Source organism: Nocardia vulneris (assembly GCF_001613425.1).
GTDB classification, from domain to species: Bacteria; Actinomycetota; Actinomycetes; order Mycobacteriales; family Mycobacteriaceae; genus Nocardia; species Nocardia vulneris.
Window position 1 is genome coordinate 57,672 of sequence record NZ_BDCI01000042.1, and the last position, 57,273, is coordinate 114,944.

Sequence of the window (57,273 nt, forward strand, 5' to 3'; positions counted from 1 at the left end):
TTGCATGAGCCCGATATAGAACTGCACCAACGGTATGATGGGAGACGACAAGTTTTCTGGGCGCTTCCGGTGGGGCCGCGGCGTCCAGCTCGCAGACAGGTCTCTGTTTCCCCGATCAACTCGTTGTGCCGCGTCGGCATACCGGGGGGACTGCTGCGCGCTGAGCCCGGCCCCGTCGGATAAGGCATATGAGGAGAGTTACCGACTCGTGGCTACCAACCACTCCACCCCGACACGATCCGCCGAGGCGGCATCGGACAAGGGCTACAACGCGTCCAACGTCACCGTGCTCGAGGGGCTCGACGCGGTGCGCCTACGGCCGGGCATGTACATCGGGTCCACCGGCGAAGCCGGCCTGCACCATTTGATCAAGGAGATCGTGGACAACTCCGTCGACGAGGCGATGGCAGGCTACGGCGACCGCATCGATGTCACGCTGCTGGCCGACGGCGGCGTGCAGGTGGTCGACAGCGGCCGCGCCATCCCGGTCGAGTTGCACGCGCTCGGCATCCCCACCGTCGAGGTGGTGATGACGCGACTGCACGCGGGCGGCAAGTTCGACTCCGATACCTACGAGTTCTCCGGCGGCCTGCACGGTGTCGGCCTCTCGGTGGTCAATGCCCTGTGCGCCAGAGTCGAATTGGAGATCGACCGCGACGGATACCACTGGACGCAGACCTACATCGATGCCAAACCCGACGAGCTGGTCCGCGGCGCACCGACCGACCGGACGGGCACCACCACGCGGTTCTGGGCCGATCCGAACATCTTCGAGACCACCACCTACACCTTCGAGACGGTCGCACGCCGCCTGCAGGAAACGGCATTCCTGAACAAAGGGCTCACCATCACCCTCACCGACGAGCGCGGGACCGACGCGACGGAGGCGAGCACGCGCTCCTTCTGCTATCCGGGCGGTCTGGAGGACTTCGTCCGCCGGCTCAACCGCACCAAGCAGCCGATCCACAACTCCATCATCGGGTTCACCAGCACCGGCCCCGGCACCAGCGTCGAGGTGGCGATGCAGTGGAACTCCGGCTATTCGGAGTCGGTGCACTCCTTCGTCAACACGATCAACACCAAGGACGGCGGCACCCACGAGGAGGGGTTCCGTTCGGCGCTGACCACGGTGGTCAACAAATACGCCAAAGAGAAGAAGCTGTTGAAAGACAAGGACGGCAGCCTCACCGGTGACGACATCCGCGAAGGGCTGGCCGCGATCGTCAGCGTGAAGGTCGCCGAGCCGCAGTTCGAGGGGCAGACCAAGACCAAGCTGGGCAACACCGAAATCCGTTCGCTGGTGCAGAAATCGTGCAACGAGCACCTCACGCACTGGTTCGAGGCGAACCCCGCGGACGCGAAAACCGTGGTGACCAAGGCGCTATCGTCGGCCCAGGCGCGGACCGCCGCGCGTAAGGCGCGAGAGTTGGTGCGCCGCAAGTCCGCTTCCGATCTGGGTGGACTGCCGGGCAAGCTGGCCGACTGCCGGTCCAAGGACCCGGGCCGTTCGGAGATCTACATCGTGGAGGGCGATTCGGCCGGCGGCTCGGCCAAATCCGGCCGTGACTCGATGTATCAGGCGATCCTGCCGCTGCGCGGAAAGATCATCAACGTGGAACGGACCCGCATCGACCGGGTATTGAAGAACAACGAGGTGCAGGCGATCATCACCGCCTTCGGCACCGGCATCCACGACGAGTTCGACCTCGCCAAGCTGCGGTATCACAAGATCGTGCTGATGGCCGACGCCGACGTCGACGGCCAGCACATCACCACCCTGCTGCTCACGCTGCTGTTCCGATTCATGCGCCCACTCATCGAGGAGGGGCACGTGTATCTGGCGCAGCCGCCGCTGTACAAGCTCAAGTGGCAGCGTGGCGAGGCCGAGTTCGCCTACTCCGACCGCGAACGTGACACGCTGCTCGAGGCGGGGCTCGCGGGCGGCAAGAAGATCAACAAGGATGACGGTGTGCAGCGCTACAAGGGGCTGGGCGAGATGAACGCCAAGGAACTGTGGGAGACCACCATGGACCCGCGGACCCGCATCCTGCGCCGCGTCACGCTCGCCGACGCGGCGGCCGCCGACGAGCTGTTCTCCATTCTGATGGGGGAAGACGTCGAAGCCCGCCGCACGTTCATCACCCGCAACGCGAAAGACGTTCGCTTCCTGGACCTTTGAGCACCGACGAGGAGAACCATGCCGACCCAGCTGTACTCGACCACCGGCCTGCTCGAGGCGCCACTGGTACCGGCCGACGGCGGCGTGCTGTTCTCGAATGTCACCGGTGGCGGAGTATTCCGCCACCGGGACGGGGTGACCGACACCGTCGTCGCGCGCAGGCGCGGGATCGGCGGACTGGCGCGGCACGAGAACGGTGGGTTGATCGTCACGGGCCGCGACGTGGCGTATGCCGCCGACGACATCCACACCGTGCTCACCGTCGACGGCGCGACCGGATTCAACGATGTGACAGTGGGATCCGACGGATCACTGTATGTGGGCGTCCTGCGCCACCGTCCACAACAGGGTGAATCCGCCGGGCCCAGTGAGGTGCTGCGGATCGATCCGGCGGGTGCGGTCAGCACGGTCGCGGCGGACATCCGCTGGCCCAACGGCATCGGCTTCGCCCCCGGCGAACAGACCCTCTACGTCTGCGAATACGCCGAGAGCCGGGTGCTGGCGATAACGGACGGCCGCATCCGGGTATTCGCCGAAGCACCGGCGGGCGAATGCGACGGTCTCGCCGTGGATGTCGACGGTGGCGTGTGGGTCGCCCTGGGCAGCGGCAGTGCCGTCGCCCGCTTCACCGCCGACGGCGCACTCGACCGAACCCTCGATCTCCCCGATGGTTTCGTGTCCTCGGTGGCACTGCACGACACCACGCTGTACATCACCACGAGCGGACGGCTTTTGCGGGAGACCGTGGCGGTGCCGGGGATCCCGGTGCCCGCCACCCGTATTCCGGTGCGGTGAGCGGCCGCGCTACAGCTCGTGGATCAATTCGACCAGCGCGGTCAGCACACCGGGATCGGTATCGGGCAGAACACCGTGCCCGAGATTGAAGATATGTCCCTTGGCGCCCAAGGTGATCGCCTCGTCCGCCTCGGCCGCGATCCGGCGGGCCTCGGTCTCGACCGCCGCCGCGCCCGCGAACAGCACGGCCGGATCGAGATTGCCCTGCAACGCTTTTCCGGGCCCGACCCGGCGGACAGCCTCGGTGAGCGGCACCCGCCAGTCCACGCCGACCACGTCGGCGCCGGCCTCGCCCATCGCACCGAGCAGCTCGCCCGTGCCCACACCGAAGTGGATGCGCGGCACGCCGGCGGCGGCCACCTCGGCGAACACCCGCTCCGAATGCGGCAGCACGAACCGGCGGTAGTCGGCCAGCGACAGCGCGCCCGCCCACGAATCGAACAGCTGGATCGCGTCGACCCCCGCCGCCAGCTGCGCCTGCAGGAACGCGATGGTGATATCGGTGAGCGCGCCCAGCAGCGCGTGCCAGGTCTGCGGGTCGGCGTACATCATCGACTTGGTGCGCTCGTGGTTCTTGCTCGGCCCGCCCTCGACCAGATAGGACGCGAGGGTGAACGGTGCGCCCGCGAACCCGATCAACGGCGTCTCGCCGAGCGCGTCGACCAGCAGCCGCACTCCGTCGGTGACCGCCCCCACTTCCTCCGGGCGCAATCGCGGCAGGGCGCGCACATCGTCGACGGTGCGCACCGGCGACGCGATCACCGGACCGACGCCGGGCACGATATCCAGATCGACCCCCGCGGCCTTCAACGGAACCACGATGTCGGAGAACAGGATCGCCGCGTCCACCCGGTGCCTGCGGATCGGCTGCAGCGTGATCTCACACACCAGCTCCGGATCGAAACAGGACTCGAGCATGCCGACGCCCTTGCGCAGCTCGCGGTATTCGGGCAGCGACCGTCCGGCTTGACGCATGAACCACACCGGGCGCCTGCTCGGCGTCGCGCCGGTGGCGGCGGCCAGGAACGGGGCATCGGTCAGGCGGCGGCGGGTGTATGTGCTCATCACGGCTATCGTATGCGGCCCGCGAACCGGGCCGAGCCGGACACCGGTGGCGTAGCGCACACGAGCCTGCCGACCGGTCGGACGCGCCCGTCGCGCGGGCCGATCCGCCGGCACGGCCTGTGCTACCACGCAACTTCCGGCGCAGCCCGCGCCGACTCCAGCGGCGCGCCTCCGCCTGTGCGGGGTGCACAAGGTCTACCGTCCCCTTCGTGACACCGCTCGACTTCCGCGACGGCGCCGCACCGACCGAGGGACCTCATGGCGAGCCAGCTCAATTTCGCGCCGCGGTCGATGCGATGGGGACCGCTACAGTGCACCCTCGGATCGAGCTTGCGCCCATTCGGCCGCCGCAACGTCTGGCTCCCTACTCGTACGCACTCGGTGCCGAGGTAAAACATCCGGAATCCGGTGTCGTGCCGGTCGATTCGGAAGGCGACGCGTTCGGCAGACTGATCCTGCTGCACGACCCCGACGGTGACGACGCCTGGCACGGCACGCTGCGACTGGTCGCCTACATCCAGGCCGATATCGACGCCGCACTGGCCACCGACCCGCTGCTGCCCGAGGTGGCGTGGAGCTGGCTGGTGGACGCGCTCGAATCGCGCTCCGAGCCGTTCACCGCGCTCGGCGGCACGGTGACCTCGACGAGTTCGGTGCGCTACGGCGATATCGCGGGTCCGCCCCGGGCACACCAACTGGAACTACGCGCCTCCTGGACCGCGGTCACCACCGATATCCGGCCGCACGTGGAGGGTTTCTGCGAGGTTCTCGCCTATGCCGCCGGACTGCCGCCGGCCGGGATCACCCAGCTGGAGATGCGTCCCGGCGGTTCCGCCGACAAGCGGTAGCGATTTTCGCGGCCGCGCGGAAGACATCCCGGTGTCATGGCGTTGAGATGAACGAAAGCCGACAACGATTGCGCTGCCGTTCGTCATTCCGACACACGGAAGTCCGATAGGACGACGACGGCCGCACCCCTGCACGTAAAGTTCAACAACATGTCCGTACCCGAAGAATCCGAAACCACCGGCGCGCCTCCCCTGCTCGCGCCGGTGGATGGCGTGCCTCCGGTACTGGACACCGCCGCCGAAATCGCCGCGGCCGCTGATCGTCTCGCCGCGGGCACCGGCCCGCTCGCCGTCGACGCCGAACGCGCCTCAGGATTCCGGTATTCGGCGCGCGCCTATCTGATCCAGCTCCGCCGCAAAGGCGCAGGCACTTTTCTCATCGATCCGATCCCCGTGACCGACGCCCTGACCCCGCTGGCCGCCGCGATCAACGGCCTGGAATGGGTATTGCATTCGGCCGACCAGGATCTGCCCGGCCTCGCCGAACTCGGCCTACGCCCGCAGCGGCTCTTCGACACCGAATTGGGCGGGCGGCTCGCCGGATTCGAACGCGTCGGCCTGGCCGCCATGGTGGAAAACCTGCTGGGACACGCGCTACGCAAGGGACACGGCGCGGCCGACTGGTCCACCCGGCCACTGCCCGACGAATGGCTCAACTACGCGGCACTCGACGTCGAACTACTCCTGGAATTGCGCGACGCGGTGGCGGCCGAACTCGACGCACAAGGCAAGAGCGATTGGGCGGCACAGGAATTCGAGCACGTCAGGACCACCGAACCGCCCGCACCGAAGGCGGACCGCTGGCGACGCACCTCGGGCATCCACACTCTGCGCCGGGCCAGGCAGTTGGCCGTCGTCCGCGAACTATGGACCACCCGGGACGCGCTCGCCCGCGCCCGCGACGTCGCACCCGCGCGGATCCTGCCCGACGCCGCCATCATCGCCGCCGTGACGGCCGACCCGAAAACCATTGCTCAACTCCGCGGACTACCCGTGTTCGGCGGACCGCGGCAGCGGCGGTACTCGCGCGAATGGCTGGCCGCCGTCGACCGCGGCCGCACCATGCCCGACACCGAACTACCGCCGCTCACCCAGCCGTTCGACGGTCCGCCCCCGGTGAACCGGTGGGAGCGCCGCGATCCCGCCGCCGCCGCCCGGCTGACCCGCGCGCGCACCGCCATGGGCGAACTCTCCACGAAACATTCGATTCCCGTGGAAAACCTGCTGTCCCCGGACCTCGTCCGCCGCCTCTGCTGGGACGGACTCCCCGACTACGACCGCGCCCCCGACTCCCCCGAAGAACTGGCCGCCGCCATCGACGGCTTCCTCAAATCCGGCGGAGCCAGGCAGTGGCAGCGTGAGCTCGCGGTCCCCCCACTGACCGCCGCCCTGACACCCGCCTGAGTCACGGGTCTGCCGCCGAGGTCGGCGAATCTTCACCGTGGCGCTTCGCACGCAGTAGGCCGTAGGTGACCGGCGAGTCGGGTGCAGGCTGCGGTCAGCCATGGCACGGGTGAGCGCGGCTTGTCAGCGCTGGGGGCGGTCCGCCATGCGGTAGGTGACCATCACTTCGACTTACGCACGCTGCGATCAGCCGTGCCGCGGGGCGACCATGGTTTGTCGGGCTGCAGTTCGCTGTGCCGAGGGCGAACGCAGCTTCTCCGCACGTTGAACTTGGTGTGTCATGGCTCAACTGCGCCGACGCGGTGGGCTGTTCGGCGAGTCGCCGCCTGCCCGATCGGGGTGGTGCGCACCGTGCATGTGCTGTCGACCCGGCCGCCCCGCTGACCCACATGCCGCGCACCGAGTGCGCGGCATCATCGCCTTGCGTCGTCTGCGATATCGGCGAACGAAGGCGTGCGTTCCTCGTGGCACACGGAGTGCTCTGCGGTGCCCCGCCGGGGCGCGAGGCGGCCGGGATCAGGGGGTGGTTGCGCTTGCGACCGATCGGCCGAAGGCGGCGAGGCCGTTGTCCATTGCTGCGGCGAAAGGTTCGGCCAGGGCGTCCGGGAGGACGTCGTGGGTCCAGACGAAGCGGGTCTGCCCTGCGCCGTGCGGGAAGACCTGCATACAGGCATTGTTGTGCTCGGGCGTGACGCTGCCGCCCACGATCGAATAGACGAAGCGGCGCTCGTCCTCGTCGATGACGACGAGCCGTTCCCGTAGCACCGAGCCGTCGGCGAAATCGACCACCCGATAGCCCGGCGCCTCGAGCGCGCTGCGCACGGCGAACCCCGGTGCCATGCGCGTCGGCCCGGCGGCGAAGTCCCGGATGATGTCCCAGATCTGCGCGGGGTCCGCGTCCACGACCAGTTCTCTACGTACCGATGCCATGACCAGATCTCCTTGTTCGACTCAGGCCAGCAAGATAACTTGCGTTCGCCGAACGATAGTTAGATAACCGGCTACCGTCAATCGGTAGTTATGATGGTTGGATGCCGAGCCCGGTCCACCCCGCCGACAACGCACCGCCCGCCCTGCACCGCATCGTGGAGTTCGTCAATACCCGCCGCGCCGAGGGCGACCACCTCACCACCCCCGCCCAGTTACTCACGTGGCTGAACACCCACGACCTCCTGTCACCCGCCGCGAATCCGGCCGACACGCTCAGTGCGCCCGCCACGCCGAACGCAGTCGACGCGGCCTCCAACTCGGTGGTGCACTACGAGGAGCCGCGACCCGGCCGTTCTGGTGCGCGCGGCGGGCCGCACTCCGGCGGGACCGCTGATTCGAGGGGCGGGTTGGTCGATGCGGGCGGATTGCAGCGGGCGTTGTCTTTGCGCGAGGGGTTGCGGGCGTTGCTGGCCGAGAACAATGCCGCGCCCGTGCCGAGCCCGCGGCCGGACGGTCTCGATCCGCAGGCATTCCAGAAGTGCCGGACGCTCACCGACATGCTGCCGCTCGTGCTCGACATCACCGGCCCGCAACCACGTCTGGTGCCGCACACCGACGACCCGGTCGATTTCGCCCTCGCCACCATGCTCGCCGACGTTTTCGCCGCCGTCAGCGCAGGCACCTGGACCCGCATGAAAGCCTGCCGCGAACCGAGCTGCCGCTGGGCCTTCTACGACCACTCCCGCAACCGCGGCCGCACCTGGTGCTCGATGAACGTCTGCGGCAACCGCGTGAAAGTCCGCGCCTCCCACCGCCGCCGAACCACCCTCTGAGCACCGATCGATGCGTGCAATTGGCCGCGGTGATGGTCCAGAGCAAGCGGATTCGGGTCGGCGCATGCACTGTTCTCGGGCGCTCGTACATCCAGGACAGCATCCCGAGCGCGAACATGTTCTTCGCCCGCTGCCCATCTTTCTTGCCGACGCTGATGGATTCGGTGGCGCTCATGGTGAGCGAGGTCATCGGGACGCGGTGCACCACGACATCCGACTGCGTGTCGTCGTCGAGTGCGACAGGGCCGAGAGCGCCGGATGCGACTGCACGGCAGTCGATCTCGCCGCCCAGCACGCGCAGCCTCATGAGCGCGGTCGGGGTGTCCCCAACATCCATGTCCGGCACCTGCGGAAGGGGCGTGTCGTCGGCTTCGACAACTATGTCGACGAGCTCCGGAGCAGGTACCCGGACGCGGTGCATCGACAGGCCTCATCCGGCCTCGGCGAGGCCGAGAAGCTCACGCAGGGTGTGGATCTCGTTGTCGTGGAGGTCGGACGCGCTGGAAGCCGTTATGTCGGTGGGCTTCTCTACGCTGCCGCCCATGACTCGTTCTCGAACCAGACCGCACCACGCAGACCCCTTCGGCACCGAACTCAGCGAGATCAACACCCCTGGGATTTCGTTAGACCTGGCCGTGCCGTGTGACGGTAGGCGCTCGCCGGTCGGGATGGTGTGAGACGTGTTCAGACTCGAGGGCGAAGTGGGTGTCGCCTACAGCCAGATCTACGTCGTGAGCGACCCCTCGGGCATCAGCCCACGCATGCACGAGGCGTTCGCCGGACAGCACTCGGGACTGTGCGGCGCCGCGGTACCCGGCGCACTGTTCCTCACGACCGGTTTGCACACCGGCAGCGTCGGCTTCACCGTCGAAGTGCGCGGCCGGGCTCCCGCGCTGGATCCGGCATGGGAAGACGTCGTGGAGGTCTCGTTCTACCCGCTCTCGGAGCAGAGCTTCCTGATGCAGTGGGCTGGGGAGGACTCCTGGGAACTGGACCTGAAAGAAGGGCTCGACTACCGGGTGCGGTACTGCGCGCAGGGCATGGACCCGGCCCGAGAGAAAGACGTCAGACTCCACGACGAGCCACTACTGGACCGCTACCTCCTGCAGTTCTGGCCCGCCCCACCCGAACCAGACCACATAGTGCGCCAGAACTCGCAGAGCGCCGCCCACTCCCACGACTGGACCCGCCGCCAACCAACGGCCACACCCCGTCCCTGACGCCACCGGCCCGGTTCGCCTGCCCCGTTCGCCACCCGGTGATCCCGCACCCTTTCCGAAACAAACCACGGCGTGTCCCACGGCAAGTCAGGGTGCAAATCCACAGAAAGGGTGCGGGGAACTCCGCATCCGTCCACGCGCTCGCTTCGCGACACCGACGACACCCGCAGCCGCCAAGCCAAGTTCGACTCACACCGCATCGCCGGACCCGCGATCCAGACACTGCTTCAGGCCGCGAGCACACTCACCCCCACCCCCAGCGCACTAACCGTGCCGCGAGCCACCCACCGATCCGCCGAACCGGATCGCGACACCGTTCAGCACCCGGACATCCGCACCCTTTCCGAGACAAACCACGGCGTGTCCCACGGCAAGTCAGGGTGCGAATCCACAGAAAGGGTGCGGGTTCTACGCGTACACCACATCGCCGGACCCGCGATCCAGACACTGCTTCAGGTCGCGAGCGCACTCACCCGCACCGCGAGCACGCTCACCGAGCCGCGAGCCACCCACCGATCCGCCGAACTGGATCGCGACACCGTTCGGCACCCGGACATCCGCACCCTTTCCGGAACGAACCACGGCGTGTCCCACGGCGAGTCAGGGTGCGAATCCACAGAAAGGGTGCGGTTTCTACGCGTACACCGCATCGCCGGACCCGCGATCCAGGCACAGCTTCAGGCCACGAGCACACTCACCCGCACCCCGAGCACGCTCACCGAGCCGCGAGCCACCCACCGATCCGCCGAACTGGATCGCGACACCGTTCGGCACCCAGGGATCCCGCACCCTTTCCGAGACGAACCACGGCGTGTCCCACGGCAAGTCGGGGTGCGAATCCTCAGAAAGGGTGCGGGAGAACCGCGTCCGTCTGCGCGCTCGCTTCGGGACACCGACGACACCCGCGGCCGCCGAGGCCGAGTTCGGCTTACATCGCCGGACCTGCGATCCAGGCACTGCTTCAGGCCGCGAGCACACTCACCCGCACCCCGAGCGCACTCACCGCACCCCGTGCGCACTCACCGTGCCGCGAGCCACCCGCCGATCCGCCGGGCGATGTCCGGGGCCGTCAAACCGAGTTCGGCGTGTACCTCACCGCGGGACGCGTGGTCGAGGAATTGCTGGGGGACGCCGAGGTCGCGGGTGGGGATGTCGAGGCCGGAGTTGCGCAGGCGGGCCGAGACAGTGGAGCCGATGCCGCCGTGCAGCCCGCCGTCCTCCAAAGTCACGACCAGCCGGTAATTTTCGGCGAGTTTGACCAGGGTGTCGGAGATGGGCAGGACCCAGCGCGGGTCGATGACGGTGACCGAAACCCCTTCGTTCTCCAGCAGATCCGCCGCCTGCAGGGCGAGCTCGGCGAACGAGCCGACCGCGACGAGCAGCACGTCACCGCGCACGGCCTGCACCGAACCGCCGCCGTCGAGCGCGGTGTCGTCGCTGCGATCGACCGAGGCCAACCGCAGCACGTCGACGCCGTCGAGCCGTTCGACCGCCGAGATATCGTCGGCGACACTGCCTTTGGGGAACCGGATCGCGGTGGGTCCGTCGTTGACGGCGAGCGCCTCGGCGAGTTCTTCGCGCAGGGTGGCGGCATCGCGCGGCGCGGCCACGCGGATGCCGGGGACGATGCCGAGCACCGAGAGGTCCCACATGCCGTTGTGGCTGGCGCCGTCGGGCCCGGTGATGCCGGAACGGTCCAGCACGATGGTCACCGGCTGCTTCAGCAGCGCGACGTCCATCAGCAACTGGTCGAAGGCCCGGTTGAGAAAGGTCGAGTAGATCGCGACGACCGGGTGCATACCGCCGAGCGCCAGCCCGGCCGCGGAAGCCATGGCGTGCTGTTCGGCGATGCCGACGTCGAACATCCGCTCCGGGAAGCGCTCACCGAACGCCGCGAGCCCGGTGGGGCCCGGCATGGCGGCGGTGATGGCGACGATGTCGTCCCGCTTCTCGGCGTGCGCGATGAGCTCCTGCGAGAACACCGCGGTCCAGCCGAGCGCCTTCGGCCCGCCGACGGGCCGGCCGGTGAGCGGATCGATCGGATCGCAGGCGTGCATCTGATCGGCGATGTGGTTCTCGGCGGGCGCGTAACCGCGGCCCTTCTGCGTCACCGCGTGCACCACGACGGGTCCGCCGAAATCCTTGGCGCGGCGCAGTGCGGCTTCCATCGCGACGATGTCGTGGCCGTCGACGGGGCCGACGTATTTCATGCCGAGGTCGCTGAACAGCTCCTGCGGGCTCACCGCGTCTTTTATCCCGGCCTTCACCGCGTGCATCATCGAGTACGCGGACTCCCCGACCCGCGGAATGCTCTTGATGATCCGCTTCCCGGCGTCGAGCGCGTGCTCGTAGGCGGGTTGGGTGCGCAGGGCGGTCAACCGATCGGCGAGTCCGCCGATGGTGGGCGCGTAGGAGCGACCGTTGTCGTTGACCACGATGACGACGGGACGGTCCGGCGCGCCCGCGATGTTGTTGAGCGCCTCCCAGCACATACCGCCGGTGAGCGCGCCGTCGCCGACGACGGCGACCACGTGCCGGTTCTGCCCGCTCAGCTGGAACGCCTTCGCCAGCCCGTCCGCGTAGGACAGCGACGCGGACGCGTGCGAGGACTCGACCCAGTCGTGCGCGCTCTCGGACCGGCTCGGGTAGCCGGACAGGCCGCCCTTCTTGCGCAGGTCATCGAACTGGTCCTTGCGGCCGGTCAGGATCTTGTGCACGTAGGCCTGGTGGCCGGTGTCGAAGATCAGCGGGTCGGCAGGCGAGTCGAAGATCCGGTGCAGGGCGATGGTCAACTCGACCACGCCGAGGTTCGGGCCGAGGTGCCCACCGGTCGCGGCGACCTTCTGCACCAGGAACTCGCGGATTTCGTCCGCCAGCTCACGCAACTGCGGCGCGGTCAGCGGACGCAGATCTTCGGGCGTGTCGACCCGGGAAAGCACTCCCACCTGAACTCGCTCCCTCCGGATAGCGCTTCTGATCCGATCAGTCTACGGAGCGGTGGGCAGTGCCCTCGTACGAGAACCCAACTGTCCCACCCTGCCACGACGATCACCAGCCGACATCGAACCGAAATGTGAGCCTCGGCATACCGTACTCGGCCTAGAGTGATCGTGTGGCCCAGGTCGAAGAGGCGATCGACAGGACAATCGAACCGGGCGTCGTGTCCAGGATCGTCAGCGACGTCTACCAGCTGTGCCGCTCCGACGAATCCGGCGCGCTGGCCAACTACATTCCCGAACTGGCTGCGGTGCAGCCGGATTCGTTCGCGCTGTGCCTGGCCACCGCGGACGGGCGGATATACGGCACCGGAGAGATGGAGACTTCGTTCACCATTCAGTCGATCTCCAAACCGTTCACCTACGCGCTCGCGCTGGCCGATCGCGGCACCGACGCGGTGGACGAGCGCATCGACGTGGAACCCTCCGGCGAGGCGTTCAACGAGATCAGTCTGGATCCGGTGACCGAGCGGCCGCGCAATCCGATGATCAACGCGGGCGCCATCACCGCCGCGTCACTGATCACCGGTCACGACGCCGCTGAGCGTTTCGAGCGCATCCGCGCCTGCTATTCGCGTTTCGCGGGCCGCGAACTGCGCATGAACGAGGCGGTGTACGCCTCCGAGGCGCGCACCGGATTCCGCAATCGCGCGATCGGCTACATGCTGCGCTCGTTCGGCATCATCGATTCCGACCCGGACGAGGCGGTCGACCGCTACTTCCGGCAGTGCTCGATCGACGTGACCTGCCGCGATCTCGCGCTGATGGCGGCGACGCTGGCGAACAACGGACGCAACCCCGTCACCGGGGAGCGGGCGCTGACCACCGCGTTGACCGAGCGGGTGCTCAGCGTGATGACCACGTGCGGCATGTACAACGCGGCGGGCGACTGGGTCAGCACCGTCGGATTGCCCGCGAAGAGCGGGGTCGGCGGCGGCATCGTCGCGGTGCTGCCCGGCCAGATCGGCATCGCCGTGTACTCGCCGCGCCTGGACCCGCACGGCAACAGTGTGCGTGGCGTCTCGGCGTGTCGCGAGCTGTCGCAGCGGTTGGAATTGCACTTCCTGCACGTCACGCGGGCGGCGCGGACCGCGATCCGGGCCGGCTACTCGGTCGCCGAGGTGCCCTCGCGACTGCGTCGGACCACCGAGGAGATCGCGGTGCTCGCCGAGCACGGGCATCGCGCGCGCGTCTACGAATTGCACGGTGATCTGCTGTTCGCGGGCGCGGAGAGCGCGGTGCGCAGCATCGAGGAGCAGGCCGGCGACCTCGAGGCGCTCGTGGTCGACCTGCGCCGGGTGGGTGAGGTGAGCACGATCGCGGTGCGCATGCTCGACGATCTGCAGACCGAACTCGCCGCCGTCGGCGTGCGCGTCGCACTGGTGGATCCCGACGCCAAACTCGGGCACATGGTGTCCAGCCTGGACCCGGACGACCCGCGCGGCCGGGTGTTCATCGACCGGGACACGGCCACCGAATGGTGCGAGGACATCGTGCTCGAGCGACATCGGCCCGCCGACGAGCCGGTGTGCACGTCGATCGCGATCGAGGAACATCCGGCGCTCATGTCGCTCGAGCAGGATGATCGGACGCGCCTGGCCAAGGAATTCGAAGTGCGCACGTTCGCGCGCGGCGAGGTGATCGCCGCCCGCGGGAGCGCCCGCTCCGGTCTGTATCTGATCCTGGAGGGCCGGGTCCGGATCACCTTCCTGGGCAGCGATTCTCGCACCCATCGGCTCGTCAGCCTGTCCGCGGGCATGTCCTTCGGCGAGATTCCGATGCTGGTCGGCGCGGCGTTCGCGAACGAGGCCAGGGCCGAGGCGGGCGTGCGGGTGGCGGTGCTCAGTCCTGCGCGCTTCGATCAGCTCACCTCGCAGGCGCCGCAGTTGAAGCTCGCGCTGCTCGAGCGACTCGCCGCGGGCGCGTACGCGCAGATGGACGCGGCGGTGCGGGCGATCGCGGTGCGCGGCGGCGACTATTGAGCGGTGCCTGTCGCGGGGGTGCCCTCCTGCGGCGAGGAGGTGACAAGCAGTTCCGCGCGGCGGGGACGATTACGCGCCGCCGACCGTTGAGCAGACCGGAGCCCGAACCATCGACCGACCGAGGAGCGTGCAGTGAGCAAGAAGTCCGATTCCCGCAAGGCGGGCACCGTCACCCTGTTCGGTCAGGGCACCGCCCGCGCGACACCCGACCTGATGCGCGTCACGATCTCCATCGAATGCCGGGCGAACAAGGTCGCGCTGGCCTACAGCCGGGCCGGTGAGCGGATCGCCGCGGTCAGCGCCTCGCTGCGCTCCGACGGGGTCGCCGGCACCGATATCGCGACCAGCGGCCTGTCGGTCCACACCGAGACGGTGTGGACCGAGGGCGAAGGCAATCGGATCACCGGATACCTCGCGAGCACGTCGCTGACCGTGGCGCTGCGCGAGATCGGGGACGACGCCGATCCGGGTCCGGCGGTGATCATCGCCAACGCCGTCGACGCCGGCGGTGACGACGTTCGCCTCGGCGGGCTCAATCTCACCTTCGCCGACCAGGAGTCGCTGCTCGTGCAGGCGCGCGACGCCGCGTGGGAGAACGCGGTGGCCAAGGCGCAGCAGTACGCCGAACGGGCCGGACGTTCGCTCGGCACGGTCCTCGAGATCACCGAGAACACCTCTGCCGCACCGCCTTCGGCCCCCCGCCTGAAAGCGATGTCGGTGGCGATGGACGCCTACGGCGCGGCACCGGTGCCGGTGGAACTCGGGGAGAGCGAGATCTCCGCGGGAATCCGCGTCACCTGGCAGCTGGACTAGCTCGTCGCTCACCGATTGTGGCGCAATGACTTACCCGGCCGGCCGGCCGAAACCTTGAACCAGGAAGATCACCGAATCGGTACCCGCCCGCCGATCCTCGGCGATCTCCAGGTACTCCGGTGATTCCGACCAGGCGCGGAAGGCCGGCTCGTCCGGGAACGACAACAGCACCACTTTCTCCCGGTCCGACGTGCCTTCGACCACCTGCGGCGCCTCGTCGGCCGCGAGCAGCGTGCCGGAATGGCGGGCGAAGACCTCGAGAAAACGCGCCTGGTAGCGGTCGTAGGCGGCACGGTCGGTGAATTTCATCTGCGCGATCACATAGACGGTCATGTCCGCGACTCTAGGGCCCGCGCGCCGCGGCGGGTACCGGACTCGATCTTGCGACGCGTTGCGCCCGAGGGGATTTCGGCCGCGAGGGAACCGAGCCGAGGAACCGTGCGTCGAAGTAGGTAAGACAGCACGACTCTGGCGAGGATGTCGGATGATCGCTCGGCGCACTGATTTCGTTCTGTTCCTCCTCGTGGCCTATGGCGCCGCGTGGGTGGTTGCCGCCGGTCCATGGATCGACGGTGCGGGTTTACGGTCCGGACTGTGGTTGCACACCGGAGCCGCGGTGATGATGCTGACGCCTGCGCTGGGCGTGCTCGCGGTGTGGCGGTACCGGCGGCTCGGCTGGGCGGAGTTGGTGAGCCAGAACGGGTTACGGCTGGGCACCCGGCCGCGGCATACGGTGCGGGTCGCGGCGCTCGCCTGGTTCGGGGCACCACTGTTCCTGTGGGTGGCGTTCGGGTTGAGCGCGCTGTCCGGGCTGTACGTGTTCGAGTTCGGCTCGGCGCACACCGTCGCCGCGGTGCTCGCCGAGACCCTGACTGTAACCACGCTCAGCACACTGCCTTTCGCGCTCGGCGAGGAAATCGGCTGGCGCGGCTGGTTACTGCCGCAGCTCACGCGACGGCTCGGTATCGCCGCCGGACTCGTCGCCACCGGCGTCATCTGGGCGCTCTGGCATGCGCCGTTGACCCTGCTCGGCTACAACTATCCGAACCTCGGCGCGTGGGCAGCCCTCGCCTTCATCGGCTTCTGCGTACCGTTCGGTGCGATCCTGGGCTGGTTACGGCTGCACACCGGCAGCATCTGGCCCTGTGCCGTCGCCCACGCCGCACTCAACGCAGGCGCAGTCCTGTTCAGCCTGGTCAGTTCCCCTGAGCACGAATCGAACCCGCTACTCGCCGGCTACGGCTTCGTCGGCTGGGGCGTCCTCACCGTCACCGCGCTGACCCTCTTCGCCTGGTTCCCGATCCGACCCCGCGTATCCCGCGCACACCCCTACCCACCCCACCCGCAACCCTCCCTCGGCTGATAGAGGGGCATGCGGGGCGGCAGTTACAGTAGAACCTGTTTCAGTTTGCCGCCGGGGTCAAGGAGACCGTATGTCGTTCGTGCTCGTCGATACGCCGCGGCCGCACGTTGCCGTCGTCACGCTCAACCGGCCGGATCGGATGAACGCGATGGCGTTCGACGTGATGATTCCGTTGCGCGAGGCGCTGGCGGAGGTCAGCGCCGACAACGACATTCGGGTGGTGGTGTTGACCGGTGCGGGGCAAGGGTTTTGTTCCGGGGCCGACCTGCAGAGCGCGGGCACAGTGCCGAATGTCGACGGGCTCACCGTCACCAGCGTCGCGCGCCGTTCGATGGATCTGCTCAACGATGTGATGATCACTCTGCGCCGCATGCACCAGCCGGTGATCGGCGCGATCAACGGGGCCGCGATCGGCGGCGGATTCTGCCTCAGCGTCGCCACCGACATCCGAATCGCCGCACCGGCCGCCTACTTTCGCGCCGCGGGCATCAACAACGGCCTGACCTCGACCGAACTCGGCATCAGCTATCTGCTGCCGCGCGCCATCGGCGCGTCGCGGGCCTTCGAGATCATGCTGTCCGGCCGCGACGTCGACGCCGCCGAAGCCGAACGCATCGGCCTCGTCTCCCGCACCGTCCCGGCCGCCGAATTGCTCGACACCTGCTACGACCTGGCCGAACGCATCATCGGTTTCAGCCGCGTCGGCACCGAACTCACCAAACGCATGCTGTGGAGCGGCATGGAGGCAGGCAGCTTCGAATCCCATATGCAACACGAAGGCCTGGCCCAGCTCTACGTCCGCCTGACCACCGGCAACTTCGACGAAGCGATCCGCGCCCGCCGCGACCGCCGCCCACCCACCTACACCGACTGAATCGGCAGCGCCGGTCGAATCAGCCCGCACAACGCCACTCTGCGGCGCAGTGCCGCCGCCGACGCTATGGGGCCGCAATGCTCACCGCACAGATACGACCGGCGAACACACCGCGCACCCCGCGCTATGTATCCATCCCGCACCCATAAGCGCCTCAGCGACCGATCCCGCCCACACCCGCCCGGGAGGACGCACCCGCGCCGCACGACCGGCCCCGCCCGCACTCACCCCAGGCCGACACACCCACGCCACACGACCCATCCCGCCCACACTCCCCCAGGCCGACACATCCGCGCCGCACGACCGGCCCCGCCCACACTCCCCAGGCCGACACACCCGCGTCGCATGGGTTCGGCGTTGGTCAACTGATCACCAGGTGATGGTGGCGGCAACGGCCGAGAGCCCACCGCCACCATTACCTGGTGATCACCTGTCCAGGATCCCGCCGCCCAGGATTCACTCGACGCCACATCCGCGCCGAATGGTGGCCCGGCCTTCTGGTGTCAGGGGCGGTCGAGGAGGGCTACGCATTCGACGTGGTGGGTGCCGGGGAAGGCGTCGAAGGCACGCAGGTCGGCGAGGCGATAGCCTGCGGCTTGGTAGAGGCCGAGGTCGCGGGCGAAAGAGGCGGGGTCGCAACCGATGTGGACGATGCGGGTGGGGGCGGTGGTGGTCAAAGCGCGGATGACCTCCTTGCCCGCGCCCGCGCGCGGCGGGTCCAGGACGACGACGTCGGGGGCCGCGGCGTCGATGCGGTCGGCAACCCAACGTTCTACCCGCTGGGCGTGCTGCTCCAGCCAGGTCAGGTCGCGCAGCGCCGCTTTACCCGCGGCGACGGCAGGCCGGGCCGATTCGACGGCGAACACCGCACCGGTCAGACCGGCCTGGTCGGCCAGCCGGGCCGCGAAAACCCCCGCGCCGCTGTACAAATCCCAGGCCAGACCGCCCGGCAGTAGCCCGGACCACTCCGCCACCAGATCCGAATAGCATTGCGCCGCACCGTGATGCGCCTGCCAGAAACCGGTCGCGGCGACCTCCCAGCGCCGCCCGGACACATATTCGACCGCCCGCCCGCTTCCGGCGACCACCCATTCGTCCCGCGCCGCATGCGTGGCCGCGCGCCGCGCCGACGCACTGCGCCGCTCCTGCGCCTGCGGACCCTCCAACCGTCCGTCGGCCGCATACCGCACCTCGTCCCGAGGCTCCCCCGCCTCCGCCCGCAACGACTCCGGACGCCGATTCCCACGACCATCGCCCCCATGCCGCACCCCACCGATCGCCCCGGGCCGCCGCCTACCCCGCGCACCACCCGGACCGGCCCCCGCCCGCCCACGACGAGCATCATCCCCCGACTCCGCACCGGACCCGCGGCCCGCACCAGGCCGCCCGCCTACATCGTCACGAGAACCCTTGCCCCCGAATGCATCACCATGCTCGGCACCAGACTGATCACCGTAATCATCCGCGCGTCCACCACCGGACCTCCCGCCGCCCGCACCGGACCGCCTATCCGAGCCACCACGAGAACCGGCGCCCCCGAACGCATCACCACGCCCGGCGCCGGACTGATCCCCGAAATCCCGACTGCCCCCGGACGTGCCGCCCTCACCCGGACCGGACTGCCCGGCCCAGCCATCGCGAGAACCCTTGCCCCCGAACGCATCACCACGTCCGGCGCCGGACTGATCCCCGAAATCCCGACTGCCGCCGGACGTGCCGCCCTCACCCGGACCGGACTGCCCGGCCCAGCCATCGCGAGAACCCTTGCCCCCGAACGCATTGCCACGTCCGATGCCGGGCCGATCCCCAGGGGTGCGATCGGACGCGCCCGCTCCGGATCGCCGGTCGCCGGTCGCGTTCCGACCATCGGACGCATCAGTACCGCGGTCGGACCGGCGGCGGGACTGCGCACCGGAACTGTCGCCCCGACCGGCGCCGGACGGACTGCCGGTGTCGTCCCATTCGGCGCTCGACTCGCGAGGGTCGGGGGTGGAGCGGCGGCCGCGGCGATCTCGTCCGCGGCGATCCTGGGATTCGGGTCGGCCGCGGTCGGCGGGGGCCAGTTCGACGATGTGGCGGACGCCGTCGCCGTCGACGGCGACCACCAGGTCGGCGCCCGGGGTCCACAGGCGGTCGGCGACACCGTCGAGGGCGCCGGAAACCGGTTGCGGGCAGCGGAGATCGGGGATGACCTCGGTGCTGCGGTAGCGGTGCACGCCGGCCCGGCCGGACGCGTCGACCGCGAGGCGGATGCGGGTGCGCCAGCCGCTGGTGACGTCGCCCGCGCCGGTGATCGGTTCGACGACGACCTCCCGTTCGATCCCCGCGAGCCTGCGCAACTGCTCGGCGACGACCGAAGCTTTCAGCGCCCGCTGCGCTTTCGGTGTCGCAAACGAGAAATCGCAGCAACCTGCGCCACCCGGCCCGGAGACCGGGCAGCTGGCGGGCACGCGATCCGGCGACGCCTCCCGGATCTCGATGGCGTCGGCGCGACAGAACGATCCGCCGCGGTCCTCGGTGACGCGCACCCGCACCAGTTCGCCGGGCAGCCCGTGCCGGACGAACACGACCCGCCCCTCGTGCCGCGCCACACAGAATCCGCCGTGCCCAGGCGGCCCGAGCCGCACCTCGAATGTGCTGCCCTGCCAATCACTCATCCCGGCTTCCCCTCCGCACCGCGTCGCGCGACCACATCGCCTGTATCTCCTGCCGCTGTGTTTGCCGGACCTGCGAGCATTCGGCAGCCGCGTCCCCCGTACCCGAGTCTCCGGTCACCGCCGTCCAGCGCCTCGCCCCGATCCATTGCCACGCCCGTGGACGGGTTGCGCGCTGACGCCCTCTCACGATCGATCGTCGTAACCGCGGCGGACCGCACCGGGCGCATTCACCACGCCGGGAGTGCGGGCACGGGTGGAGGAACTCAATTGCCAAGGGACACTGGTCACCATCACGCCGGGTTCGAAGAGCAGCCTGCCTTTGAGCCGCAGCGCGCTCTGGTTGTGCAGCACCTGTTCCCACCAGTGACCGACGACGTATTCGGGGATGAACACGGTCACCACATCGCGCGGGGCATCCTTGCGGACCCGTTTCACGTAATCCAGGACGGGCTTGGTGATTTCGCGGTAGGGCGATTCGATCACCTTGAGCGGCACGGTGATATCGCTCTTCTCCCATTCGCGGACCAGCGACCTGGTGTCGGCGTCGTCGACGTTCACGGTGATCGCCTCGAGCGTATCGGGCCGGGTGGCGCGGGCATACGAGAGCGCGCGCCGGGTCGGCAGATGCAGCTTGGACACCAGCACGATCGAGTGCGAACGGCTGGGCAGCACCGCGTCCCATTCCTGGGATTCCAGCTCGCGCGACACCGAATCATAGTGCTTGCGAATCATTTTCATCACGATGAAGATCGCGACCATGGTCGCGATGGCGATGTAGGCGCCGGCGAAGAACTTGGTGATGAGCACGATGATCAGCACCGTGCCGGTGGCACTGAGGCCGACCGCGTTGATCACGCGGGACCGTTTCATCCGTGCGCGCTGCGCCGGGTCGGTCTCGGTGCGCAGCAGCCGGGTCCAGTGCCGCAGCATGCCGGTCTGGCTGAGCACGAACGAGACGAACACGCCGACGATGTAGAGCTGGATGAGCTTGGTCACCTCGGCGCCGAACAGTACGACGAACGCGATCGCCGCGCCGGAGAGGAACAGGATGCCGTTGCTGAACGCCAGCCGGTCACCGCGGGTGTGCAGCTGCCGGGGCAGGTAACGGTCCTGCGCCAGAATCGATCCGAGCACCGGGAACCCGTTGAACGCGGTGTTCGCGGCGAGCACGAGGATCAACGCGGTCACCGTGGTGATGAAGAAGAACCCGATCGGAAATCCGTGGAACACGGTTTCGGCGAGCTGCGCGATCAGCGTCTTCTGGTGGTATCCGGCCGGCGCGCCGATCAGGTCGGACTCGTTGTGCGCGTACACGACCTTGATCTTCTGCGCCAGGATGATGATGCCCATCAGCAGCACGACCGCGATCGTGCCGAGCATCAGCAATGTGGTGGCGGCGTTGCGCGACTTCGGCTTCCGGAACGCGGGCACGCCGTTGCTGATCGCTTCCACACCGGTGAGCGCCGCACACCCGGAGGAGAACGAGCGGGCGATCAAAAAGGCGAAGGCGAGTCCGTACAGATGCTCGTCCTCCGCCTTCAAGCCGAATCCCGCCGATTCGGCTTGTAGATCGTCACCGAGCACGAAGATCCGGAACAGCCCCCAGCCGAGCATGACGAACATGCCGACGATGAAGGCGTAGGTCGGGATCGCGAACGCCGTGCCCGATTCCCGCACACCGCGCAGGTTGATCGCGGTGAGCACGGCGATGGCGACCACGGCGAACAGCACCTTGTGCGTGGCCACGAACGGGATCGCGGAGCCGATGTTGGAGGCAGCCGAAGAGATCGACACGGCCACGGTGAGCACATAGTCCACGAGTAGCGCGCTGCCGACGGTCAACCCGGCGGTCGGGCCGAGGTTGGTGGTCGCGACCTCGTAGTCGCCGCCACCGGACGGGTAGGCGTGCACGTTCTGTCGGTAGCTGGCCACCACCACGGCCATCACGAACGCGACGGCCAAACCGACCCAGGGGGCGTAGATGTAAGCGGAGATGCCCGCGGCGGAGAGCACCAGGAAGATTTCCTCCGGCGCGTAGGCCACCGAGGACATCGCATCGGAGGCGAACACCGGGAGCGCGATGCGCTTCGGCAGCAGGGTATGGCCAAGCGAATCACTACGGAAAGGCCTGCCCAGCAGCACTCGTTTCGCTGCCGTCGTCAACTTGGACACTGGAGCGAGCATAGCGGCACCATCGCCGTATCCGGACTCGGCAGGCGCTGTGTAACCACGCAGCAACCTCGACGCGCGGCGTTTCGAGGCGCGCGCCGGCACAGTTGTGTTGCGCACGCGACTGTCAGGTTTGGCACGGGGGTGGAGGGGGAACGTGGCCGATGGAATCATTCGACAGGTACCGTTCGACCGGATAATGAGCAGACCGAACACCACGGTTCCAGGAACGAGGGTTGCACGGTGTACGTAGTGGTCATGGGGTGTGGGCGCGTCGGTTCGGCGCTGGCTCGCGCCCTGGTGCGGGTGGGCCACGAGGTCACGGTGATCGACCGGGACTCCAGCGCCTTCCTGCGGCTCGGCTCGGATTTCCCGGGCGAGCGCATCACCGGCGTCGGCTTCGACCGAGATGTGCTGGTGCGGGCGGGAATCGAACGGGCGGACGCGTTCGCCGCGGTCTCCTCCGGCGACAACTCCAACATCATCTCCGCCCGGGTGGCGCGGGAGATGTTCGGCGTCGAGCGGGTGGTCGCCCGCATCTACGACGCGAAACGCGCCGCGGTGTACGAGCGGCTCGGCATCCCGACCATCGCGACGGTGCCGTGGACGACCGACCGGTTCCTGCGCACGCTCATCAGCGACAGCAGCACCACCACCTGGCGCGATCCCACCGGCACGGTCGCAGTTACCCCGCTGCCACTACACGAGGACTGGTACGGACGCACCGTCCGGGATCTGGAGCAGGCGGTCGGGATCCGGGTCGCGTTCATCATCCGGTTCGGCCAGGGCCTGCTGCCCGACAGCAAGACCATCGTGCAGGCGGACGATCTCGTCTACGTCGCCGCGACATCCGGTTCGGTGGGCGAGGCCATCGCGCTGGCAGGCAAGCCCCCCGTGAGCGAGGACTGAACATGAAGGTGGCCATCGCAGGCGCGGGCGCCGTCGGCCGATCCATCGCCAGGGAACTCCTGCGCGGCGGGCACAGCGTCATGCTGCTGGAGCGCCAGCTCGACCATATCGACCCCGAGGCGATCCCGGACGCGGTCTGGGTGCACGCCGACGCCTGCGAGCTGGCGCTGCTCGAGGACGCGGGTCTGGAAACCTACGAGGTGGTCATCGCCGCCACCGGCGACGACAAGACGAACGTGGTGCACAGCCTGCTCGCCAAGACCGAGTTCGGCGTGCGCCGGGTGGTGGCCCGGGTGAACGATCCGCGCAACGAGTGGCTGTTCGACAGTTCCTGGGGTGTCGATGTCGCGGTGTCCACGCCTCGGCTGCTGGCCTCGCTGGTCGAAGAAGCGGTGACGGTGGGCGATCTGGTGCGGCTGATGACGCTGCGCCAGGGGCAGGCGAATCTGGTCGAGATCACCCTGCCCGGCGACACCGCCCTTGCCGGAAAGCCGGTGCGCACGCTCACCCTGCCGCGCGATGCCGCCCTGGTGACGATCCTGCGCGGCGGCCGGGTGATCGTGCCGCAGCCCGACGATCCGTTCGAGGGCGACGACGAGCTGTTGTTCGTGACCTCGGTGGAGGCGGAGGAGGACCTGCGGGTCGAACTCGCCAACCACGGCATCAAGCCTTGACTCCCCGACAGGGCTGATGCGCGACGGTCGCGAACGAATTACGCGGCCAGCTTCAATTCCGCGCGCAGCTTGTTCAGCGCGCGATGCTGCATCACCCGGACGACGCCCGGGCTGGTGCCGATCGCCTCGGCGGTCTGCGCGGCCGACCAGCCGAGCACGATCCGCATGACCAGCACCTCACGATGCGCGGGGGCGAGGATCTTCATGAGTTCCCGGGTGGCCACCCGCCGTTCGGACGCCAGGGCCCACTCCTCCGGCCCGGCGGCGGTCGACGGCGCGTCCGGCATTTCCGCCATCGGATAGGTGGGGTGCTGCTGCGAGCGGCGGAACGCGTCGGACACCTTGTTCGCCGCGATGCCGTAGACGAAGGCGAGGAAGGACTTGCCCTGGTCCCGGTAGCGCGGGATCGCGTTCACGGTGGCGATCAGGATCTCCTGCACCACGTCGTCGGCGGTGACTTGCAGATGAGCCGTATTACCAAGGCGCGCACCGCAATACCGGCGAACCAGCGGATGGACGATGCGGACGATCTCGCTGACCGCGCCGCGATCGCCCGCGGCCGCGGGACCGATCAGTTTGTCCAGTTCGGCGCCGACCCGGCGGCTCTCCGACAGGGCCGGATGGTGGTTCTTCGACGGTGCTGCGGTCTTGTGCTCGGGGGCCACGGTCCGAGTCCTTTCGTGCGATCGTGCGTGTTTTTCTCGACGCACTGATCGTCTGCCGAACTCGGGTCGCCTTCCAGGCACCCCAGGGTGGGTAACCACCCACCTCTGCGGTGGGAAACGCCCCACCCACTGTGTTTTCGCAGGACACGCCCGCGGGGTTAACGCGCTACGCGGGTTCGGCCGCGGCGGCGCCCCGGCGCACGGGCAGATGACCCGCCCGGCGCACCGCCCACACGGTGACCACCAGCGCGACGGCGGTGAGCGGCCAGCCCATCCCGATCCGGGCGACGGCGAGCCATCCGGTCCGGTCGGTGTCGTAGAGCTGGGACTGCACCAGATAGCGCGCGGCGAACACGACCACCCACGTGGTGGTGGCGAGGTAGTAGAGGCGCTGCACCCGCCGATCGGAACGCCAGTCGGTGCCGTGGCCGTTGAGCACGCCCCAGATCACGCCGACGAGCGGCCAGCGCACCAGCATCGACACCAGGAACACGCCCGCGTACACCAGGCTGGTGTAGATGCCGAACAGGAAGAAGCCCTTCGCCTCCCCCATCCGGTAGGCGATGAACGCGCAGATACCGACGCCGAGGAAGCCGGAGATGGCGGGCTGGATGGGGCTGCGCCGGACGAGCCGCCAGATCAGGATCAGCGCGGCGACACCGAGCGCGGCCCAGATGGCGGCGGTGAGGCCCGCGAAACCGTTCACGGGGACGAAGACGACAACGGGGACTGTCGAAGAGATCAGGCCGCTGAACCCGCCGAGCTGCTCCAGCAGGGTCTGTTCGGCGACTGCTTCGTCAGGGTCGACCTGGTCCGGGTCGAGAGCCGTTGCGGGCTCGGTCTGTTCGCCTGGGGCGGCGTTGTCGTTGCTCGATGGCATACGTCAGCTGTTCCCGCGCAATTCGTAGTAGGGGTTGTAGATCACTTTGCGGCCGTCTCGATCGCCGACCCGGCCGCGCACCAAGATACGTCGTCCCGGCTCGATACCGGGAATGCGCCGACGGCCGATCCACACCAGGGTGATGGCATCGGTGCCGTCGAAGAATTCCGCTTGCACACTGGCGCCCGCGGACTTCGGACACGCTTCGACGCTGCGTAGCCTACCGAGCATGGTGGCCTCGTCGCCGCGGCGACACTCCGAGGCCCGGCACGCGCCGGAGGCTTCGGATTTCTCGGCGAGTTCTTCTGCGTCCAACTGGTCGATATCTTCGGTCAGTCTGCGGCCCAGACGTCGAAAATACCCTGAGGCTGCGGATGACATTTCGCACGCTCTCCTGCATAGAGCAGACAGTGTGGGTCGCACACCATCGTGGTTTCCACATACGACCGGCTGTGGCCGTACCCCCGCCACTGTAGATGCACCAGAGCACCCCCGCTACGCTCGGACCGGTGTTCGACTCCCCACACTCCGTGTCGCCCGCTCAGGTCGTCGTGGCCTTGCCCGGCAGCGGATCCGACGCGGATTTCGCCCGGCGCGCCTTCGAACCGGCGGGCAGAGCACGCCGTCTCGACGTGGTCGCGGTACAGCCGGACCCGGCCGCCGTCGTCGCGAGTTATCGAGCCGCGCTCGAGGCCGCGGCCGCGACGGGTCCCGTTGTTGTGGCGGGAATCTCGCTCGGCGCGGCGGTCGCGATCGAGTGGGCCGCCGAACATCCCGAGCTGACCGCGGGCGTGGTCGCGGCTCTGCCCGCGTGGACCGGTCCCGACACCGCCGCCTGCCCCGCCACCGTGAGCGCCGGGGTGACCGCGGCCCAGTTGCGCGCCGACGGGCTCGACGCCGTGGTCGAACGGATGCGGGCGAGCAGCCCCGCGTGGCTCGCCGACGCGCTCACCCAATCCTGGCGCTCGCAGTGGCCGGGACTGCCCGACGCGCTCGACGAGGCCGCCGAATACAAATGGCCGGGCACCGAATGCCTCAGCACGCTGCAGGTGCCGGTGGCCGTGGTGACGGCGGTCGACGACCCGGTGCACCCGTTCGCCATCGCCGAGGAGTGGGCGGCACTGATCCCCCGCTCCGCGATCCACCGGATCACCCTCGCCGAACTGGGCGCCGAACCGGCCGTCCTCGGCCACACCGGCTTCGCCGCCCTCACCCGCACCGGCGCCTTCTGACCGTCACCTGCCGAACAAGGCAGGCGCACAACGAATCTCGGCCGCATACCGGCAGCGCCGCGGGCACATCCCGCCGACCGCGCGGGCCGATCAACGGGCAACCGACCCCGCCGCCGCCGGCCGGGCGAAACACCACGGCCGTCGCCACCCGAGCGGTGCGCCCGAACTCGCATAGTACGGGCGAGTCCTGCGAAAACGCACCGGGTGGGCGCATTCCCCAGTTGGCCAATTGATCACCAGGTATTGGTGGCGGCAACGGCCGAGAGGCTTCCGCCACCATTACCTGGTGATCAACTGACCAGTAACGACCGCGCGCGATGTCGGCGGTGGACTGCACCGGCTCGGCGTTCGCGGGCGAGGTGCCGCTGCCGACCGGGACGGCGTCGAATCGGGCTGGGCCGGTTCGGGTTTCGGCGCGCTAGTTCAGGCCGAGCTGCTGCATGGCCGAACCGTCGGCACCGCGGCGCGGGCCCTCCGGCAGGCGCGGCGGCAGCTGGGGGTTGGCTTGGGCTTGCGCCTGGGCCGCCAGCTGCTGCTGTTGCGCGTCGACCTGGGCCTGATGGGCCGCGGCCAGCTGTTCGGCGAGTTCCTGTGGCAGTACCACCGGCAGCGGCTCGCGCACCGGCAGCGGGTCGTCGCCGCGGCGGATCACGGTCTCGCGCAGGATCGCCCGGGCCGCGGCGACCAGCGGGCTGCCGTCGTTCGCCGCACCGGACGGACCGGCCGCGACCAAACGCACCATCCAGCGCGGTCCGTCGACCCCGATGAACCGCAGATCGGCGCCCTCGGTGACGGCCAGCAGTTCGCGACCCCACGGCCCGGTCTCCACCGCGACCCGCGAGCCGTCCTTGCGCAGCGAATCCGCGAGATCCGCGGCCACCGTGCGCCACTGGCCCGCCGACTTGGGGGCCGCGTACGCCGCGACGGTGATCCGGCCGTGTTCGGTCGCGAGGTGCACCGCCTGCGGTGCACCGTCGGGCGTCATCTCGACCTGCAGCTGACCGCCCTGCGGCACCGGCAGGATCACCGAGCCCAGATCGAGCCGTTGCTCGGCGACCCGGTCGAGCAGGTCGGCCACGTCGTCGTAGTCGTGCGGGCCGGACGGCGTCTCGTCGGCGGCGGCGACATGGCGGCCGACGGGCACGATCGGGTGCTCGTCGGTGTCGTAGTCGTCCTCGTCGTATTCCTCGACCTCGTCGTACTCGTCGGCCGGATACCGGTCGTCGTCGTAGTCCGCCGACCGCTTCTTCTTTCCGAACAGTCCCATTACGCCTCCTTGCCGGCTGCCCGGCCCGCCCCGGTCAGACTCGCGTGACCGCCGCTGGACCCGTAACCGCCCGCGCCCCGGCTGGTTTCGTCGAGCGAGTCGACCTCGACGAAATCCACCAACTCGACCCGCTGCACCAGCAGCTGGGCGATCCGGTCGCCGCGGCGCAGCTCGATCGGCGTGCGCGGGTCGTGGTTGATCAGGCACACCTTGATCTCGCCGCGGTAGCCGGCGTCGACGGTGCCCGGGGTGTTCACCACCGACAGACCGGCCTTCGCGGCCAGGCCCGAGCGGGGGTGGATGAGACCGACCGTGCCGACCGGCAGCGCGATCGCGAGGCCGGTGCCGACCAACGCCCGCTCCCCCGGTTCCAGGATCACGTCGGCGGTGGTGCACAGGTCGACGCCCGCGTCGCCGTGGTGGGCGCGCGTCGGCAGGGGAATGCCGGGATCGAGCCGCAGCACCGCTATCGGTGGCAGTTCTGTACTCACGACTCGACCTCCGGATTCTCGGCTCCGTCGTGAGCGGGACTAGGTGTGTCCATGGTTCGCTCGCTTCGCTCCCTCACGTTGGTCGAGCCTACGCGTACAGCTCGGACAGACGTGACTTAGTGTTGACTCGTGTCGGACCAGCCCAACCCAGTGACTATGGACGAGAAACAGCCGAGCCCACAGCCGTACCGCGAGCGCCTCTGGGTGCCGCTGTGGTGGTGGCCGGTGGCCTTCGCCGTGACCGGCTTGCTGGCTGCCGAAATCCATATGGGCGCACCGGGTGTGCGCGCCTGGCTGCCCTACGTACTGCTCTTCCCGGTACCGGTGTGGGTGCTGCTCTGGCTGAGCAGGCACCGGGTGGAGGTCGCGCCGGATGCCTCGGGCACGCTCGAACTGCGCGCCGACCGCGCCCACCTGCCGGTGAATTTCGTTGCGCGTGCGGCCGTCGTTGCCCACACGGCGAAGAGTGCGGCGCTGGGTCGCCAGCTCGACCCCGCCGCCTACGTACAGCACCGGCCGTGGATCGGGCCGATGGTGTTGCTCGTGCTCGACGATCCCGACGACCCGACGCCGTACTGGCTGGTCAGTACGCGCAGGCCCGAACGGGTCCTGGCCGCGCTCGGAGTGCCGAGCGCGGGCTGATGGCCTGAACCCTCATCGAGATCGGGGGCCGAGCGGTGTGCTCGCGCTCAGGCCGCGCAGTCCATGCAAATCATCTGACCGCCCTTCTCGCTGGCCAGCCTGCTGCGGTGGTGCACGAGGAAGCAGCTGGAACAGGTGAACTCGTCGGCCTGCTTCGGGATCACCCGAACCGTCAGCACTTCCTCGGACAGGTCCGCGCCGGGAAGCTCGAACGACTCCGCGGTATCGGATTCGTCGATATCCACGACGGCGGACTGTGCCTCGTTACGACGAGCCTTCAGCTCCTCCAGCGAATCTTCCGACACGTCGTCGGTTTCGGTGCGCCTCGGTGCGTCATAGTCGGTTGCCATGTCGTCTTCCCCTCGTCCTTACTTCGTATATCCCGGACCGGTCCACTCACACCGATTCCGCGAGGAATCGCCGTGACTCGTACCGCCCCGCCGGTGGTGCACGTCACACGCACACCGGTCACTCATCAGGGCGGATCGGGCTGATCCACTCCGGATAGCGCTCGGTAAACGCAGGACATGCCCTACTTGTTCCCGCGACCGACCACCAATTTCGCCACCGGCGATTCGATCTGGGCCGCCAGACAATAGCGGACCCCGCGACAAAAGTCGCAATCAAAACACAGACGATTCGAAACCGACGGGTAATCGACACCTCCCGTCGAACTCCCCGAGACCTGGGGCGCGGTTGCCGGGCACCGAGGCCCGGTGCGCGGCCCGCCCGCGCGCACCACGCCCGGGCCGGGCAGCGTCGGCCCAGCACGCACCGCGGCCCCGAACTCCGTCGGCCTGCCTTCGCCCGGACCCGAATCCTTTTCGTAGAGTGTGCTGGTGGTTTCACTGATCACCGAAGGCCGCCCCGTGGATTCCCAGGGCAGGCCCTTCCTCCGCCGACGACCGCAGCCCTGGCTCATCATGCTCGGCGTCCTGCTGCTGATCTGCACGATCGTGTGGGTCAAGGCACTGACGACGACCGAACGCGACACCAGCGCGATGGCCTGCAACTCGCCGAGCCCGGCTACCGATCCCGGCGCCGGGCAGCCCGTCGCGCTCGGCCAGCGGGTCGGCAACGGGCGGTTACAGGACGTGGAACCGGCGCCGCTGGCCGCCGCCAAGGTGCGCGTGCTGAACGCGAACAACCAGCGCGGCCAGGCGGCCCATGTCGCGGCCCAGTTCGGCGATCTCGGGTTCGCCAGCGCGCCGGGGACGCAGTTCGGCAACGATTCGGTATACGTCAACGGCGACCTCGAGTGCACCGGCCAGATCCGGTTCGGCGTGAACGGCCGTCCGGCGGCCGCCTCGGTGCAGTTGGTGGTGCCGTGCGCCGAGCTGATCGAAGACCAGCGCAGCGACGACACCGTGGACATGGTGCTCGGTTCGCTGTTCCGCGACATCCGGCCCAGCAACGACGCCGAAGAGGTGTTGCGGTCACTGAAGAACCCCGCGCCCGGCGGACCGCCGCAGATCGATATCAAGCTGCTCGACGCCGCCCGCCAGGCGCGCTGCTAGCTCGCGGCGCGTCTGCCGTCGCCTCTGTGCCCCTCGAGACCGCCGGTTTCGAGGAACACAGTCGTCATTACAGGTCGGGAATCGGCTCGGTCGCGCCGATCCGCTCGAGCAGCTCGGCCAGTTCGTCGGCGATGCCCGGCGCGGCGGCGAGCACGAGGTCGCCCGCCGCGCTCGTCGCGGTGGCGGGCGGCAGCGTGAGCCGCGCGCCCGCTTCCGCCGCGATGAGCGCACCGGCGCCCCAGTCCCACGCGTTGAGGCCGTGCTCGAAGTAGGCGTCCACCCGGCCCGCCGCGACATGGCACAGGTCCAGGGCGGCCGCGCCGAGCCTGCGGATATCGCGCACCTGCGGCAGCACCTCGCCGATCAGTTGCGCCTGTCGCGTGCGCCGGTGCTTGCCGTAGGCAAAACCGGTGGCCACCAACGACATCGCGACGGTCTCGACCGGCGTGCAGCTCAGATGCTCGACCGCGCCGTCGGCGTCGACGCGGATCGCGCCGAGACCGAGGCCGGCGCTGTAGGTGGCCCGCCGCGCCACGTCGACCACCGCGCCCGCGACCGGCCTGCCGCCCCGCAGCGCCGCCACCGACACCGCGTAGCCCGGAATGCCGTACAGGAAATTGACCGTGCCGTCGATCGGGTCGACCACCCAGTGCACGATGTCGGCGGCCGAGTCGGCGAGACTGCCGCCGCCCTCCTCGCCGAGGATCGGATCACCCGGTCTCTGCTCGGCGAGCAGGCCGCGGATCAGGTCTTCGGTCTCGGTGTCCACGATGGTCACCGGATCGGTCGGGTGGGCCTTGGCCTGCACCGCGCCGTCCGCGGGGCCACCGGCCTGCCCGAAGACCTCGGGGCGGCGGGCACGGACGTGGGCGGCGGCGGTTTCGGCGAGGTCGACCGCGACTCTGCGCAGTTCGGCCTCGTCGCCGCGGGCGACGATGATCTCGGAGGTGTAGTCGGACACTGGTGATGAGGTTTCCGGCACGCTCCCCATCGCATCACAGATCCTCGGGAACGCGCAGCATCGATCGCGCATTACTCTTGTCGTGCACGACACAACGCCGTCGTCGGGCACCTCACCGCAATGCGTGCGCCGACGCGGTAGGAGCCTGTGCCTCGGCGTTGTGCTCCACACCCGCCAGACACAGGAACGAGGGGTTGGTCATGTCCGCTCGGGGGCACGCATTCGGCATCGATATCGGCGGCAGCGGCGTCAAAGGTGGCGCGGTGGATCTGGCCACCGGCGAGCTGGTCCACGAACGGATCAAGATCGCGACACCGCAGCCGTCCACCCCGCAGGCCGTCGCCGACGCGGTGGCAAAGCTGGTCGCGCAAGCCGATTGGGACGGTCCGGTCGGCATCACGCTGCCGTCGGTGGTGCTCGACGGCGTCGCCCGTACCGCCGCCAACATCGACAAGGCGTGGGTGGGCACCGATGCGCGCGCCCTGTTCTCGACCGCGCTGGACGGGCGTCCAGTCACCGTGCTCAACGACGCGGACGCGGCCGGCCTCGCCGAGGACCGCTACGGCGCGGCAAAGGATTTCGACGGGCTGGTGCTGCTGCTGACCTTCGGCACCGGCATCGGCTCGGCCCTGCTGTACCAGGGCACGCTGGTGGCCAACAGCGAACTCGGCCACCTCGAGGTCGGCGGCATGGAGACCGAGCATCGCGCCGCCGCGTCGATCAAGGATCGCGACGGTCTCACCTTCGAACAGTGGGCCGCCGAGGTCAGCACCATCCTGATCGGCCTGGAAAATCTCTTCTGGCCGAAAGTATTCGTCGCGGGCGGCGGCATCAGCCGCGATGCCGACCTGTGGATTCCGTTGCTCACCAATCGAACTCAGGTCATTCCCGCGCACCTGAAGAACACCGCGGGCATCGTCGGCGCGGCGATGGCCATCGATGCCGGTATCGCGCCATAACATGGGCGCGGCATGCGAGAATCCGTAAACGCTCCCGCACCGTAGGCGACATCGCGGGCGAAGGTACCCTGGTTAGATCGTTACAATGGAACGTGCCCGGCCTGTTCACGAACGCAAGCGAGTGAATCACAGGCACAGCGCCCTCGGCCCACGACGCAGTCGTGAGCCGGTGCAACCCGACCGGCCCTCCGCCGGTGAAACCCGACAGACCGCTCCGCCGGAAGACCACTCTGGCGTGACGCCGCACGAGACCGTCACGAAAGGGCGTACGTGGTAGCCACGAATACCCGTCAGACCGCCGATTCGGCCGAGGCCGATTCCGCAGATGTAACCGAAGCACGGCCGGTCCGTAAGGCGGCTGCCGCGAAGAAGGCCCCCGCGAAGAAGGCCGCGGCCAAGAAGGCACCCGCGAAGAAGGCCGCCGCCAAGGCGGCCAAGGCGCCGGCCAAGAAGGCCGCCACCAAGAAGGTGGGCGGCGACGGCGAGCCCGGTGCCGACGAGGCCATCGACGACGAGTCGCTCGACATCGAGGATCTCGGTGATCTCGAGGTCTCCGAGGACGACCTGACCGAGGAAGCCGAAGACCTCGTCGTCGAGGAAGTGGCCGAGGCCGCCGAGGAAGAGGTGGAGCCCTCCGCCGCCGACAAGGCCTCCGGCGACTTCGTCTGGGACGAAGAGGAATCCGAGGCCCTGCGCCAGGCCCGCAAGGACGCCGAGCTCACCGCCTCGGCCGACTCGGTGCGCGCCTACCTCAAGCAGATCGGCAAGGTCGCGCTGCTCAACGCCGAAGAGGAGGTCGAACTCGCCAAGCGGATCGAGGCGGGCCTCTACGCGGCGGAGAAGGTGCGCGAGTTCACCGAGCAGGGCGAGAAGCTGCCGGTCGCGATGCGCCGCGACTACAACTGGATCGTCCGCGACGGCAACCGGGCCAAGAACCATTTGCTGGAAGCCAACCTGCGCCTGGTCGTCTCGCTGGCCAAGCGCTACACCGGCCGTGGCATGGCGTTCCTGGACCTGATCCAGGAGGGCAACCTGGGTCTGATCCGTGCCGTCGAGAAGTTCGACTACACCAAGGGCTACAAGTTCTCCACGTACGCCACCTGGTGGATCCGGCAGGCCATCACCCGCGCCATGGCCGACCAGGCCCGCACCATCCGCATCCCGGTGCACATGGTGGAGGTCATCAACAAGCTCGGCCGCATCCAGCGCGAGCTGCTCCAGGACCTGGGCCGTGAGCCCACCCCGGAGGAGCTGGCCAAGGAAATGGACATCACGCCGGAGAAGGTGCTGGAGATCCAGCAGTACGCGCGTGAGCCCATCTCGCTGGACCAGACCATCGGCGACGAGGGCGACAGCCAGCTCGGTGACTTCATCGAGGACTCCGAGGCCGTGGTCGCCGTCGACGCGGTGAGCTTCACGCTGCTGCAGGATCAGCTGCAGTCGGTGCTGGAGACGCTGTCCGAGCGCGAGGCGGGCGTGGTCCGGCTGCGCTTCGGTCTCACCGACGGCCAGCCGCGCACCCTGGACGAGATCGGCCAGGTCTACGGGGTCACCCGGGAACGCATCCGCCAGATCGAGTCCAAGACCATGAGCAAGCTGCGCCACCCCAGCCGCTCCCAGGTCCTGCGCGACTACCTGGACTAGCCGCACTCCGAGAACGCCCCGCATGCGCGCACCGCATGCGGGGTTTTTTCGTTCGAATGCGCAGTGGCGCAAGGGTTTCGGCTACGGGGCGGGGGCGCAGGTGCCTTCGGCGATGAGTTCGGCGGCGACCTTGGCCGCGGTGCGCGCGAACGCGGAGACCAGGGGGCGGGTGTCGCCCTCGCGAACGGCGAGGGCCAGCACCGCGGGGGCGACATCGCGCAGCGGGCGGGCGACGACGCCCGACCATGGGAAGAAGTGCGCGACCGAGGCCACCGACACCGCGACCGCCTGGCCGCTGCCGACCGCGGCGAGCAGATCCTCGAGGGTGGTGACGTACGCGCCGATGGTCGGCGGGCCGTCGCGGTAGTCGCCCAGCGTCATGAAATGCTGGGCCGCCAGGTGCCGGTTGTCGGTCCACCAGGCGAACGGCTGGACCGCCAGGTCCGGGGGTGCGACCGCCGGGCCCGCGGCCAGCGGATCGTCGGCCGAGAGCAGGGCGATGCGCTCCTCGGCGAGCAACGGCGTGATCTCGAGACCGTCGGGCGCGGGCAACCAGATGAGCCCCATGTCGGCGGTGCCTGCCAGCACGCCTGCGCTCGGGTCGTCGAATTCGACCTTGCCGACCGTCAACGCCACGTGCGGATATTCGGCGGCGAAGGCCCGCAGCATCCGGGGCGTGACGTCCAATCCGGTGACACCGCGGATCCCGATCCGCAATTCGGTGCGCTCCCCCGACTCGGTCTCGCGGGTGTCGGCGATCGCCGCGCCGACCGTGTCGAGGATGTCGGGCACCCTGGCCAGCAGCGTCCGGCCCGCGTCGGTGAGCGTCACCTGCCGGGTGCTGCGTTGGAAAAGCGTTGCGCCGATCCGGGTTTCGAGCTGTTTGATCTGGTTGCTCAGCGCCTGCTGGGTCAGGTGCAGGCGCGCGGCCGCCTTGGTGAAGTTCAGCTCGGTCGCCAGTACGTGGAAGGCGCGCAGGTGCCGGAGTTCCACATCCACAAGCCAGGATTGTAGATCCGACAGCCGATCGGTGTTTCCGTTCTCGGCTCGGCGCATCGAGCATGGTTCTCAGCGGATCACGAATCGAGGAGCGCCTTGCCGGAACAACGACGTCACGAGCTCGGACCGTACGAGCCGATCGCGGAGTGGGCGTTCGGGTGCCTGATCGTCTGGCATCAGCTCGGCGAGACCACCGGCGGGGTGCTCTCGGTCGCGGAGATGGTGGTGCCGCGAGGCAGCGAACCGCCGATCCATCTGCATTCACGAGAAGACGAACTGTGTTTCGTCCTGGAGGGTGAGGTGACGATGCATCGCGGACTCGATCGGATAGCGGCAGGTCCCGGCACCTCGGTCTGGCTGCCACGCGGTATCCAGCACGGATTTCGGGTGCACACCGACACGGCACGCGTGCTGCACCAGTACACGCCCGCCGGAATCGAGAAGGCGCACCGGGCATTCGGCACCGCGGCCACCGGCCGAGTCCTGCCGCCCGCTGCCCCGCACCATCGCGAACAGGCCGAGATCGAGGCCGAGTTCGCCCGCTACGGAGTCACTCTCGTCGGCCCGGCCGCGGGACCGGGGTGGCAGGTATGACCGCGCCCGCCGCCTGTCCCCTGCCGGATGCCGCACCCGCGTCGGCGCAGCTGCGGATCCTCGGCCCGGTGCAGGTCAGCGCCGGCGACACGGTGATCGGAGTGGATCGGCCGCTGGAACGTGCGGCCCTGGTGCGGCTGGCGCTCGCCGGTGGTGTGCCGGTACCGGATCGACGGCTCGCCGCCGATCTGTGGGGCGAGGGCGAACTCTCGCGACCGATCGAACGGTTACGCGTCGTGGTGTCGCGGCTGCGTTCGGCGTTGGGCCCGCACGGTGCGGCCGTGCTGCGCACCCCCGCGGGCTACCGGACCACGATCGTCGCGGATGATCTGCTTGCCGCCGAATCGATCGCGGACCGCTTGCACGCCGCACGCCGGGCCGGACAGCACGCCGTCGCCCACGCGGCCGCCGACGAAGCCTTGCGTCTGTGGCGCGGGCCGGCGCTCGCCGACCTGCGCTGGACGCCGTACGCGGAGGTCGAGGCGGCCCGGTTGGACGAGTGGCGACTCGAATTGACCATCGCCGGACTGGATTCCGCGCTGCGGGTCGGTTCCGGCGCGGAACATCTGCGGAGCATGGCCGTACTCGCGGGCGAATACCCCCTGCACGAACCACTGACCAGGCTGCACGCGCTCGCCCTGTATCGCGCGGGCAGGCAGGTCGACGCCCTGGACCAGCTGCGCGGGCTACGGCACGCGCTCGCCGAACAATTCGGCGCCGCACTCGCACCCGACACCGTCGACCTGGAAGTACGCATCCTGCGCCACGATCCGACACTGATCATCGGAAAGCCCACCAGACCAACGGCTGCCACGCTGCGCCTGGTGCGGCACCGGGACGTCACGCTGCTGGCGCACCGATTCCGGCGACCCGAGCTCAGCTCGTGAACGATGCTTGTGCGTTCTCGCGCAGCATCATTCACTGCACGCAGGTCTTCTGGTTGTAGTCCACGATGCGCCGCGCCACCGCACCGATATCGGCCTGCGTGGCCGACGGGTCCGGGGTGGCGGCCATGAGTTTTTCCTGCGAGTCCGCGAGTTTGTTCCAGTCGGCCTTGATGTCGTCCGGTGCCAGCCCGGCGAGCTTGCGCATCTTAGGCACGGTATCCGCATTCGCGGTATCGGGCACATAACTTCCACTGCCCAAGTCTTTCAGTGCGTCACAATAGGCTCGATCCGCGCCCTCATTGTCCGCACAACCCGCGAGAACTCCTGCACCCAAGGCGAATACGATCGCAAAAGATTTCATTCGGTGCATTTCCAGCCTCCAACGTTCCTGACCCGCCGTACCCGCTCGGTGGCGACGGCGAGCACCTCCGCACTGTAGTTCCACCTTCCCGCACTCTTTCTGCGGCTTCGCACCCGCTAGGGCACGCCACAGCGGGTGCGAAGCCGCAGAAGGGGTGCGACAGGGTCAGGACGGAACAGACAACAGGTGCGCGAGCAGGTGGGCGGAGGTTGCGACCGCAGCGTACTCGGGGATGTTGTGACCCGCGCCGGCAAGGACTTCGAGACGATACGGGCCGGTGACCCACTCTCTCGTGGCCTGGATGCCCGACATCGCGACCATGCGATCGTCGGTGGCGGCAAGAAACAGCGTCGGTACCGTGACGGGCGTGCGGTACCCCTCGAAGTCGTTGGCGCGGTACCAGTTCAGCGCCGCGGTGAGCGCGCCCGGCTCGGCGAGGCGGCGAAAATACTCGGCGCTCTTCCATTCCGGGACGCCCGTCAGCTTCGGTGGACCACCGGCGAGGATCGCGTCCTCGGGGATCGGCGACGGCTGCCGGAATCTGTTCATGTAGGCCGACGCCTGTTGCTGTGCCGGGTCGTTCCGCAGCGCGTCCGCGAAAGCGGCCGGATGCGGCACGGAAACCGCTGTCAGCGAACGGATTCGAGCCGGTCGATCAGCCGCCGCGACCCACGCGACGACCGCACCCCAGTCGTGCCCGACCAGGTCGAACCGCCGCCACCCCAACGCATCCGCGATCGCCCACACATCGGACACGAGCAGGTCGAGCCGATAGTCCTCGATCCGGGCGGGCCGCACCCCCGGCGAATACCCACGCTGATCGGGCGCGACCGCCCGGCATCCCGCCGCGGCGAGTGCCCCCATCTGCTGATCCCATTCGATGCCCAGCTCCGGAAAACCGTGCAGCAACAACACTTCCCGGCCCTGCGCCGGTCCGGCGGACACCGCCTCGAACACGCCCACGTCGGTCGAAATCCTGACCGCGTCCAGCCCGGCAGGGGCCGCACCCGCGGACGCGGCCCCAGCCGAAGCCAGCATCACCCCGCCCAGCTGAGCGAATCGCCGCCTACTGAACCGCATCCCACGTGCCATGCCGCCGACGGTAAACCCTGGCGGCATCGTCACGCGTCATACCGCAGACCGATCCGCCCGTGCCTCCACGGGGTTACGTTGCTGAGCAGTCGAACTCGCGTCCGAGGCGCCGGGTTCGACCGGTCAGTGTCGGCTCAGCGGGACGCGACAGGACAAAGATCCACAAGCCCTGACTCCGGCGCACGAATTGTCGCGTCGAGCGCGGATTCGTCGGCAATTACTTGCGCAGCAGACAAACACGTGCAGCGCCGACCGAGGCAGCACTCCGGACGGCCCCGTCGAACCGCGTCAGTGGAAGTGGCTACTGAGCGGACCTCGTCACAGAGCCGAGCCCGATCGACCCCCGCTCACCGCAACGTGTACTTGGTTCGCGACACATTGAACCCGTACTCGGCATTCACGCACTGGATTCCTGATTCGCGCGGCAACCCGGTACAGGTGATCGCATCACTGGCGATGATTTTGTGGAACGGTAACCGCTCTCCGAGCATGATGATCTGGGTGCAGCTGTAGCGCGCCTCCGCGGGCCCCTGATTACGCAACGTGAACTTCGGATACGGCCCATAACCCCCGCAGTCCGGCTTCGGCCCCGGCAGCGTGATCGCCCACCCGTGCACCACACAGAACACCTCATGATCATCGAGAATGCAGCCCACCTGCCCCGGACTGGTATCCACCTCGGAGAACACATGCCTGGTCGCCTGCGCCGGCCCCGCCCCAATCATCATCGCGCCCAGCGCAATCCCCAACGCAACCCTGAAAATTCGTAACTTGTACATGCCCCCACCCTCACCGCCCCGAGTTTCACCGCCACTTCACCCGAATCTCGAGCACCGATCGCGAATCAGCCCGCGGCCCTGACGCTTCCCTCCGTGACGTCCCGTCCAAGCCCCGCAGCGCTAGTCGAGTGCACCGAATCTCTGCGCGATCCAGAACTCTGTCGACGGAGCGGTCGACGCGTAGACCCGCAGCGCCGACAAGTAGGTCTCGAACAGGAACTCGGCTTCGATGTACGCCAGCAGCTCGATCTGGAGATCCAACGCCCGCACGCGTATTCGAGCCGGGCATCGACGTTGTCCAGCATCTCCCCTACGAGGCGCTGCGCGTGATAGTGCTCGGGCGGATTACGAGGTCAACTGCCGGCCAGTTGCCGCAACCGGGCCTGGCGAATCCATTCCGCGGAAACCGGTTCGCCTTCCATCGCCATGCTCCCGACGACCCGTTCGATCACGGATTCGCGACGGCCACGCATCTTCTCCGCGAGCGGAAGTGCACGCCGCGCGGCGTCCTTCGCCAGCTCAGGCACCACAATATGGCTTCGTAGTCGCGGGCTCGAACGACATTTTCCGCTTCATGCTCGGCGTCGCTCGCCTCAGGATGGCCCGAGGCCGAGAATGTCGGCGGAGTCGAGGCCGGGCGGGAGGTACCCCTGAGGTCTACGCCGGGGCGGCCCAGGCGGTGGGCGCCAGTACTTGGAGCGAATGTTGCCCGGGTGTGAAACGAGGTTACGGACGCCGCCTCGCCGCCGGTGACGCAGCGCACACGCCGGGCGGGTCACGTGCCTGCGTCATCGCGACACGGCACACTTGGCTGGTGGTTGCCTCCCCGGTCCAGTTCCGGTCGCCCTGGACTCAGACCATCGACCTCAGGACCGAGCTGCGCACCGCGTGGGACTGGCTGCGCCGTCCCGCGCTGGTGCGCCGTGTCCTCCCCGCGATCCGCACCCATCTGGGCGCGGCGCCGGCCAGCACCGCCTACGCGTTCACCTTGTTCGTCACGTGGTGGACGCTGCGGGGCGTGGGTGACTCGGTGGAGCGCAGGCTGATCTTCTCCGCCTCGACCAATCTCTACAACATGCGGCACAACCCGGTGCAGGTGCTGGTCGCCTCGGCGTTCTGGACCGACGGCGGGTTCCCGTGGACCACCATCGTCAGCTTCCTGGTGGTGATGGCCTATGCCGAACGCTGGCTCGGCACCGGCCGCTGGATCGTGCTGTTCGCCACCGGGCACATCGGCGCGACGCTGCTCACCGTCACCGGTATCTCGCACGCCATCGACCGCGGCGTGATCCCGTTGAAGGTGGCGGTCGCCGCGGATGTCGGTACCAGCTACGGCTTTTCGGCGGTCCTGGCCGCGATGGCGTTCCGGTTCCGCGGACCCGTCCGGTTGCTGTGGGCGGGCACGCTCACCGTGGTGCTGGTCGCGGCCCTGTGGATCGGGCCGACCTTCACCGACTACGGCCACCTGTGCGGGGCCGCCATCGGCTTCGTCGTCGGCGCGCTGGCGACGCTGCTCGGCCGCTGGGTGCAGCGGCGCACGGCGGCGAAAGAAACGGTGTCGGTCAGCCGGTGAGCACAGCGGGTTTGGTACGCCGCTGCACCAGCCCGACGACCGGTTCCACCACCCGCGCCACGATCGGCCCGAGGATCGCCATCAGCAGCACATACGCCGAGGCGAGCGCGGCCAGCTGACCGTCGACCCCGCCGACGGTCACCGCCAGGCCCGCGATGACGATCGAGAATTCCCCACGCGCGACCAGCGCCGCGCCGGCCCGCGCACGACCCATCCGCCGGATGCCCTGCCTGCTCGCCGCCCACCAGCCGGTTGCGACCTTGGTCAGCACGGTGACCACGGCCAGCCCGACCGCCCAGCCGAGCACCGGCGGGATCGCCGTCGGATCGGTGGTGAGGCCGAACGCCACGAAGAAGATCGCCGCGAACAGATCACGCAGCGGCTCCAGCAGTTTCGCGGCCTCGTGCGCGGTCGATCCCGAGATCGCGATGCCGAGCAGGAACGCCCCGACCGCCGCGGATACGTTCAACGCGGAGGCCACCCCGGCCACCAGCAGCGCCGCGCCGAGCAGCTTGAGCAGGAACACCTCGCGGTCGTTGCTGTCCACGATGGCCGACACGTAGCGCCCGTAGCGCAGCGCCACCACGAGCACCACCGTGATCGCGGTCAGCGCGACGGCGAGCGATTTCAATCCGCTGGCGAAGCTCACCCCGGCCAGGATGGTGGTGAGGATCGGCAGGTACACCGCCATCGCCAGATCCTCGAACACCAGGATCGACAGGATCACCGGCGTCTCCCGGTTACCGAGCCGCCCGAGATCGTCGAGCACCTTCGCCACGATGCCCGACGAGGAGATATAGGTGACCCCGCCCATGGTGACGGCGCCGATCAATCCCCAGCCGAGGATCAACGCCACCACCACGCCGGGCGTCGCGTTCGCGACGAGGTCCACCAGGCCCGCCGCCCACGAGCGGCGCAGGCCGGTCATCAGTTCCGGCGCGGTGTCTTCCAGGCCGAGCAGCAGCAACAGCAGCACGACGCCGATTTCGCCTGCCACATGGCCGAATTCGTTGGCGGCGGTGAGTTTGATGAAGCCGCCCTGGCCGAACGCGAGACCGCCGAGCAGATACAGCGGGATCGGCGACATCCCGAAGCGCCCCGCCAGCCGCCCGAACATGCCGAGGGCAAAGAGAATCGCTCCGAGCTCGATCAGGGCGAGCGCGGTTTCGGTCACGGGCTCAGCCGTGGGTCAAGATCTTCGCGGCCGCGTCGAGGCCTTCCGGGGTACCGACCACCACGAGCAGGTCGCCCGTGGTGAAGGTGAAATCCGGTCCGGGCGAGGGATGCAATTGCCCGGCGCGCATCACCGCGACGATCGACACCTTGGTCCGGGTGCGCATCGCGGTCTCGCCGAGGGTGCGACCCGCGTAGGGGGACTCCTCCGCGATCGCCATCTGCCGGGTGGTGATGCCGGGCAGATCGCTGTGCTCGTCGTTGAGTTTGGCCACGAGCTGGGGCGCACCGAGCAGATTGGCCAGCACGGCGGCCTCGTCGGTACTCAGCGGAATCTGCGCGGCGCAGGCGTCCGGATCGTCGAGTTTGGAGACGATCAGATCGATGTCGCCGTCGCGGTGTGCGACCACGCCGATCCGGCGGCCCGACCGCACCTCGAAGTCTTTTCGGACTCCAATTCCGGGTAGCGCAGTGACGTCGACATTCACACACTCCAGGGTAGACCGAGGTCTCGTCCGTCCGCCGGTGCGGTCATCACTTCGGCGGATGGCGCCTGGTCAGGGCTGTGCTGAGATGGAAGCGTGCGGCAATGGTCGGAGATTCCGGGAACGGCGCGGGATGCGCTGGGCGCGCTGCTGGTGTTCGCCGGCGGCGCGGCGCTGTACGTGTCGAACCTGTTCGCGCTGATCGATCTCGGCCACAGCGTGCCGGTGCCGGTCCGGCTCGCGATCCTCGCTCCGCTGTGCCTGCTGACGATGGCGCGGCGCCGCATGCCGGTGCCCGCCATGCTCGTCGGCCTGATCCCGCTGAGTATCGATATCTGGATCGGCCCCTCGGTGCCGGTCTGGCTGATCTACGGCGACCTGATGTACGCGGCGGTGCTGTATTCCGCGAAACGCACGTCGCGCTGGGTGATCATCGGCTGGGCCACGTTCTCGGTGCTGCTGGTGCTCGTCACCGCGGTCGTCGCGCACGACCTGCGGGCCATCTCGCTGGCGCTGCTGGTGGTGCTCGCGTTCATCGCCACGCCGCTGTGGTGGGCCAATTCGGTGCGCACGCACAAGGACATCGCCGCGGCCGAACGGGCCCGGGCGCAGGCGCTGACCCTGGTGGCCGAACTCGACCGTCGCGCGGCCATCGCCGACGAGCGCACCACCATGGCCCGCGACCTGCACGACGTGATCGCCGGCCATCTCTCGGCCATCGCGATCCAGTCCGAGGCCGCGCTCGGGGTGCTGGCCCGCAAGCAGCCCGACGCCGCGGTCACCGGGATCATGCAGTCCATCCGCACCAACAGCGTCAGCGCCCTGCAGGAGATGCGGACGATGATCGGCCTGCTGCGCAGCGACGGGGAGGGCGAGGACGAGGTGGCCGCGCCGCGCCGGCTCGCACAGTTGTCCATCCTGGTCGATGCCGCCCGCGCGGCCGGAATCGCGGTGCGGGTCCACGAAACCCTCGACGACACCGAACTACCGAGCGCGGTCGACCAGGCCGCGTACCGCATCATCCAGGAGGCTTTGACCAACGCCATGAAACACGCACCGGGACAAGGGGTCGACATCGACGTGAGCACGCGGGACGGCGAACTGCGGGTGGCGGTCCGCAATCCGGTACCGGCGATCACGGTGCGCCGCAGCGAGAACGGCGACCCGCACCGCGGCTTGATCAACATGCGTGAGCGGGCCGCGGCGCTGGGCGGCAGCTTCACGGCCGGATCGAGCGCAGGCACCTGGGAAGTGCAAGCGACCCTGCCGGTTTCGATCGCGAGCGGGTCATGACGATCCGGGTGCTGATCGCCGACGACCACGCCGCCATCCGCGCGGGACTGCGGATGATCCTGGATGCCGAGGACGATATCGAGGTGGTCGGCGAGGCCGCCGACGGCGACGTCGCGGTATCGCAGGCCAAGGCGCTGCGCCCGCACGTCGTGCTGATGGACGTGCGCATGCCCGGGGTGGACGGCATCACCGCGACCGAGCGGGTGACCGCCGACGGACTCGCCAAGGTGCTGATCCTGACCACCTTCGACCTGGACGAGTACGTATTCCGGACGCTGCGGGCCGGCGCGTCGGGGTTCGTGCTCAAGTCGTCGTCGGGACAGGCGCTCATCGATGCCGTCCGCACCGTGGCCGCGGGCGACGGCGTGCTCGCCCCCGAGGTGACCCGGGCGGTGATCTCGGCGTTCGCCGCGGTGAATCCCGATGCGGCGCAACCGGAGCCGGACGGGCTCGCCGACCTCACCGAACGCGAACGCGAGGTGCTCGACTGCCTGGGCGACGGACTGTCCAACGCGCAGATCGCGGGCAAGCTGTTCATCGGCGAGACGACGGTGAAGACGCACGTCTCCCGGGTACTGACGAAACTCGGTGTGCGGTCACGGGTTCAGGCCGCCATCGTGGCGCGCGAGGTGCGCGACCGCTAGCCTCACTTCGCCAGTGGCGCGAACGAGCCGTCGGGGCCGGGCTGGAACTCCTCGACCGCGACGACCGCACCGGTCGGCAGCGGACCGTACAGGTGCGGGAAGAGCATCGACTCCGGGTCGGTCGGCACGCCGGGTTCCCATTTCACCGGTGCACCCAGGCGGGCCGGGTCGAGCCGTAAAAGCACCAGGTCGCGGCGGCCCGCGAAGAGCCGGTTGGCCGGCAGATGCGCCTGCTCCGGCGCCGACAGGTGGATGAACCCGACCTCATCGAGCGATGGCGCCCGGTACTCACCGGTTTGCCGGGCGGAAAGCCACTCGCCCAAAGTACATATGTGAACGAGCGTGTGAGTGTCATGGGTCACGGGTAATCTCCCGGTAGACAACTGGATCGGCCTGTTCGAGGTGGTGACCACAACTGAGTTCGAAGCGTGACCTGGAATGTTCGCCAGTAGCGAAATCCCTGGTCGTGTTATCGAAAACACACCGAATCACTCACGGGAACAAAGCCCCCGTCCCGAACGTCTGACAGAGTAGTCATACCACTGCTGGGAAGTAGCGGTAGCGAGCCCGCGGAGTGACCACGGGCCCCACACCAGGCGAACGGTCTGTGAACCGGGAGCCAGGACGGAGGAGTCATGCCAGGAACCCTGACTAGCACCCCACTGACCGCGGTCGATCGTTGCGACCGCTGCGGGGCGGCAGCTCGAGTGCGCGCCGTTCTGCCCGCAGGTGGCGAGTTGCTCTTCTGCCAGCACCACGCGAACGAACACATGGATCGACTGCGTGAGTTGGAAGCCGTGATCGACACGGAGTCCGCTCCCGCGCTCTGATCAACTCCTCGCGTCCTGAGATAACAACATCCGATAACAGAACACCGTTCGACCCGAGCGGGCGATCCACGGATCGCCCGCTCTCGGTCTGTTCAGGGGCCGATCGAGGCGGGCAGGATCCCGTCCAGCAGGCGGTTCAGGCCGTAGTCGAACGCCCCGTCCGGGTCGCCGGGCGCTTCATACAGTTCCCCGACCACCTTGCCCACCCGCGACGCCAGCGGGAACGCCTCGGGCGACATCGCCCCCGAGAGCAGCGGGCCGTGCACGTCCCACCACTGGGCGTCGGTCATCACCTGGGTTTCGCGCCGCGCGGCGACAGCCATCCTGGCGTTACCCGTCGCGAACTCGGTGAGTACGGCGATCACCCGATCCAGTTCCACCTCGGAGCGGCCGATGTCGTCGATCGCGGCCAGTTGCCGCTCGAAGCGCCGCATCCGCCCCGGGCCGAGCACCAGCCGCCACGGCGGCACCTCCAGCAGCCAGGGATGCGCGAGCAGCTCGGCGCGGGCCTGGCGGGCGATCGCGGCCATCCGGTCGCGCAGCGGCAGCTCCGGGGCGATGGGCGCGTCCTCGTCGGCGACCGCGTCCGCCATCAGCACCGCGAGCGCGTCCTTGCTGGGCACATAGGTGTAGAGGCTCATCGGCCGCAGACCCAGCTCCGCGGCGACCGCGCGGATGGACACCTTGGCGTACCCGTCGCGGTCGGCGAGGGCGATCGCGGCCCGGACCACGGCGTCGACACTGACCGTCTGCTTGGGCCCGCGGCCGCCGGGGCGCGGCGGGACCTCGCGTCGCCACAGCAGTCCGATCAGCTGTTTCGCCTGTTCGACGGTGGTTTCGTCGGCCACGGGACTCCTCGGAACAAACTCGGTACCCTGTACGTTGTTCAGATACTTCGTACACCATACGCCGAATAAGGGGTTCGTTCTGCGCAGCACACAGGCCACGTATCTACCCGACCGGCACATGTTCGCCCTGTGGACATGGACCGGCCAGGACACCGGGCCCGCACCCGACACCGGCGACCGGGAATCCGTCACCCTCGCGGTCCCGACAGGACCGGACGGCACCATCGAAATCAACGAGGTCGACTGCGCGTTGCGCGATCCCCAGACCTTCGCTGAATCGGCCATCGATGACGCGGGCGAATCGGTGCACGCCTGGCAAGCGGCACTGCGCGAGGAGGGGACGGGGGTCGCTGCGGCGCAGGCGGATTCACGTCGGTCGCGCGGCCGCACAGGGGGGTCTGCCACCGACACGGGGGCGGCCATCGGCGCGCAGCCGACGACCAGCACCGATGCGGGGCCCAGCACTGGCACGCAGCCCACCACCGGTACGCAGCCCACCACCGGTACGGGGCCCAGCACTGGCACGCAGCACGCCGCCGAGGCGGAGCCCACCACCAGTGCGGAACCCACCTCCAGCGCGCAGACCACGCCCAGCACGCAGCCCACCACCAGCACGCAGCCCACCTCCAGCGCGGGGCACGCCGCCGGCACGCGACCCGCCGCCGACGTGCAAACCCGCACAGCGCAGGAAAATCCCCGTGCGACAGGCGGTCCGGGCGACGTGGCGGCTGGTCCGGCACCGGCGGCGGGAGCTGCCGCGAATACCGTTGCCGCGGAGAAAGAGTCGCTGTCCGACGTGGCGGACGTGATCCGTCTGCGCGCGGCGGCCTTGCCGATTGCGGCGCATGCCGTGCCGGATGCGGCGGGGACGTCGGTGGTCGCTGCGGAGCGGGCGTTGCGGGTGCTGTACGAAACGCGAGGAGTGGCGGCCGAATTGGCGGTCGCGCTGAAAGCGGAGTTGCGACCCTATCAGGTGCGCGGGGTGAGCTGGTTGCGGGAAACCGTCGCGGCGCACGGCGGGGCCGTGCTGGCCGACGAGATGGGGCTCGGAAAAACCGTGCAGACCATCGGTTTCCTGCACGGGCGAGCGGCGAGCGGGCCGCAGCTCGTGGTGTGCCCCACCTCGCTGGTGGGCAACTGGGCGCACGAGATCGACCGGTTCGCGCCCGGACTGCGCGTAACCGTGTGGCGCGGCGGCGCTATCGCGGCCGAGGCCGGGACGGTCGTCGTCGCGGGATATCCCACCCTGCGGCTGCACGGGCACCTGCTCGGCGAACACCGCTGGGCGACCACGGTTTTCGATGAAGCGCAGGCGCTGAAGAATCCGCGCACCCAACTCGCCAAGGCCGCACGCACACTCGACGCCGAGGTGCGCGTGGCGCTGACCGGCACGCCGGTGGAAAATCATCTGGAAGAACTGTGGGCGCTGCTGAACCTGGTGGCGCCCAGGCTGTTCGGGCATCGCACCCAGTTCCGACGCCGTTTCGTCCGGCCGATCCAGGAAGGGTCGGCGAGCGCGGCGGCCCGGCTGCGCGACGCGATCGAACCCGTCGTGCTCGCGCGGAAAAAGGCACAGGTGGCCGCGTCGCTACCAGCCAAGATCCACACCGACCTGTTGTGCGACCTCACCGGCGAACAGGAGAGCCTGTACGACAGGCTGCTCGATCGCGCCATCGATGACGGCTTCGGCTCCGGCGCCCAGCGGCAGAGCCGGGTGCTCGCGGCACTCACGGCGCTCAAACAGGTCTGCAACCATCCCGGACTGGTCACCGGCGAACTGACCGAGCTGGCGGGCCGCTCCGGCAAGCTCGACCTGTGCGCCGATATCGTCGCCAACAACCTCGAATTGGGTGCTCCCACCCTGATTTTCACCCAGTACCGGCAAACCGGCGAACTGCTCGTGCGCCACCTCGCCGAACAGTTCGAGGTCGCCGCGCCGTTCTTCCACGGTGGACTGGACCAGGCCGAGCGGGCCGCGATCGTCCACGGTTTCCAGGCCGCGGAGGGACCACCCGTGCTCGTGCTGAGCCTGCGCGCGGCGGGCACCGGCCTCACCCTGACCCGCGCCGCCGACGTCATCCACTTCGACCGCTGGTGGAATCCGGCCGTCGAGGCACAGGCCTCCGATCGCGCCCATCGCATCGGCCAGACCCGCACGGTCACCGTCACCACGCTGACCTCGACCACCACCGTCGAAGAACACATCGCCCGGATGCACGACCGCAAGTCCGCGCTCTCGGACCTCGGCGACTCCGCCGGCATCGCCGCGCTGGCCCGGCTCGACGACGACCAGCTGATCGAAATCCTGCGCCGGAAACGGGGGAACTGATGGCGGACAACGAATTCGGCTACACCCTGTGGGGCATGGACTGGGTCCGGCTCGCCGAACCGCTGCGGCAGACCCGGCCCGACCCCCTGCTCCCTCGCGCCCGCAGCATCGCCCGCAACCACGGCATCCAGGCCACCGTCGAGGGCCGCGTCGTCCGCGCGACCCTGCACCGGGGCAGCGAGGCCTCGGTACTCCACCTGGAGGTGGCGCCGCTGCCGCGCACGGCGGTCACCGCCATCAACGCGGTCATCCCCGACACCACCGTCCTCACCGACGACATGCACCGCGCCGCCAAAGCCGCGGGCATCACCGTAGCGCCGGTGCTCGCCGGAACGGACTGCTCGTGCAAGGCGCGCTCCCCCCGCTGCCTGCACATCCTCGCCCTGTACTACGACATGGCGCGCCGGGTAGACGAAAACCCACGCCTGGCACTGGAACTCCAGGGCTATTTCCAAGCAGCACAAGAGGACGACACACCGGCCTCTGCCGAAGCGCCCCGCTGGGTGCCGATCAACACCCTCGACCCCGCAACCTACTTCGCCGCACCAACCGCGCACTAACCGGCCCAATTCTGCGTTCTCGCACCACTTTCGCGTTCTCGCACCCGCTGCGACTGGCTGTAGCCGGTGCGGGAACCCAGAAGTAGTGCGAGAAGCCAGAAGCTGCGCCAGCGCGCGCCTCTGGCGGGCTGGGGGCGTTCCAGTCCGGGGGTGCGTGGGGCGGGATGTGGTGCCTTGCATGTCTTCGCCGCGACCGGGGTAGATACTTGGGGGCCGCGCTTGGAGCGGGCAGCGGGTTGTCGGTCTGCGGTGCCCGACGCCCTCTTCTGCACCCCAAACGGGGTGCGGGACGGCAGAAGTGATGCGTGCGCGGGCGGCGACCGGCGTGCGCAGATGGTGGCGAACGCTCCGGCCGGTGGGGGTCCGGTCCGACCGAGGTGCGCACGCCGGCATCCCTCCTCCTGCGGCGTGCGCACCTCTCCTGAGCGCCCGATCGCACTGTCCTGGTGGCGGATTCGGCTCGGATCGGATCCGCCGATGGCGTCCGGACAGTGTCGGGGCGCTCAGGCGGGGCGGCGGGCACGGAAGCGGAAGCTTCCCTGCCCGATTTCGATTTCCACGTCGGTGAAGCCGATGCGGGTGAGGCGGTCGGCGGCGTGCTCGGGCGGCACCGGCACGCACGTGTCGCCCAGGTGGATGAGCCGGAACAGCCAGCCGTCCAAGCCATCGCTGCCCGCGAACACCCCGCCGGGGCGCAGCACCCGCAGCGCGTCGGCGAACACCCGGTCCTGCTGCAGCGCGGTCGGCACGTGGTGCAGCATGGTGAAGCAGACTACCGAGTCGAATTGTTCTGCGGCGAAGGGCATTTCGGCACCATCACCCTGCACCACGGTCATCGCCGAGCCGTGCCGGGTGCGCAACCGCGCGGCCAGTTCCGGGTCGAGTTCGACACCGGTGAGCGACCCCGCACGAGCGCGCAGCGCCCCCACGTTCGCGCCGTAACCGGGTCCGATCTCGAGCGCACTGGCACCGAGGTCGAGCCCGTGCAACGCCCACGGCACGATCTTGGTCGCGCTGGTCCGTTCCCACCGCGCGGAGCGGCACAGCGCCCGATGGAGCAGGTTCATCGCCATAGCCACGAGGTTAGGAGCGGACAGCGATGACCACTACCGGCTACGGTGACATATTGTGTCGCTGAACGGCCATCCCCGCTTCCAGCCGGTGCCGCCCGGCCCGACGGCGATGGTGTTCGGCGTCGGGCTGCTGCCCGCCGGGTTCTGGTTCGCGACGCACGAGCATCCGCAGCACCAGATCGCCTGGGCCGCACGCGGAGTCATCGCCGTCGAGGTGGGCGACGCCCGCTGGGTGCTGCCGCCCACCCGGGCACTGTGGATCCCCGGCGGCGTCCGGCATCGGACCGGCACCGCGGACGGCGCCGAAATGCGCGGCATCTACCTCGAGCCCGGCCGCTGCCCCGTCACGTTCACGACGCCGACCATGCTCCGCGTCACCCGCCTGCTGCACGAGCTGTTCGACCATCTCGCGGCACCCGGCACCGCCGCCGCCCAACGCGAACGCGCGGAGGCGGTGGTCTTCGATCTGCTGAGCCCGGTCGACGTCGTCCCGATCACGCTCCAGCCCCCGAACGACCCGCGTGCCAAGCAGGTGGCCGACGCGCTGACCCGCGATCCCGCCGACGACCGGACCTTGGCGGCGTTCGCCGCGGCCGTCGCCACCAGTCCTCGCACGCTGGCCCGGCTGTTCGTCGCGGAAACCGGAATCACCTTCGGCCACTGGCGAACTCAGGTCCGTCTCGCCGCCTCGCTGCCGCTGCTGGCGGCCGGCCTGCCGATCGCCCGCATCGCGGGCCGCGTCGGCTACGCCACCCCCAGTGCCTACGTCGCGGCGTTCCGCCGTGCCGTCGGCGTCTCCCCCGGACGTTATTTCACCGGTTGATCACGCGTTGGTGCCACCGTCGACGGTGAAGGTCGCGCCGGTGACGCTGCGACCGGTGTCCCCCGCGAGGAACGCGACCATCGCCGCCATGTCCTGCGGCGCCGCGAAATGACCCAGCGCGGACAGCTGGACTTGCAGGTCGTAGTGCCCGCCGTCGACCGGATTCATATCCGTCACAGTCGATCCCGGCTGCAACAGGTTGACGGTGATCCCCCGCGGACCGAGTTCACGGGCGAGCGCCTTGGTGAAACCGTTCAGCGCCGATTTGCTCAGGTTGTACAGCGAGAGACCGGCGAACGGCGCATGCTCGGACAGGTTGCTGCCGACGCTGACGATCCGGCCACCATCACTCATGTGCGCCACCGCGGCCTGCGCACCGACGAACGCGGCGCGGGCGTGGATGTGCAGCGCGCGGTCGATCTCGTCGACGGTGAACTCCTCGAACGGTTTCGCGGGGAAGATGCCCGCGTTGTTCACCAGGATGTCCAACCGGCCGAGGTCGCTCGCGGTCTGGTGCACGGCACGCACCACCTCCGCGGCGTCGGCGCTGTCCGCACGGTAGGCAACCGCCCGGCCACCGGCTGATTCGATCTCCGCGACAACGGCTTTCGCCTGCACGTCGCGGTTCTGGTAGGTGATGGCCACGGCCGCCCCGTCGGCGGCCAGCTTCCGCGCGATCGCCGCCCCGATGCCCCGGCTGCCGCCCGTCACCAGCGCCACCTTGCCCGTGAGTCCCGACATCGCTCCTCCTATTTCTGTGTCGATCAATACATAAATAGCTAAGCGCACGGCCCCGCTCTGCGTCAAGCGGTATATTTAGTGATCGACACAGAAAGGATCGGGATGGCCGAACGGGGACGACCGCGCGCTTTCGACCGCACCGACGCGCTACGCCGCGCCATGGAGGTGTTCTGGGAGCACGGCTACGAGGGCGCGTCGATGAACGATCTCACCACCGCGATGGGCATCAACTCACCGAGCCTGTACGCCGCGTTCGGCTGCAAGGAGGCGCTGTTCCGGGAAGCCATCGACCTCTACGGGCAAACCGAAGGCGGATACACCGAGCGGGCACTGCGCGAAGAGCCGACCGCGCGCGCCGCCATCGAAGCGATGTTGCGAGACAACGCGATCGCCTACACCGTCGAGGACAAACCACACGGCTGCATGGTGGTGCTGGCCGGCTCCACCTACACCACCCGCAACGAGTCCATCCGCGACTTCCTGGTCGAAAAACGCAGGGGGACAATTGAAGACATCCGCAAGCGACTGGATCGCGGTGTGACGGAAGGCGATCTGCCCGCAGCCACCGACACCGCCGCCCTCGCAAACTTCTACACCACAGTGCTGTACGGCCTGTCGATCCAGGCGCGCGACGGAGTCCCCCTGAAAAGCCTGACCCTGGCGATCGATTGCGCGATGGCCGCATGGCCGACCCAGAACACCTCCCCCGCCACCACAGGCAGCGGCGACCCATAGGCGCACGCCGTGCGCCCGACGCCAACCCTCTCGGCGGCAGACGCTACGCCCGCCACCAGACCGCGCCCGGCGGCAGATGACGCCCAGCAGCACGCCAACGTCCACCACCAGACCGTATGCCCGGCACCAGATTTACGCGACAGGCGGCAGATACGCGCGGCCGGCACCAGACTTGCGCGGCCAGCGGCAGGGCCCGGCAGCAGATGACGCCCAGCAGCACGCCAACGTCCACCGCCAGACCGTATGCCCGGCACCAGATTCGCGCGGCCGGCACCAGATTTGCGCGACTGGCGGCAGATATGCGCGGCCGGCAGCACCCCGCCCGGCACCACGCCAACGTCCACCAACAGATCGCGTGCCCGGCACCAAATTCGCGCGGCCAGCGGCAGATATGCACGGCCGACAGCACCCCGCCCGGCACCACGCCAACGTCCACCACCAGACCGTGTGCCCGGCACCAAATTCGCGCGCAGGCCGCAGATACGCGCGGCCAGCGGCAGGTTTGCGCGGCCGACGGCGGATTTGCGCGGCCAGCAGCACCCCCGCCCGGCTACAGATGACGCCCAGCAGCACGCCAACGTCCACCACCAGACCGCGCCCGGCGGCACCCACCCTCCACCAGCACCCGGACGCCAGGCGGCAGACTGCGCGCCACTGTCTTCCCGCACCCTTTCTGATGTGTCGCACCCGCTGCGGCCTGCCCCAGCGGGTGCGGCACATCAAAACCCGTGCGACACGCCTGCTTACAGGGCGCAAGGCAATACGCCCGTGGGCCAACGACGGCCACGCAGTGGCCGCCCGCCCACTTTCTACCTCCCCGCACCCGCAGCGACCTGCCCAAGCGAGGTAGGTTCACGCGGTGATGGCCGCACTGGTGAGTGGGCGCATTTGGTCAGTCGATCAGGAGGAACTGGTGGCGGAGGCCTCTCGGCCGATGCCGCCACCAATTCCTCCTGATCAACCGCCCAACTCGACACACCGTGCGACACGCCTACCGCCACCCCATCTGAGCCACTGCGAGGCGAACGCAGCGCGCGCGTGGGCCAACGATGATGACCATGCACTGGCCTGCCCACCCACTGCACCTTGCCTACGGCAGCACCTCACGCCCGGCAGGCACCCCACGCCCGGCAGCACCCCATGCCCGGCAGCACCCCACGCCCGGCGACACCTCACGCCCAGCGGCACCCTACCTACGGAGACACGCCGGGCCTGGCCGCACCTCACGCCTGGCGGCACTCGCCACCCGGCGGCACCCCACACCAGCGGCACCCTGCCTCCGGCGGTACCCCGAGCCCGGACGAACCTCACGCTGGCGGCGGCCCTGCCCGGCGGCGCCTACATCCGGCGCAGTGCGGCGATGCGTTCTTCCAGCTGGTCGGCGGAGGCCAAAGCTGTTGGCGGGCCGCCGCATTCGCGGCGCAGCTCGCCGTGGATCACGCCGTGCGGCTTGTTGGTGCGGTGGTGGTGCATGGCGACCAGGCTGTTGAGTTCCCGGCGCAATTCACCCAAACGGTCCGCGGTGGCGACCCGTTCGGACGCGCTCGCGACCTGCGGACCAGGGGCGGGCGTGAAGGTCGTTTCGGCACGGTCGGCGATCTGCTTGGACTGCCGGTCGCGCAGCAGCGCGCGCATCTGGTCGGCGTCGAGCAAACCGGGGATGCCCAAATAGTCGGCTTCCTCGTCGCTGCCCGCGAAAGTCGCTGTGCCGAACGAGGATCCGTCGTAGATCACCTGATCCAGCTCGGCGTCGGCGGCCAGCGCGACGAAGGACTTCTCCTCCTCGCCCGGCTCGTCCTGCTGCTTGTTCGCCTCGATGAGCAGCTCGTCTTCGAGGCCGTCCTTCTCCCGGTGCGGTTTGCCGATCACATGGTCGCGCTGCAATTCCAGCTGCGCGGCCAGATCGAGCAGCACCGGTACCGAGGGCAGGAACACGCTCGCGGTTTCGCCGGGCCGCCGGGCGCGCACGAACCGGCCGATCGCCTGGGCGAAATACAGCGGGGTCGAGGCGCTCGTCGCATACACGCCGACGGCCAGCCGCGGCACGTCGACGCCCTCGGACACCATGCGCACCGCGACCATCCACGGGTCTTTGCTGGCGGCGAACTCGCCGATCCGGTCGGACGAGGACGGATCGTCGGACAGCACCAGCGCGGGCTTGCTACCCGAAATGTGTTCCAGCAGTTCAGCGTAGTCGCGCGCCCGCTCCTGGTCGGTGGCGATCACCAGGCCGCCCGCGTCCGGCATGCCGGTGTTGCGCAGCTGGCGCAGGCGCATATCGGCGGCGCGCAGCACGGCCGAGATCCAGTCGCCCGCCGGATCGAGCGCGGTGCGCCAGGCCCGCGCGGTCTGCTCGGCGTTCAGCGGCTCGCCGAGACGGGCGGTGTGCTCCTCGCCCGCGCTGTCGCGCCAGTGCGCGTCACCGGAGTAGGCGAGGAACACGACGGGCCGGACGACGCCGTCGGCGAGCGCCTCGGAGTAGCCGTAGGCGTGATCGGCGCGCGAACGCGGGAACCCGGACTCGTCGGGCTCGTAGGTGATGAACGGGATCTGGCTGTCGTCGCTGCGGAACGGGGTGCCGGTCAGCGCGAGCCGGCGGGTGGCGTCACCGAACGCCTCGGCGGTCGCCTCACCCCAGCTCTTCGCGTCGCCCGCGTGGTGGATCTCGTCGAGAATAACCAGGGTCCTGCGGTTTTCGGTGCGCACCCGGTGCCGCGACGGATGCGAGGCGACCTGCGCGTAGGTGACTACGACACCGTGATAGTCGCCGGACGTGCCGCCCGCGGCATTCGAGAACCGCGAATCCAGCGCGATGCCGGCGCGGGCCGCGGACTGCGCCCACTGATGCTTGAGATGCTCGGTCGGGGCGACCACGGTGATCTGATCGACGGTGCGGTCGGCCAGCAGTTCGGCCGCGACGCGCAGCGCGAAGGTGGTCTTACCCGCGCCCGGCGTCGCCACCGCGAGGAAATCGCGCGGCTTGGACGCCAGATACTTCGTCAAAGCCCGTCGCTGCCAGGCACGCAGCGACCCGCCACTCGATGTACCGGAGCTGTTCGGTCTGCCCGAAGCCTCGGGTGTTCCCGAATCGCCCGGTGTCTCCGCTTGTCCCGCCACAGCGGCGCCACCCGACCCAGTCACGCACTCGACCCTACTGGCCCGGCACGGCGTGTTGCCAAACCGACGCGGCATGCGCGATCGGCATCACATGTTCACCAGCAGACACGCCCGAATTCACGTGTTGCCCGACGACACGTCGCCCCCGGACTGCGGTACGGATCGGCGATGTAAGCGATGCTGTAGGCACGATGTCCGAGAAGAAGGCCCTGCCGAGCGACCCGCTGCGCACCGACCTACCGTCGCTCAGTGGTGGATTTGCTGCGCGAAAGCTGACCTGGTCGCAGCGCCTGATCCTCGGCGCGCGGCGGGCACGCAGGCAGACCACCCGGCTCATCGTGCGGGTCGCGGTGAAGGCGTGGGACGACTCGATCTTCGCCAAGTCCGCGGCCGCGGCGTTCTGGCAGACGCTCTCGCTGGCGCCGCTGCTGCTCGGCGTGCTCGGCAGCCTCGGCTACGTCGGCGGATGGTTCGGGCCGGACACCGTGCAGATCGTCGAATCCAAGATCATCTCGTTCAGCCGTGACCTGTTCAGTTCCACCGTGGTCTCCGACCTCATCGAGCCCACCGTGCAGGATGTGCTGGGGCGTGGACGCGGTGCGGTGGTGTCGGTCGGTTTCGTGCTGTCGCTGTGGGCCGGGTCCTCCGCGATGGCGACCTTCGTCGACTCGATCGTCGAGGCGCACGATCAGCAGGACGCGCGACATCCGGTGTGGCAGCGCATCTTCGCGCTGCTGCTGTACGTGTTGTTCCTGGTGGCGTCGGTGTTCATTCTGCCGCTGGTCGCGCTGGGACCGACCCTGATCGGACGGGTGCTGCCCGCCGCGTGGCGGGCGACCGGGCTGCGACTGCTGGACTTCTTCTACTATCCCGGCGTCGGGCTGCTGCTGATCGTCGGCCTGACCACCCTGTACAAACTGGCGTTGCACACCTCGCTGCCCTGGCATCGACTGTTCAACGGGGCGCTGGTGGCCGGCGTGTTCTTCATGGCCGCGAGCGAAGGACTGCGACGCTACCTGTCCTGGGTCACCGACACCGGCGTCACCTACGGCGCGCTCGCCACCCCCATCGCCTTCCTCCTGTTCACCTACTTCCTCGGCTTCGCGGTGATCCTCGGCGCCGAATTCAACGCCGCCGTCCAAGAATTCTGGCCCGCCCGCGCCACCCGCATGGAACAGGTCAAGGAATGGATCGCCAACCAACTCAACGGCGACACCGAAGAAGAAACTCCCGCCCCCGACCCCCCGAATCCCACCACCCCCGACCAGAAGTCGAGCACGCCCCCACCCGAAGACCCCAACCCCGTCGAACCAAAAACCGCCTAGCGCGCAGGGTCAAGCGACTCCGGTTACGTTGGCCCACTCGTCAAGGCGCAGCCGGACCCATCGTCGACGCATGGCCCGGGCGATGCACACGTCTCCGTCTTGCGAGTACGACCAGCGCAGGAGCCTGCGAGACAACCACATACAGCAACCAGTCGTAACCACCGAAAGAGGCCACAAGGAGCGCGGGGCCCACGAGGGGCGTGCTGGACGGGGTTCGCACACGAACCACGGCGTCGCGGGCGCGTTCGACGAGGACAGCGGCTCACACGTGGGAGGACGAACTCGCACGTGGGACCATCGCGCGTGGGGCGATATTTGCGGGCGCAGCCCAACTCGCGCAGGGGGACGACGAATCGCGCGCTGCGGGTCGTGCGGCGATACAGCAGGGAAACGGTGTGCGCGCTTGCCGCGCGGGCGCGTTGGGCAGCCGAGGCAAGGCCCAAAGTCACGGTGGATCCAGGCCAAAGAAGCTGGACATGCGTTCACCAGGTAATGGTGGCGGTGGGCTCTCGGGCGATGCCGCCAGGATTACCTGGTGATCAGGTGACCAAGAGCGTCGCGGGAGCACTCGACGGCCGACGGGGTGCGTCGGCCGAGGTGGGGGGACGGCAGGGGTCAGTCGCCCTTTTTCAGGCCGTCGTAGACCTTCTTGCAGTCCGGGCAGACCGGGGAGCCGGGCTTGGGCGAGCGCGTCACCGGGAAGACCTCGCCGCACAGGGCGACGACATGGGTGCCCATGACGGCGCTCTCCGCGATCTTGTCCTTCTTCACGTAGTGGAAGAACTTCGGGGTGTCGTCGCTCGTCGACTCGTCGGTGGTCGAATCCGGGCGAACCATCGTGTCACTACTCACGCACTCCATGATGCCGCATGACAACTTCGCTGCCCAAGAGGACATGGACGTCGGCGACACCCGCCAGATCCGGCGTGTCCCATTCCGCCGGGCTGACCACTGTGTGTGCGGTCGAGCCCGGACAGTGGAAGACTCGACGGCATGCAGCAGCACGGCGACTCCTCCGACGCCGACGACCTCGACGGCTCCGG

General features: G+C 68.8%; 55 protein-coding genes. 28 read left to right on the forward strand and 27 right to left on the reverse strand.

The window, feature by feature from the left end:
• Positions 1–208: 208 nt before the first annotated feature.
• Together gyrB and NVU01S_RS42830 are read left to right on the forward strand one after the other, a co-directional pair.
• Positions 209–2,179, forward strand: coding sequence for a DNA topoisomerase (ATP-hydrolyzing) subunit B (gene gyrB / locus NVU01S_RS36020; protein WP_043678010.1), 1,971 nt, complete (start codon positions 209–211; stop codon positions 2,177–2,179).
• Between the two features lie 18 nt (positions 2,180–2,197).
• The gene (locus NVU01S_RS42830) at positions 2,198–2,974 is read left to right on the forward strand and encodes an SMP-30/gluconolactonase/LRE family protein (RefSeq protein ID WP_082032315.1); all 777 of its coding nucleotides are present in this window, start codon (positions 2,198–2,200) and stop codon (positions 2,972–2,974) included.
• A 9-nt stretch (positions 2,975–2,983) separates the two neighbouring features.
• Here the strand turns inward: NVU01S_RS42830 and hemE are convergent, their stop codons facing one another.
• Entirely contained in the window at positions 2,984–4,039 is a 1,056-nt protein-coding gene (gene hemE, locus NVU01S_RS36030; RefSeq protein WP_052281119.1) for a uroporphyrinogen decarboxylase, read from the reverse strand.
• 209 nt (positions 4,040–4,248) lie between these two features.
• On the opposite strand from hemE, the gene NVU01S_RS36035 reads away from it, so the two are divergent.
• Complete coding sequence (locus tag NVU01S_RS36035) at positions 4,249–4,887, forward strand: DUF3000 domain-containing protein (protein ID WP_036561166.1); 639 nt, start codon at positions 4,249–4,251, stop codon at positions 4,885–4,887.
• 150 nt (positions 4,888–5,037) lie between these two features.
• The gene (locus NVU01S_RS36040) at positions 5,038–6,291 is read left to right on the forward strand and encodes a ribonuclease D (protein WP_043678012.1); all 1,254 of its coding nucleotides are present in this window, start codon (positions 5,038–5,040) and stop codon (positions 6,289–6,291) included.
• 516 nt (positions 6,292–6,807) lie between these two features.
• Here NVU01S_RS36040 and NVU01S_RS36045 read toward each other — a convergent pair.
• Entirely contained in the window at positions 6,808–7,221 is a 414-nt protein-coding gene (locus NVU01S_RS36045) for an SRPBCC family protein (RefSeq protein ID WP_043678014.1), read from the reverse strand.
• A gap of 101 nt (positions 7,222–7,322) precedes the next feature.
• Between NVU01S_RS36045 and NVU01S_RS36050 the strand changes: the two genes are divergently transcribed.
• Together NVU01S_RS36050 and NVU01S_RS36060 are read left to right on the forward strand one after the other, a co-directional pair.
• Entirely contained in the window at positions 7,323–8,054 is a 732-nt protein-coding gene (locus NVU01S_RS36050) for a CGNR zinc finger domain-containing protein (protein WP_043678016.1), read from the forward strand.
• Between the two features lie 680 nt (positions 8,055–8,734).
• On the forward strand, positions 8,735–9,274 hold the full coding sequence (locus tag NVU01S_RS36060) for a hypothetical protein (protein ID WP_052281116.1): 540 nt from the start codon (positions 8,735–8,737) through the stop codon (positions 9,272–9,274).
• Between the two features lie 1,019 nt (positions 9,275–10,293).
• Here NVU01S_RS36060 and dxs read toward each other — a convergent pair.
• Positions 10,294–12,219, reverse strand: a complete 1,926-nt coding sequence (dxs, locus tag NVU01S_RS36070) for a 1-deoxy-D-xylulose-5-phosphate synthase (RefSeq protein ID WP_043683196.1) — start codon at positions 12,217–12,219, stop codon at positions 10,294–10,296.
• A gap of 167 nt (positions 12,220–12,386) precedes the next feature.
• On the opposite strand from dxs, the gene glsA reads away from it, so the two are divergent.
• Together glsA and NVU01S_RS36080 are read left to right on the forward strand one after the other, a co-directional pair.
• Positions 12,387–14,252, forward strand: coding sequence for a glutaminase A (glsA, locus tag NVU01S_RS36075; protein ID WP_082032503.1), 1,866 nt, complete (start codon positions 12,387–12,389; stop codon positions 14,250–14,252).
• A 132-nt stretch (positions 14,253–14,384) separates the two neighbouring features.
• Positions 14,385–15,065, forward strand: a complete 681-nt coding sequence (locus tag NVU01S_RS36080) for an SIMPL domain-containing protein (protein ID WP_043683199.1) — start codon at positions 14,385–14,387, stop codon at positions 15,063–15,065.
• Positions 15,066–15,095: 30 nt separating this feature from the next.
• Here the strand turns inward: NVU01S_RS36080 and NVU01S_RS36085 are convergent, their stop codons facing one another.
• On the reverse strand, positions 15,096–15,398 hold the full coding sequence (locus tag NVU01S_RS36085) for a DUF1330 domain-containing protein (protein WP_014986681.1): 303 nt from the start codon (positions 15,396–15,398) through the stop codon (positions 15,096–15,098).
• Between the two features lie 151 nt (positions 15,399–15,549).
• On the opposite strand from NVU01S_RS36085, the gene NVU01S_RS36090 reads away from it, so the two are divergent.
• Complete coding sequence (locus tag NVU01S_RS36090; RefSeq protein WP_043683203.1) at positions 15,550–16,428, forward strand: CPBP family intramembrane glutamic endopeptidase; 879 nt, start codon at positions 15,550–15,552, stop codon at positions 16,426–16,428.
• A gap of 70 nt (positions 16,429–16,498) precedes the next feature.
• Positions 16,499–17,302: an enoyl-CoA hydratase gene (locus tag NVU01S_RS36095; RefSeq protein WP_043683208.1), complete on the forward strand. Its 804-nt coding sequence runs from the start codon at positions 16,499–16,501 to the stop codon at positions 17,300–17,302.
• Between the two features lie 503 nt (positions 17,303–17,805).
• Here the strand turns inward: NVU01S_RS36095 and NVU01S_RS45515 are convergent.
• Both NVU01S_RS45515 and NVU01S_RS36110 read right to left on the reverse strand, forming a co-directional pair.
• On the reverse strand, positions 17,806–19,959 hold the full coding sequence (locus NVU01S_RS45515; RefSeq protein ID WP_373864239.1) for a TRAM domain-containing protein: 2,154 nt from the start codon (positions 19,957–19,959) through the stop codon (positions 17,806–17,808).
• Positions 19,960–20,142: 183 nt separating this feature from the next.
• A complete protein-coding gene (locus tag NVU01S_RS36110; RefSeq protein ID WP_029899971.1) occupies positions 20,143–22,131 on the reverse strand; it encodes an APC family permease in 1,989 nt (662 codons plus the stop codon).
• Between the two features lie 240 nt (positions 22,132–22,371).
• Here NVU01S_RS36110 and NVU01S_RS36115 point away from each other — a divergent pair, with 240 nt between their 5' ends.
• The gene (locus NVU01S_RS36115) at positions 22,372–23,037 is read left to right on the forward strand and encodes a potassium channel family protein (RefSeq protein ID WP_043679487.1); all 666 of its coding nucleotides are present in this window, start codon (positions 22,372–22,374) and stop codon (positions 23,035–23,037) included.
• Positions 23,038–23,039: 2 nt separating this feature from the next.
• Positions 23,040–23,711, forward strand: a complete 672-nt coding sequence (locus NVU01S_RS36120) for a potassium channel family protein (protein ID WP_014986689.1) — start codon at positions 23,040–23,042, stop codon at positions 23,709–23,711.
• A gap of 38 nt (positions 23,712–23,749) precedes the next feature.
• On the opposite strand, the gene NVU01S_RS36125 is transcribed toward NVU01S_RS36120, so the two are convergent.
• The 3 genes from NVU01S_RS36125 to NVU01S_RS36135 all read right to left on the reverse strand — a co-directional run bounded on the left by NVU01S_RS36125 (position 23,750) and on the right by NVU01S_RS36135 (position 25,637).
• On the reverse strand, positions 23,750–24,376 hold the full coding sequence (locus NVU01S_RS36125; RefSeq protein WP_052281235.1) for a sigma-70 family RNA polymerase sigma factor: 627 nt from the start codon (positions 24,374–24,376) through the stop codon (positions 23,750–23,752).
• A gap of 166 nt (positions 24,377–24,542) precedes the next feature.
• Positions 24,543–25,256 (reverse strand): DUF3159 domain-containing protein, encoded by a 714-nt coding sequence (locus NVU01S_RS36130; protein ID WP_244467490.1) that lies wholly within the window; start codon positions 25,254–25,256, stop codon positions 24,543–24,545.
• A 3-nt stretch (positions 25,257–25,259) separates the two neighbouring features.
• Positions 25,260–25,637 (reverse strand): OB-fold nucleic acid binding domain-containing protein, encoded by a 378-nt coding sequence (locus NVU01S_RS36135; protein WP_029899976.1) that lies wholly within the window; start codon positions 25,635–25,637, stop codon positions 25,260–25,262.
• A 128-nt stretch (positions 25,638–25,765) separates the two neighbouring features.
• On the opposite strand from NVU01S_RS36135, the gene NVU01S_RS36140 reads away from it, so the two are divergent.
• Positions 25,766–26,488 carry an alpha/beta fold hydrolase gene (locus tag NVU01S_RS36140; protein ID WP_043679551.1) on the forward strand — a complete coding sequence of 241 codons (723 nt, stop codon included), beginning with the start codon at positions 25,766–25,768 and terminating at the stop codon, positions 26,486–26,488.
• Positions 26,489–26,906: 418 nt separating this feature from the next.
• On the opposite strand, the gene NVU01S_RS36145 is transcribed toward NVU01S_RS36140, so the two are convergent.
• On the reverse strand, positions 26,907–27,749 hold the full coding sequence (locus NVU01S_RS36145) for a DUF3710 domain-containing protein (protein WP_043679554.1): 843 nt from the start codon (positions 27,747–27,749) through the stop codon (positions 26,907–26,909).
• 5 nt (positions 27,750–27,754) lie between these two features.
• Positions 27,755–28,246 carry a dUTP diphosphatase gene (gene dut / locus NVU01S_RS36150; protein ID WP_043679490.1) on the reverse strand — a complete coding sequence of 164 codons (492 nt, stop codon included), beginning with the start codon at positions 28,244–28,246 and terminating at the stop codon, positions 27,755–27,757.
• 156 nt (positions 28,247–28,402) lie between these two features.
• Here dut and NVU01S_RS36155 point away from each other — a divergent pair, with 156 nt between their 5' ends.
• Positions 28,403–28,888, forward strand: coding sequence for a DUF3093 domain-containing protein (locus tag NVU01S_RS36155; protein ID WP_043679492.1), 486 nt, complete (start codon positions 28,403–28,405; stop codon positions 28,886–28,888).
• 47 nt (positions 28,889–28,935) lie between these two features.
• Here the strand turns inward: NVU01S_RS36155 and NVU01S_RS36160 are convergent, their stop codons facing one another.
• Positions 28,936–29,238 carry a DUF4193 domain-containing protein gene (locus NVU01S_RS36160; protein ID WP_014986697.1) on the reverse strand — a complete coding sequence of 101 codons (303 nt, stop codon included), beginning with the start codon at positions 29,236–29,238 and terminating at the stop codon, positions 28,936–28,938.
• A gap of 489 nt (positions 29,239–29,727) precedes the next feature.
• Here NVU01S_RS36160 and cei point away from each other — a divergent pair, with 489 nt between their 5' ends.
• Entirely contained in the window at positions 29,728–30,405 is a 678-nt protein-coding gene (gene cei, locus NVU01S_RS36165; protein ID WP_029899980.1) for an envelope integrity protein Cei, read from the forward strand.
• A gap of 67 nt (positions 30,406–30,472) precedes the next feature.
• Here cei and NVU01S_RS36170 read toward each other — a convergent pair whose 3' ends face one another.
• Entirely contained in the window at positions 30,473–31,396 is a 924-nt protein-coding gene (locus NVU01S_RS36170) for an inositol monophosphatase family protein (protein ID WP_373864240.1), read from the reverse strand.
• 170 nt (positions 31,397–31,566) lie between these two features.
• Here NVU01S_RS36170 and ppgK point away from each other — a divergent pair, with 170 nt between their 5' ends.
• Complete coding sequence (gene ppgK, locus NVU01S_RS36175) at positions 31,567–32,325, forward strand: polyphosphate--glucose phosphotransferase (protein WP_043679497.1); 759 nt, start codon at positions 31,567–31,569, stop codon at positions 32,323–32,325.
• A gap of 270 nt (positions 32,326–32,595) precedes the next feature.
• A complete protein-coding gene (locus NVU01S_RS36180; protein WP_043679500.1) occupies positions 32,596–33,969 on the forward strand; it encodes an RNA polymerase sigma factor in 1,374 nt (457 codons plus the stop codon).
• Positions 33,970–34,050: 81 nt separating this feature from the next.
• On the opposite strand, the gene NVU01S_RS36185 is transcribed toward NVU01S_RS36180, so the two are convergent.
• Positions 34,051–34,968 carry a LysR family transcriptional regulator gene (locus NVU01S_RS36185; RefSeq protein ID WP_167829450.1) on the reverse strand — a complete coding sequence of 306 codons (918 nt, stop codon included), beginning with the start codon at positions 34,966–34,968 and terminating at the stop codon, positions 34,051–34,053.
• Positions 34,969–35,064: 96 nt separating this feature from the next.
• On the opposite strand from NVU01S_RS36185, the gene NVU01S_RS36190 reads away from it, so the two are divergent.
• Both NVU01S_RS36190 and NVU01S_RS36195 read left to right on the forward strand, forming a co-directional pair.
• Positions 35,065–35,562: a cupin domain-containing protein gene (locus tag NVU01S_RS36190; protein ID WP_052281237.1), complete on the forward strand. Its 498-nt coding sequence runs from the start codon at positions 35,065–35,067 to the stop codon at positions 35,560–35,562.
• On the forward strand, positions 35,559–36,449 hold the full coding sequence (locus tag NVU01S_RS36195) for an AfsR/SARP family transcriptional regulator (protein WP_043679506.1): 891 nt from the start codon (positions 35,559–35,561) through the stop codon (positions 36,447–36,449). The genes NVU01S_RS36190 and NVU01S_RS36195 overlap by 4 nt, the downstream gene beginning before the upstream one ends.
• Positions 36,450–36,480: 31 nt before the next feature.
• Here the strand turns inward: NVU01S_RS36195 and NVU01S_RS43765 are convergent, their stop codons facing one another.
• From NVU01S_RS43765 to NVU01S_RS36210, 5 genes are all read right to left on the reverse strand, one after another.
• Positions 36,481–36,654 (reverse strand): hypothetical protein, encoded by a 174-nt coding sequence (locus NVU01S_RS43765; RefSeq protein ID WP_156161899.1) that lies wholly within the window; start codon positions 36,652–36,654, stop codon positions 36,481–36,483.
• 321 nt (positions 36,655–36,975) lie between these two features.
• The gene (locus NVU01S_RS36200) at positions 36,976–37,902 is read right to left on the reverse strand and encodes an alpha/beta fold hydrolase (protein WP_244467491.1); all 927 of its coding nucleotides are present in this window, start codon (positions 37,900–37,902) and stop codon (positions 36,976–36,978) included.
• A 347-nt stretch (positions 37,903–38,249) separates the two neighbouring features.
• Entirely contained in the window at positions 38,250–38,681 is a 432-nt protein-coding gene (locus NVU01S_RS36205; protein ID WP_043679509.1) for a hypothetical protein, read from the reverse strand.
• 120 nt (positions 38,682–38,801) lie between these two features.
• On the reverse strand, positions 38,802–38,942 hold the full coding sequence (locus tag NVU01S_RS43770) for a hypothetical protein (protein WP_156161900.1): 141 nt from the start codon (positions 38,940–38,942) through the stop codon (positions 38,802–38,804).
• A 92-nt stretch (positions 38,943–39,034) separates the two neighbouring features.
• Positions 39,035–39,208 (reverse strand): hypothetical protein, encoded by a 174-nt coding sequence (locus NVU01S_RS36210; RefSeq protein WP_244467492.1) that lies wholly within the window; start codon positions 39,206–39,208, stop codon positions 39,035–39,037.
• Positions 39,209–39,495: 287 nt separating this feature from the next.
• Here NVU01S_RS36210 and NVU01S_RS36215 point away from each other — a divergent pair, with 287 nt between their 5' ends.
• Positions 39,496–40,254, forward strand: a complete 759-nt coding sequence (locus NVU01S_RS36215) for a rhomboid-like protein (RefSeq protein ID WP_244467493.1) — start codon at positions 39,496–39,498, stop codon at positions 40,252–40,254.
• Here the strand turns inward: NVU01S_RS36215 and NVU01S_RS36220 are convergent.
• Both NVU01S_RS36220 and NVU01S_RS36225 read right to left on the reverse strand, forming a co-directional pair.
• Positions 40,244–41,428, reverse strand: coding sequence for a cation:proton antiporter (locus NVU01S_RS36220; RefSeq protein ID WP_043679513.1), 1,185 nt, complete (start codon positions 41,426–41,428; stop codon positions 40,244–40,246). The genes NVU01S_RS36215 and NVU01S_RS36220 overlap by 11 nt on opposite strands.
• Before the next feature lie 4 nt (positions 41,429–41,432).
• A complete protein-coding gene (locus NVU01S_RS36225) occupies positions 41,433–41,915 on the reverse strand; it encodes a cation:proton antiporter regulatory subunit (protein WP_041562956.1) in 483 nt (160 codons plus the stop codon).
• A gap of 93 nt (positions 41,916–42,008) precedes the next feature.
• Between NVU01S_RS36225 and NVU01S_RS36230 the strand changes: the two genes are divergently transcribed.
• Entirely contained in the window at positions 42,009–43,205 is a 1,197-nt protein-coding gene (locus NVU01S_RS36230; protein ID WP_043679516.1) for a sensor histidine kinase, read from the forward strand.
• Positions 43,202–43,849: a response regulator gene (locus NVU01S_RS36235; protein WP_014986714.1), complete on the forward strand. Its 648-nt coding sequence runs from the start codon at positions 43,202–43,204 to the stop codon at positions 43,847–43,849. The genes NVU01S_RS36230 and NVU01S_RS36235 overlap by 4 nt, the downstream gene beginning before the upstream one ends.
• A 2-nt stretch (positions 43,850–43,851) precedes the next feature.
• Here the strand turns inward: NVU01S_RS36235 and NVU01S_RS36240 are convergent, their stop codons facing one another.
• Positions 43,852–44,211, reverse strand: coding sequence for a DUF952 domain-containing protein (locus NVU01S_RS36240; RefSeq protein ID WP_043679519.1), 360 nt, complete (start codon positions 44,209–44,211; stop codon positions 43,852–43,854).
• Positions 44,212–44,484: 273 nt separating this feature from the next.
• Between NVU01S_RS36240 and NVU01S_RS45100 the strand changes: the two genes are divergently transcribed.
• Positions 44,485–44,679 carry a DUF7455 domain-containing protein gene (locus NVU01S_RS45100; protein WP_029903635.1) on the forward strand — a complete coding sequence of 65 codons (195 nt, stop codon included), beginning with the start codon at positions 44,485–44,487 and terminating at the stop codon, positions 44,677–44,679.
• Between the two features lie 92 nt (positions 44,680–44,771).
• Here the strand turns inward: NVU01S_RS45100 and NVU01S_RS36250 are convergent, their stop codons facing one another.
• Positions 44,772–45,527: a TetR/AcrR family transcriptional regulator gene (locus tag NVU01S_RS36250; RefSeq protein ID WP_043679522.1), complete on the reverse strand. Its 756-nt coding sequence runs from the start codon at positions 45,525–45,527 to the stop codon at positions 44,772–44,774.
• A 118-nt stretch (positions 45,528–45,645) separates the two neighbouring features.
• Between NVU01S_RS36250 and NVU01S_RS36255 the strand changes: the two genes are divergently transcribed.
• Both NVU01S_RS36255 and NVU01S_RS36260 read left to right on the forward strand, forming a co-directional pair.
• Positions 45,646–47,856, forward strand: coding sequence for a DEAD/DEAH box helicase (locus tag NVU01S_RS36255; protein WP_444980757.1), 2,211 nt, complete (start codon positions 45,646–45,648; stop codon positions 47,854–47,856).
• Positions 47,856–48,416, forward strand: coding sequence for an SWIM zinc finger family protein (locus NVU01S_RS36260; RefSeq protein WP_043679524.1), 561 nt, complete (start codon positions 47,856–47,858; stop codon positions 48,414–48,416). Before NVU01S_RS36255 ends, NVU01S_RS36260 begins: the two co-directional genes overlap by 1 nt.
• Positions 48,417–48,919: 503 nt before the next feature.
• Here NVU01S_RS36260 and NVU01S_RS36265 read toward each other — a convergent pair.
• Positions 48,920–49,489, reverse strand: coding sequence for a class I SAM-dependent methyltransferase (locus NVU01S_RS36265; RefSeq protein WP_043679526.1), 570 nt, complete (start codon positions 49,487–49,489; stop codon positions 48,920–48,922).
• A gap of 55 nt (positions 49,490–49,544) precedes the next feature.
• Here NVU01S_RS36265 and NVU01S_RS36270 point away from each other — a divergent pair, with 55 nt between their 5' ends.
• Positions 49,545–50,312, forward strand: coding sequence for an AraC family transcriptional regulator (locus tag NVU01S_RS36270; RefSeq protein WP_156161901.1), 768 nt, complete (start codon positions 49,545–49,547; stop codon positions 50,310–50,312).
• On the opposite strand, the gene NVU01S_RS36275 is transcribed toward NVU01S_RS36270, so the two are convergent.
• Entirely contained in the window at positions 50,313–51,053 is a 741-nt protein-coding gene (locus NVU01S_RS36275; RefSeq protein WP_043679528.1) for an SDR family NAD(P)-dependent oxidoreductase, read from the reverse strand. It abuts the gene before it with no gap.
• Between the two features lie 159 nt (positions 51,054–51,212).
• On the opposite strand from NVU01S_RS36275, the gene NVU01S_RS36280 reads away from it, so the two are divergent.
• Positions 51,213–51,788 (forward strand): TetR/AcrR family transcriptional regulator, encoded by a 576-nt coding sequence (locus NVU01S_RS36280; RefSeq protein ID WP_244896325.1) that lies wholly within the window; start codon positions 51,213–51,215, stop codon positions 51,786–51,788.
• A 1,338-nt stretch (positions 51,789–53,126) separates the two neighbouring features.
• On the opposite strand, the gene NVU01S_RS36285 is transcribed toward NVU01S_RS36280, so the two are convergent.
• The gene (locus NVU01S_RS36285; RefSeq protein WP_370466265.1) at positions 53,127–54,980 is read right to left on the reverse strand and encodes a DEAD/DEAH box helicase; all 1,854 of its coding nucleotides are present in this window, start codon (positions 54,978–54,980) and stop codon (positions 53,127–53,129) included.
• A gap of 116 nt (positions 54,981–55,096) precedes the next feature.
• On the opposite strand from NVU01S_RS36285, the gene NVU01S_RS36290 reads away from it, so the two are divergent.
• Positions 55,097–56,230: a YihY/virulence factor BrkB family protein gene (locus tag NVU01S_RS36290; protein WP_043679533.1), complete on the forward strand. Its 1,134-nt coding sequence runs from the start codon at positions 55,097–55,099 to the stop codon at positions 56,228–56,230.
• A 615-nt stretch (positions 56,231–56,845) separates the two neighbouring features.
• Here the strand turns inward: NVU01S_RS36290 and NVU01S_RS36295 are convergent.
• Positions 56,846–57,091 carry a DUF3039 domain-containing protein gene (locus tag NVU01S_RS36295; RefSeq protein ID WP_086006299.1) on the reverse strand — a complete coding sequence of 82 codons (246 nt, stop codon included), beginning with the start codon at positions 57,089–57,091 and terminating at the stop codon, positions 56,846–56,848.
• Positions 57,092–57,273 lie beyond the last annotated feature (182 nt).

What these genes read in the sequence shown, in the direction of transcription:
- NVU01S_RS36200 (WP_244467491.1), bottom strand. Translation starts at nt 37,902, where the DNA reads ATGGCACGTGGGATGCGGTTCAGTAGGCGGCGATTCGCTCAGCTGGGC.
- NVU01S_RS36120 (WP_014986689.1), top strand. Translation starts at nt 23,040, where the DNA reads ATGAAGGTGGCCATCGCAGGCGCGGGCGCCGTCGGCCGATCCATCGCC.
- hemE (WP_052281119.1), bottom strand. Translation starts at nt 4,039, where the DNA reads ATGAGCACATACACCCGCCGCCGCCTGACCGATGCCCCGTTCCTGGCC.
- NVU01S_RS36290 (WP_043679533.1), top strand. Translation starts at nt 55,097, where the DNA reads ATGTCCGAGAAGAAGGCCCTGCCGAGCGACCCGCTGCGCACCGACCTA.
- NVU01S_RS36040 (WP_043678012.1), top strand. Translation starts at nt 5,038, where the DNA reads ATGTCCGTACCCGAAGAATCCGAAACCACCGGCGCGCCTCCCCTGCTC.
- NVU01S_RS36045 (WP_043678014.1), bottom strand. Translation starts at nt 7,221, where the DNA reads ATGGCATCGGTACGTAGAGAACTGGTCGTGGACGCGGACCCCGCGCAG.
- NVU01S_RS36255 (WP_444980757.1), top strand. Translation starts at nt 45,646, where the DNA reads ATGTTCGCCCTGTGGACATGGACCGGCCAGGACACCGGGCCCGCACCC.
- NVU01S_RS36130 (WP_244467490.1), bottom strand. Translation starts at nt 25,256, where the DNA reads ATGCCATCGAGCAACGACAACGCCGCCCCAGGCGAACAGACCGAGCCC.
- NVU01S_RS45100 (WP_029903635.1), top strand. Translation starts at nt 44,485, where the DNA reads ATGCCAGGAACCCTGACTAGCACCCCACTGACCGCGGTCGATCGTTGC.
- NVU01S_RS43765 (WP_156161899.1), bottom strand. Translation starts at nt 36,654, where the DNA reads ATGCGCAAGCTCGCCGGGCTGGCACCGGACGACATCAAGGCCGACTGG.
- NVU01S_RS36280 (WP_244896325.1), top strand. Translation starts at nt 51,213, where the DNA reads ATGGAGGTGTTCTGGGAGCACGGCTACGAGGGCGCGTCGATGAACGAT.
- NVU01S_RS36050 (WP_043678016.1), top strand. Translation starts at nt 7,323, where the DNA reads ATGCCGAGCCCGGTCCACCCCGCCGACAACGCACCGCCCGCCCTGCAC.
- NVU01S_RS36155 (WP_043679492.1), top strand. Translation starts at nt 28,403, where the DNA reads ATGGACGAGAAACAGCCGAGCCCACAGCCGTACCGCGAGCGCCTCTGG.
- NVU01S_RS36260 (WP_043679524.1), top strand. Translation starts at nt 47,856, where the DNA reads ATGGCGGACAACGAATTCGGCTACACCCTGTGGGGCATGGACTGGGTC.
- NVU01S_RS36160 (WP_014986697.1), bottom strand. Translation starts at nt 29,238, where the DNA reads ATGGCAACCGACTATGACGCACCGAGGCGCACCGAAACCGACGACGTG.
- NVU01S_RS36285 (WP_370466265.1), bottom strand. Translation starts at nt 54,980, where the DNA reads ATGCCGCGTCGGTTTGGCAACACGCCGTGCCGGGCCAGTAGGGTCGAG.
- NVU01S_RS36275 (WP_043679528.1), bottom strand. Translation starts at nt 51,053, where the DNA reads ATGTCGGGACTCACGGGCAAGGTGGCGCTGGTGACGGGCGGCAGCCGG.
- NVU01S_RS36205 (WP_043679509.1), bottom strand. Translation starts at nt 38,681, where the DNA reads ATGTACAAGTTACGAATTTTCAGGGTTGCGTTGGGGATTGCGCTGGGC.
- NVU01S_RS36090 (WP_043683203.1), top strand. Translation starts at nt 15,550, where the DNA reads ATGATCGCTCGGCGCACTGATTTCGTTCTGTTCCTCCTCGTGGCCTAT.
- NVU01S_RS36095 (WP_043683208.1), top strand. Translation starts at nt 16,499, where the DNA reads ATGTCGTTCGTGCTCGTCGATACGCCGCGGCCGCACGTTGCCGTCGTC.
- NVU01S_RS45515 (WP_373864239.1), bottom strand. Translation starts at nt 19,959, where the DNA reads ATGAGTGATTGGCAGGGCAGCACATTCGAGGTGCGGCTCGGGCCGCCT.
- NVU01S_RS36085 (WP_014986681.1), bottom strand. Translation starts at nt 15,398, where the DNA reads ATGACCGTCTATGTGATCGCGCAGATGAAATTCACCGACCGTGCCGCC.
- ppgK (WP_043679497.1), top strand. Translation starts at nt 31,567, where the DNA reads ATGTCCGCTCGGGGGCACGCATTCGGCATCGATATCGGCGGCAGCGGC.
- NVU01S_RS36170 (WP_373864240.1), bottom strand. Translation starts at nt 31,396, where the DNA reads ATGGGGAGCGTGCCGGAAACCTCATCACCAGTGTCCGACTACACCTCC.
- NVU01S_RS36235 (WP_014986714.1), top strand. Translation starts at nt 43,202, where the DNA reads ATGACGATCCGGGTGCTGATCGCCGACGACCACGCCGCCATCCGCGCG.
- NVU01S_RS36265 (WP_043679526.1), bottom strand. Translation starts at nt 49,489, where the DNA reads ATGGCGATGAACCTGCTCCATCGGGCGCTGTGCCGCTCCGCGCGGTGG.
- NVU01S_RS42830 (WP_082032315.1), top strand. Translation starts at nt 2,198, where the DNA reads ATGCCGACCCAGCTGTACTCGACCACCGGCCTGCTCGAGGCGCCACTG.
- NVU01S_RS36195 (WP_043679506.1), top strand. Translation starts at nt 35,559, where the DNA reads ATGACCGCGCCCGCCGCCTGTCCCCTGCCGGATGCCGCACCCGCGTCG.
- NVU01S_RS36135 (WP_029899976.1), bottom strand. Translation starts at nt 25,637, where the DNA reads ATGTCATCCGCAGCCTCAGGGTATTTTCGACGTCTGGGCCGCAGACTG.
- NVU01S_RS36295 (WP_086006299.1), bottom strand. Translation starts at nt 57,091, where the DNA reads ATGGAGTGCGTGAGTAGTGACACGATGGTTCGCCCGGATTCGACCACC.